General features: G+C 52.7%; 59 protein-coding genes (2 of these 59 running past the window's edge). 21 read left to right on the forward strand and 38 right to left on the reverse strand.

Features of this window, described 5'->3' with window-relative positions; all coding sequences use genetic code 11:
- Positions 1-148, forward strand: the 3' end of a protein-coding gene (locus RB298_RS27530; protein WP_486049561.1) for a DinB family protein. Its footprint begins 350 nt before the window's first position; 148 of the gene's 498 nt are visible here — the last part of the coding sequence; its start codon lies beyond the left edge, outside the window; it ends in the stop codon at positions 146-148.
- Between the two features lie 90 nt (positions 149-238).
- Here the strand turns inward: RB298_RS27530 and RB298_RS27535 are convergent, their stop codons facing one another.
- The 3 genes from RB298_RS27535 to RB298_RS27545 all read right to left on the reverse strand — a co-directional run bounded on the left by RB298_RS27535 (position 239) and on the right by RB298_RS27545 (position 3151).
- Positions 239-1432: a multidrug effflux MFS transporter gene (locus RB298_RS27535; RefSeq protein WP_486049563.1), complete on the reverse strand. Its 1194-nt coding sequence runs from the start codon at positions 1430-1432 to the stop codon at positions 239-241.
- A 283-nt stretch (positions 1433-1715) separates the two neighbouring features.
- Positions 1716-2252, reverse strand: coding sequence for an SMI1/KNR4 family protein (locus tag RB298_RS27540; protein WP_486049564.1), 537 nt, complete (start codon positions 2250-2252; stop codon positions 1716-1718).
- 134 nt (positions 2253-2386) lie between these two features.
- The gene (locus tag RB298_RS27545) at positions 2387-3151 is read right to left on the reverse strand and encodes an SDR family oxidoreductase (RefSeq protein WP_486049566.1); all 765 of its coding nucleotides are present in this window, start codon (positions 3149-3151) and stop codon (positions 2387-2389) included.
- A 324-nt stretch (positions 3152-3475) separates the two neighbouring features.
- Here RB298_RS27545 and RB298_RS27550 point away from each other — a divergent pair, with 324 nt between their 5' ends.
- Positions 3476-4312 (forward strand): YitT family protein, encoded by an 837-nt coding sequence (locus tag RB298_RS27550; RefSeq protein ID WP_009595825.1) that lies wholly within the window; start codon positions 3476-3478, stop codon positions 4310-4312.
- Positions 4313-4402: 90 nt separating this feature from the next.
- Here RB298_RS27550 and RB298_RS27555 read toward each other — a convergent pair whose 3' ends face one another.
- Positions 4403-5290 carry a hypothetical protein gene (locus RB298_RS27555; protein ID WP_486049568.1) on the reverse strand — a complete coding sequence of 296 codons (888 nt, stop codon included), beginning with the start codon at positions 5288-5290 and terminating at the stop codon, positions 4403-4405.
- 388 nt (positions 5291-5678) lie between these two features.
- On the opposite strand from RB298_RS27555, the gene gdhA reads away from it, so the two are divergent.
- The gene (gene gdhA / locus RB298_RS27560; RefSeq protein ID WP_096776697.1) at positions 5679-7058 is read left to right on the forward strand and encodes an NADP-specific glutamate dehydrogenase; all 1380 of its coding nucleotides are present in this window, start codon (positions 5679-5681) and stop codon (positions 7056-7058) included.
- 48 nt (positions 7059-7106) lie between these two features.
- Here gdhA and RB298_RS27565 read toward each other — a convergent pair whose 3' ends face one another.
- Entirely contained in the window at positions 7107-8090 is a 984-nt protein-coding gene (locus tag RB298_RS27565; protein ID WP_015737036.1) for a diaminopimelate dehydrogenase, read from the reverse strand.
- Between the two features lie 147 nt (positions 8091-8237).
- Positions 8238-9299 carry a suppressor of fused domain protein gene (locus RB298_RS27570; RefSeq protein ID WP_486049571.1) on the reverse strand — a complete coding sequence of 354 codons (1062 nt, stop codon included), beginning with the start codon at positions 9297-9299 and terminating at the stop codon, positions 8238-8240.
- A 237-nt stretch (positions 9300-9536) separates the two neighbouring features.
- Here RB298_RS27570 and RB298_RS27575 point away from each other — a divergent pair, with 237 nt between their 5' ends.
- On the forward strand, positions 9537-10268 hold the full coding sequence (locus tag RB298_RS27575) for an MORN repeat-containing protein (RefSeq protein WP_255250639.1): 732 nt from the start codon (positions 9537-9539) through the stop codon (positions 10266-10268).
- On the opposite strand, the gene RB298_RS27580 is transcribed toward RB298_RS27575, so the two are convergent.
- Both RB298_RS27580 and RB298_RS27585 read right to left on the reverse strand, forming a co-directional pair.
- Positions 10202-10543, reverse strand: coding sequence for a YdeI/OmpD-associated family protein (locus RB298_RS27580; RefSeq protein ID WP_375121770.1), 342 nt, complete (start codon positions 10541-10543; stop codon positions 10202-10204). The genes RB298_RS27575 and RB298_RS27580 overlap by 67 nt on opposite strands.
- Positions 10521-11282, reverse strand: a complete 762-nt coding sequence (locus tag RB298_RS27585; RefSeq protein WP_304146351.1) for an SDR family NAD(P)-dependent oxidoreductase — start codon at positions 11280-11282, stop codon at positions 10521-10523. Before RB298_RS27585 ends, RB298_RS27580 begins: the two co-directional genes overlap by 23 nt.
- 214 nt (positions 11283-11496) lie before the next feature.
- Here RB298_RS27585 and RB298_RS27590 point away from each other — a divergent pair, with 214 nt between their 5' ends.
- Entirely contained in the window at positions 11497-12609 is a 1113-nt protein-coding gene (locus tag RB298_RS27590) for a DUF3626 domain-containing protein (RefSeq protein ID WP_192570812.1), read from the forward strand.
- 135 nt (positions 12610-12744) lie between these two features.
- Positions 12745-13602, forward strand: a complete 858-nt coding sequence (locus tag RB298_RS27595; RefSeq protein ID WP_486049573.1) for an AraC family transcriptional regulator — start codon at positions 12745-12747, stop codon at positions 13600-13602.
- 367 nt (positions 13603-13969) lie between these two features.
- Here RB298_RS27595 and RB298_RS27600 read toward each other — a convergent pair whose 3' ends face one another.
- On the reverse strand, positions 13970-14464 hold the full coding sequence (locus RB298_RS27600; protein ID WP_096776358.1) for a GyrI-like domain-containing protein: 495 nt from the start codon (positions 14462-14464) through the stop codon (positions 13970-13972).
- Between the two features lie 95 nt (positions 14465-14559).
- On the opposite strand from RB298_RS27600, the gene RB298_RS27605 reads away from it, so the two are divergent.
- Positions 14560-15252: a GyrI-like domain-containing protein gene (locus RB298_RS27605; protein ID WP_096776359.1), complete on the forward strand. Its 693-nt coding sequence runs from the start codon at positions 14560-14562 to the stop codon at positions 15250-15252.
- 115 nt (positions 15253-15367) lie between these two features.
- Here the strand turns inward: RB298_RS27605 and fabV are convergent, their stop codons facing one another.
- The gene (gene fabV / locus RB298_RS27610) at positions 15368-16558 is read right to left on the reverse strand and encodes an enoyl-ACP reductase FabV (RefSeq protein ID WP_486049575.1); all 1191 of its coding nucleotides are present in this window, start codon (positions 16556-16558) and stop codon (positions 15368-15370) included.
- Positions 16559-16780: 222 nt separating this feature from the next.
- The gene (locus RB298_RS27615; protein ID WP_486049577.1) at positions 16781-17530 is read right to left on the reverse strand and encodes an SDR family NAD(P)-dependent oxidoreductase; all 750 of its coding nucleotides are present in this window, start codon (positions 17528-17530) and stop codon (positions 16781-16783) included.
- Positions 17531-17674: 144 nt separating this feature from the next.
- Between RB298_RS27615 and RB298_RS27620 the strand changes: the two genes are divergently transcribed.
- Positions 17675-18574, forward strand: a complete 900-nt coding sequence (locus RB298_RS27620) for a LysR family transcriptional regulator (protein ID WP_486049578.1) — start codon at positions 17675-17677, stop codon at positions 18572-18574.
- 113 nt (positions 18575-18687) lie between these two features.
- On the opposite strand, the gene RB298_RS27625 is transcribed toward RB298_RS27620, so the two are convergent.
- Positions 18688-19440, reverse strand: a complete 753-nt coding sequence (locus tag RB298_RS27625; protein WP_192570808.1) for an exodeoxyribonuclease III — start codon at positions 19438-19440, stop codon at positions 18688-18690.
- 250 nt (positions 19441-19690) lie between these two features.
- Between RB298_RS27625 and RB298_RS27630 the strand changes: the two genes are divergently transcribed.
- Positions 19691-19834: a hypothetical protein gene (locus tag RB298_RS27630; protein ID WP_009595787.1), complete on the forward strand. Its 144-nt coding sequence runs from the start codon at positions 19691-19693 to the stop codon at positions 19832-19834.
- A gap of 152 nt (positions 19835-19986) precedes the next feature.
- On the opposite strand, the gene RB298_RS27635 is transcribed toward RB298_RS27630, so the two are convergent.
- The 3 genes from RB298_RS27635 to RB298_RS27645 all read right to left on the reverse strand — a co-directional run bounded on the left by RB298_RS27635 (position 19987) and on the right by RB298_RS27645 (position 22317).
- Positions 19987-20361, reverse strand: a complete 375-nt coding sequence (locus RB298_RS27635; protein WP_192570807.1) for a VOC family protein — start codon at positions 20359-20361, stop codon at positions 19987-19989.
- Positions 20362-20448: 87 nt separating this feature from the next.
- Positions 20449-21153, reverse strand: coding sequence for an RNA polymerase sigma factor (locus tag RB298_RS27640; RefSeq protein WP_486049581.1), 705 nt, complete (start codon positions 21151-21153; stop codon positions 20449-20451).
- A gap of 147 nt (positions 21154-21300) precedes the next feature.
- Positions 21301-22317, reverse strand: a complete 1017-nt coding sequence (locus RB298_RS27645) for an iron-hydroxamate ABC transporter substrate-binding protein (protein WP_096776364.1) — start codon at positions 22315-22317, stop codon at positions 21301-21303.
- Positions 22318-22468: 151 nt separating this feature from the next.
- Here RB298_RS27645 and RB298_RS27650 point away from each other — a divergent pair, with 151 nt between their 5' ends.
- Both RB298_RS27650 and RB298_RS27655 read left to right on the forward strand, forming a co-directional pair.
- Entirely contained in the window at positions 22469-23509 is a 1041-nt protein-coding gene (locus RB298_RS27650) for a FecCD family ABC transporter permease (protein ID WP_015737052.1), read from the forward strand.
- A 2-nt stretch (positions 23510-23511) separates the two neighbouring features.
- The gene (locus RB298_RS27655; RefSeq protein ID WP_486049584.1) at positions 23512-24516 is read left to right on the forward strand and encodes a FecCD family ABC transporter permease; all 1005 of its coding nucleotides are present in this window, start codon (positions 23512-23514) and stop codon (positions 24514-24516) included.
- A 143-nt stretch (positions 24517-24659) separates the two neighbouring features.
- On the opposite strand, the gene RB298_RS27660 is transcribed toward RB298_RS27655, so the two are convergent.
- The 3 genes from RB298_RS27660 to RB298_RS27670 all read right to left on the reverse strand — a co-directional run bounded on the left by RB298_RS27660 (position 24660) and on the right by RB298_RS27670 (position 29145).
- Positions 24660-27149, reverse strand: a complete 2490-nt coding sequence (locus RB298_RS27660) for an FtsX-like permease family protein (protein WP_486049586.1) — start codon at positions 27147-27149, stop codon at positions 24660-24662.
- Positions 27146-27904 (reverse strand): ABC transporter ATP-binding protein, encoded by a 759-nt coding sequence (locus tag RB298_RS27665; RefSeq protein WP_486049588.1) that lies wholly within the window; start codon positions 27902-27904, stop codon positions 27146-27148. Before RB298_RS27665 ends, RB298_RS27660 begins: the two co-directional genes overlap by 4 nt.
- 191 nt (positions 27905-28095) lie before the next feature.
- Complete coding sequence (locus RB298_RS27670; RefSeq protein ID WP_036659887.1) at positions 28096-29145, reverse strand: 2,3-butanediol dehydrogenase; 1050 nt, start codon at positions 29143-29145, stop codon at positions 28096-28098.
- Between the two features lie 316 nt (positions 29146-29461).
- Between RB298_RS27670 and RB298_RS27675 the strand changes: the two genes are divergently transcribed.
- The gene (locus RB298_RS27675) at positions 29462-30490 is read left to right on the forward strand and encodes a LacI family DNA-binding transcriptional regulator (RefSeq protein ID WP_096776369.1); all 1029 of its coding nucleotides are present in this window, start codon (positions 29462-29464) and stop codon (positions 30488-30490) included.
- Between the two features lie 74 nt (positions 30491-30564).
- Here the strand turns inward: RB298_RS27675 and RB298_RS27680 are convergent, their stop codons facing one another.
- The 14 genes from RB298_RS27680 to RB298_RS27745 all read right to left on the reverse strand — a co-directional run bounded on the left by RB298_RS27680 (position 30565) and on the right by RB298_RS27745 (position 43494).
- A complete protein-coding gene (locus RB298_RS27680; RefSeq protein WP_277746766.1) occupies positions 30565-31083 on the reverse strand; it encodes a DinB family protein in 519 nt (172 codons plus the stop codon).
- A gap of 260 nt (positions 31084-31343) precedes the next feature.
- On the reverse strand, positions 31344-32192 hold the full coding sequence (locus RB298_RS27685; RefSeq protein WP_486049626.1) for an AraC family transcriptional regulator: 849 nt from the start codon (positions 32190-32192) through the stop codon (positions 31344-31346).
- A gap of 208 nt (positions 32193-32400) precedes the next feature.
- Complete coding sequence (locus RB298_RS27690; protein WP_096776372.1) at positions 32401-33297, reverse strand: phytanoyl-CoA dioxygenase family protein; 897 nt, start codon at positions 33295-33297, stop codon at positions 32401-32403.
- Positions 33298-33456: 159 nt separating this feature from the next.
- Positions 33457-34236, reverse strand: a complete 780-nt coding sequence (locus RB298_RS27695) for a helix-turn-helix domain-containing protein (protein WP_096776373.1) — start codon at positions 34234-34236, stop codon at positions 33457-33459.
- Positions 34237-34374: 138 nt separating this feature from the next.
- Entirely contained in the window at positions 34375-35217 is an 843-nt protein-coding gene (locus RB298_RS27700; RefSeq protein WP_486049590.1) for a sulfurtransferase, read from the reverse strand.
- A 34-nt stretch (positions 35218-35251) separates the two neighbouring features.
- Positions 35252-36025, reverse strand: a complete 774-nt coding sequence (locus tag RB298_RS27705) for an ABC transporter ATP-binding protein (RefSeq protein WP_192570793.1) — start codon at positions 36023-36025, stop codon at positions 35252-35254.
- A gap of 21 nt (positions 36026-36046) precedes the next feature.
- Entirely contained in the window at positions 36047-37063 is a 1017-nt protein-coding gene (locus RB298_RS27710; protein ID WP_096776376.1) for an ABC transporter substrate-binding protein, read from the reverse strand.
- Between the two features lie 41 nt (positions 37064-37104).
- Positions 37105-37881, reverse strand: coding sequence for an ABC transporter permease (locus RB298_RS27715; protein WP_096776377.1), 777 nt, complete (start codon positions 37879-37881; stop codon positions 37105-37107).
- A 5-nt stretch (positions 37882-37886) separates the two neighbouring features.
- The gene (locus RB298_RS27720; RefSeq protein WP_096776378.1) at positions 37887-39227 is read right to left on the reverse strand and encodes an LLM class flavin-dependent oxidoreductase; all 1341 of its coding nucleotides are present in this window, start codon (positions 39225-39227) and stop codon (positions 37887-37889) included.
- A 45-nt stretch (positions 39228-39272) separates the two neighbouring features.
- Positions 39273-40286 (reverse strand): aldo/keto reductase, encoded by a 1014-nt coding sequence (locus RB298_RS27725; RefSeq protein ID WP_277746768.1) that lies wholly within the window; start codon positions 40284-40286, stop codon positions 39273-39275.
- A 256-nt stretch (positions 40287-40542) separates the two neighbouring features.
- Positions 40543-41865, reverse strand: coding sequence for an LLM class flavin-dependent oxidoreductase (locus RB298_RS27730; protein ID WP_096776380.1), 1323 nt, complete (start codon positions 41863-41865; stop codon positions 40543-40545).
- A 26-nt stretch (positions 41866-41891) separates the two neighbouring features.
- Positions 41892-42464, reverse strand: coding sequence for a DUF4825 domain-containing protein (locus tag RB298_RS27735; RefSeq protein WP_096776381.1), 573 nt, complete (start codon positions 42462-42464; stop codon positions 41892-41894).
- Positions 42461-43141 carry a permease prefix domain 1-containing protein gene (locus RB298_RS27740; protein ID WP_096776382.1) on the reverse strand — a complete coding sequence of 227 codons (681 nt, stop codon included), beginning with the start codon at positions 43139-43141 and terminating at the stop codon, positions 42461-42463. The genes RB298_RS27735 and RB298_RS27740 overlap by 4 nt, the downstream gene beginning before the upstream one ends.
- Positions 43142-43143: 2 nt before the next feature.
- Positions 43144-43494, reverse strand: coding sequence for a PadR family transcriptional regulator (locus tag RB298_RS27745; RefSeq protein ID WP_090909122.1), 351 nt, complete (start codon positions 43492-43494; stop codon positions 43144-43146).
- Between the two features lie 234 nt (positions 43495-43728).
- Here RB298_RS27745 and RB298_RS27750 point away from each other — a divergent pair, with 234 nt between their 5' ends.
- From RB298_RS27750 to RB298_RS27775, 6 genes are all read left to right on the forward strand, one after another.
- Complete coding sequence (locus tag RB298_RS27750; protein WP_009595805.1) at positions 43729-44256, forward strand: DUF2062 domain-containing protein; 528 nt, start codon at positions 43729-43731, stop codon at positions 44254-44256.
- Positions 44257-44461: 205 nt separating this feature from the next.
- Entirely contained in the window at positions 44462-45922 is a 1461-nt protein-coding gene (locus RB298_RS27755; RefSeq protein ID WP_096776383.1) for a spore germination protein, read from the forward strand.
- A complete protein-coding gene (locus RB298_RS27760) occupies positions 45922-47088 on the forward strand; it encodes a Ger(x)C family spore germination protein (RefSeq protein WP_096776384.1) in 1167 nt (388 codons plus the stop codon). Before RB298_RS27755 ends, RB298_RS27760 begins: the two co-directional genes overlap by 1 nt.
- An 11-nt stretch (positions 47089-47099) precedes the next feature.
- The gene (locus RB298_RS27765) at positions 47100-47303 is read left to right on the forward strand and encodes a hypothetical protein (protein ID WP_096776385.1); all 204 of its coding nucleotides are present in this window, start codon (positions 47100-47102) and stop codon (positions 47301-47303) included.
- A gap of 33 nt (positions 47304-47336) precedes the next feature.
- A complete protein-coding gene (locus tag RB298_RS27770) occupies positions 47337-48452 on the forward strand; it encodes a GerAB/ArcD/ProY family transporter (RefSeq protein WP_096776386.1) in 1116 nt (371 codons plus the stop codon).
- A gap of 286 nt (positions 48453-48738) precedes the next feature.
- Entirely contained in the window at positions 48739-48822 is an 84-nt protein-coding gene (locus tag RB298_RS27775) for a putative holin-like toxin (RefSeq protein ID WP_223260591.1), read from the forward strand.
- A 167-nt stretch (positions 48823-48989) separates the two neighbouring features.
- On the opposite strand, the gene RB298_RS27780 is transcribed toward RB298_RS27775, so the two are convergent.
- Positions 48990-49850, reverse strand: coding sequence for a DUF421 domain-containing protein (locus tag RB298_RS27780; RefSeq protein ID WP_096776387.1), 861 nt, complete (start codon positions 49848-49850; stop codon positions 48990-48992).
- Between the two features lie 161 nt (positions 49851-50011).
- Here RB298_RS27780 and RB298_RS27785 point away from each other — a divergent pair, with 161 nt between their 5' ends.
- The 3 genes from RB298_RS27785 to RB298_RS27795 all read left to right on the forward strand — a co-directional run bounded on the left by RB298_RS27785 (position 50012) and on the right by RB298_RS27795 (position 52076).
- Positions 50012-50218 carry a DUF1657 domain-containing protein gene (locus RB298_RS27785; RefSeq protein WP_009595791.1) on the forward strand — a complete coding sequence of 69 codons (207 nt, stop codon included), beginning with the start codon at positions 50012-50014 and terminating at the stop codon, positions 50216-50218.
- A gap of 158 nt (positions 50219-50376) precedes the next feature.
- Positions 50377-51339, forward strand: a complete 963-nt coding sequence (locus tag RB298_RS27790) for a sugar kinase (protein ID WP_486049596.1) — start codon at positions 50377-50379, stop codon at positions 51337-51339.
- Between the two features lie 65 nt (positions 51340-51404).
- Positions 51405-52076, forward strand: a complete 672-nt coding sequence (locus tag RB298_RS27795; protein ID WP_096776389.1) for a bifunctional 2-keto-4-hydroxyglutarate aldolase/2-keto-3-deoxy-6-phosphogluconate aldolase — start codon at positions 51405-51407, stop codon at positions 52074-52076.
- A gap of 106 nt (positions 52077-52182) precedes the next feature.
- Here RB298_RS27795 and RB298_RS27800 read toward each other — a convergent pair whose 3' ends face one another.
- The 5 genes from RB298_RS27800 to RB298_RS27820 all read right to left on the reverse strand — a co-directional run.
- Complete coding sequence (locus RB298_RS27800; protein WP_036659917.1) at positions 52183-52785, reverse strand: YitT family protein; 603 nt, start codon at positions 52783-52785, stop codon at positions 52183-52185.
- Between the two features lie 112 nt (positions 52786-52897).
- Positions 52898-53752: an MBL fold metallo-hydrolase gene (locus tag RB298_RS27805; RefSeq protein WP_096776390.1), complete on the reverse strand. Its 855-nt coding sequence runs from the start codon at positions 53750-53752 to the stop codon at positions 52898-52900.
- Positions 53753-53986: 234 nt separating this feature from the next.
- The gene (locus RB298_RS27810; RefSeq protein ID WP_486049599.1) at positions 53987-55957 is read right to left on the reverse strand and encodes a PTS fructose transporter subunit IIABC; all 1971 of its coding nucleotides are present in this window, start codon (positions 55955-55957) and stop codon (positions 53987-53989) included.
- A gap of 64 nt (positions 55958-56021) precedes the next feature.
- Entirely contained in the window at positions 56022-56933 is a 912-nt protein-coding gene (gene pfkB, locus RB298_RS27815; RefSeq protein WP_486049629.1) for a 1-phosphofructokinase, read from the reverse strand.
- Positions 56933-57671: the 3' portion of a DeoR/GlpR family DNA-binding transcription regulator gene (locus tag RB298_RS27820; protein ID WP_096776392.1), read on the reverse strand. It continues 11 nt past the right edge of the window; only the last 739 of its 750 coding nucleotides appear in the window; its start codon lies off the right edge, out of view; it ends in the stop codon at positions 56933-56935. Before RB298_RS27820 ends, pfkB begins: the two co-directional genes overlap by 1 nt.

Consider the following 57671-nt stretch of genomic DNA (forward strand, 5'->3'; position numbering starts at 1 on the left):
CCTCCGCGCGCCGCGGGCGATTGCGCTCCGCACCTTCGGCTTCAGCCACATGGTTCATCATCGGGCTCAGTTAGGGGTATATCTGCGGCTTCTCGATATTCCGGTGCCGGGCATCTACGGTCCATCTGCCGACGAGGCAGCGCAATGAACTAAAACTTCCCGATCGGACAACGTCAAACAGTCGCAGGGTACCGGCATAACCGCCGGCACTCTGCGACTTGTTTAGTTTAATGCTTTTCTATGAGCTGCTTCGTGCTTGACGGGCGAGCATTCCGCTCACGAAGACCATGACCGCGGCCAGCCCAAGAAAATACAAAGGCATGGCGACTAACGAACCGTCGTGAAGAAAGCTCATGCCGCTCGTTATCAGGCTGACGACAACGTAATAACCCAATCCGAAGATGGCCCCTGCCGTCCCAAGCACGTCTCCGTAATGGATCAGCGCCAGGCTGAGGCAGTTGGGAATGGCCATTCCGATGCCGAGCAGAATAATAAAAATACAGGATACCATCAACACCAAATCCATCACGGTGGCTTTGATCCCGCTAAGGGCAAAACCCGTGAAGCAAAGGACCCCCACCGACGTAATGAACGTGGCGAGCAAGATAATGCGCTCTGCCTTGAGCATGGTCAGCAGCCTTTTCGACAGCAGCGCGCCGAAAATCGAGGACATCGCCACAAAAATTCCGAAGAAGCCGAACGCAGCAGGTCTCATCTGAAAAAATTCAATAAAAATAAAGGGCGCTTCCGCATAATAACTGAACAAAATGCCGTTGGTCGCTCCAATAAGAAAACCGAATCCCCATACCCTGCGATCGAAGAGCAGACGCTTGACCACCGAGAACGTGTTAATCCTCGAGGCGGCCTGTACTCTGGTCTCGGGCAGGGAGATCCAGGTGTAGGTCAATACGGCTGCGCTCAATACTACCAGCGTGAAGAAAACCGCTCGGAAGCCGAGCGATTGATCTACCCATCCGCCAATCAGCGGCCCTATCGCAGGAGTAAACGCCAGCGCCGCCGAAATCTGGGCAAACACCGCATGGCGTTTGGGTCCATCTACGGTCTCGCGCAAAATCGTTTGCGTGACGACAGAGCCCGTGCTGGCACCAAAAGCCTGTATGAACCGGCTGATCCATAACCATTCGGCCGAACCGGACAGATAGCAGCCCAGGCTGCCCAACCCATAAACCAGGATGCCCCACAGCATGGCGGGGCGCCGTCCGATGGAATCGGACAGCCTCCCCCAGCAATACACGCCAAAGGCAAAGCCCAGAAAGTAAATGCTGAGCGTAAGCTGGATCGCATTATTGCTAGCCCCTAAATGAAGGGCGATATCCGGTAATGAAGGCGTATATATCGTTTCGCTTATTTGCGGGAAACCCACAAGAACAATAAACAACAGCAGTGACGGTTTTGAGATTTTTCTTTGCACAGCCAAACTCCCCCTTATCGTTTCAGAAAATCTCTAGTTTGCCGGCAAAGGAATTACGGGATCGGGGGTTTGCATTTGGTTAGTCTAGTAAATGAAAGCATTGAAAGTTCACCTTTTGTTTGAAAATAAGGGGGTCGTAATCTATCTAACGAGCATTATAACAGAATCGCAGGCAAATGGGCTCCTGACTCTCACCTCCCAGGGAAAAATGCAAGAGCCCACGCGTCACGCGTGGGCTCTTGCTCCAAGGCTATACGATCCCCTGCCAGCTCTCATGATACGCTCAATACAGCTCCCAAGTCTCCGTGCATAACGCAGGCAAAGAATCCGCAACACGCTCGCAGTCTTCATACCCCAGGTTGCCGGAATGCGCGAACAAAATCGCATATTCGCCGTTTGTCGGCGCTTCCCTCATATCGAACATATAATGGTTTCCGCTTCCATCCATCGCAAACGACACCGCACCAGGCATATACTCCGGCAGCTCGTAGGCCAGGTTCATCTCCCTCAGGTCATCCGTGTTAAAGAACTGGAAAAGACGTGCTCCCTGTTGAAATTCCCCGCCGTTGGAATACTTCAATAAATCCAAATAGCTTGCGGGAAAGTTTCGCCGAGGCAGCTTCCAGCCTGCAGGATCCAGCGGAACATATTGATCGTAGAAGGGGGAGCTTTTGTGAAAAGGATTCACTTGCCTCCCCTTGATTTCATCCATCTCCTGCACGGAAAGCCCTGCATTCCACTCCATAACAAAACGGGCAATTTGTTCTTCGGTGGCACCCGCGCGTATTTCGTACGCGTGCTCAAAATCGATATTCCACATCTTCGCCTGCCTCCGTCCCAATACTTCCTTCCTCGCAACTTCTTCAAACATTATAAAGGAAATACTGGAAAAAGAAATCATGCCGCGGGAATCAGGTTCTTTCTATGTTCATGGATTTGCGGCAAAGGCGGCGGTCATAGATGGGTTCCTCCGCTGGCATCGATGCATTGACCGGTGATCCAGCGGCTGTCCGGCGAAGCCAGAAACGCCGCGATATCCGCGATATCCCTCGGCTCCCCCCACCTTCCGAACATCGAATAGCCGGCCCCGAACCGATACGAGTCAGGATCCTGCAGCATTCCGGCATTCATGTCGGTAGCTACGAATCCGGGCAGTATCGCATTGATCGTGATTCCGCGGGATGCCAGCTGGCTCGACAAGGAGAGCGTCAGCGCATTAATGGCTCCCTTCGTCATCGTGTACGCCGGAATATTGGGCAGGGAAATCCGGGTGACCGCAGACGATAAATTGATGATGCGCCCATTGTCCCGAAGGCGGGGAAGGGCTTGCTGTATCAGGAAGAACGGCGTTTTCACGTTAAGATGCATCACTTCGTCAAAGCTCTGCTCCGTGGTTTCCTCGATGGTCTCCACCAAGCCGATCCCTGCGTTGTTAACCAGGATGTCCATTTGCATGCTGCCCGTCCGGTCGTTCAACGCCTCATCCAGCGACTCGAACAGGGCATTTACCCCCTCCAAGGAGCTGAGGTCCGCCCCAACCGCAAAAGCCTCCCCTCCGGCCTGCGCAATCTCGCGGACGACCTCTTCCGCAGCCTCCCTATTCTTGCCGTAGTGAACGGCGACCATGGCTCCTTCCTTCGCCAATCGGTTCGCGATGGCACGTCCGATGCCCCGGCTGGAGCCCGTAACCAAAGCCGTTGTTCCATTCCATGTTTTCATGTTCTCATCATCTCCTCTTCTTCTTTCCCTTTCAGTTTTATCACAGCTCCCATTTTGAAATGTTGCGCTCCTATTCCCGCGCTCTCCGCTCGATTTCAAACATCATAAAAAAGCCCCTCTTGGATAGGGGGCTGGAATGCAGGGATTTGCGCCGACCTGCAAGCTTATGAAAATTAAAAATCATTTACATTACATGTGAAGATTATTATAATGAGTATATCAAAAGAGCTGCGCAACCTATGTTTGCATAAAGCGATTAAAGGATGAGTTTTTCCTTTAATCGCTTTTTTTGTGAGCTTGTTGAAAGTCATGGAGGTATATCGTATGAAAAAAAGAGCGTTTGATATGATCATGCTGCTCATCGGGGCATTTATTTTTGCGCTGGCGGTCAATTTATTCGTCATTCCCAACGATTTTGGCGAAGGCGGCGTAACCGGGATATCGATCATCCTGTTTTATGTGCTGAAATGGTCGCCGGCGCTGGTCGGCATTGTGATTAACGGGATATTGCTGATGATCGGCTACAAGCTGCTGGATAAAAAAACGACGGTTTACACCATCATCGCCGTTGCCTTTCATTCCCTGTTCCTGCACTTGACGGAGAACTGGCGCATCGCGTCGGATGAGCCGGTGATCAACGCCATTTTCGCCGGACTGTTTGCCGGCGTCGGGATCGGACTCATCGTCCGGGTGGGCGGAACGACGGCAGGCACGGTGATACTGGCTCGTCTGGCCAATAAATATTGGGATTGGAACATCAGTTATGCCCTGCTGTTCTTTGACCTGATCGTGGCCGGACTGTCCGTTTTCGTAATCGGGATCGAGAAGGTGATGTTCACCGTGGTCATCCTCTACATCGGCACCAAGGCAATGGAATTCATCATTGAGGGCTTGAATCCCAAAAAAGCCGTTACCATCATCTCGACACATCATGACCGCATTGCCATCCGGGTGACGGAGATTATGGACCGCGGGGTGACCGTGCTCCGGGGGTACGGATATTACACCGGTCAGACCAAAGACGTGCTCTACATCGTCATCAGCAAACAGGAAGTTTCCATGCTCAAAAAAATCGTCCGTGCCGAGGATAAAAACGCCTTTGTCACCATCCACGACGTACGTGACGTGTTCGGGGAAGGATTTATTGATATTTCGAAGTAAAGCCGAACTTATCGTAGATTAAAAAAGATCGAAACCATCGCTGTGGCGGGTTTCGATCTTTTTTCGTAATAACTCGGCTCCATCGAAGGATCAGGGGGACATATATCTTCCATATTCCAGCCCGAGATCCGTAATCGCATCGTCCGATACGGACAGAAGCGAAACATTCTCACCTTCCGCGCCCATCCACTGCACGCCAAGCACAAGACCAAGCTCCGATTCTGCCGCAAACAGAAAGGAGAACATGTCCGGACGCACCTCTCCTTGGTCATCCACTCTCCACGTCGAGCTCGGATCGTACTTCGCCGGATAATCGTAATACAGCCAGCCGCTCTCGCGCTTCAGCGCCAAGCTGGCCAGCATATCGTCACCGTCTCTGACGAACTGCACCAGATAGAGGGACTCTTCCTCCGGAAGCTGAATAAGCGGCCATGCCTGCTCTACCGCTCTCCCCTTGCTGTTCTTGATCTCCTGCAGCACTTGTCCATCGGCCTGCTCCGGCTTGGCCGGCTGGATGGTCAGCAGCGCCTCTTTCGGAACATGGTGCTTTGGAATGATGAAGTACGTTGCATTCGGGGCGGCCGTCCCCTCCGTCACCTCGTACAGCTGCCCGGCCTGATGGCTGAAATTCTGCGAAGTTTGCCTGCCGTTATCTTCTTCCGTCGCTTGCTGCTCACCCGCATATTGGACCGGAAGCGGCTCGCCGCCCTGGCCGATGGCAATCAGCGGGGCTTCTTCATCCTGAATCGCGGCATCCGGATTAACGAGCAGCCTATGACCCGTTTCGTCGGAAAATGCAAAGGTCCCTTCCTGTAAGGCAGCCACATTCCGGATCACCAAGGGTTGGTCCTCCTTTACGTCAGGGGCCGGCTCCACGCTCGAAACGGGCGGGGGTTCGACCTTCCCATTCTCCGAATCGGCGCATGCGGTCAAGGTACAAATGGCTGTCATGAACAGCGCTGCCCATATCTTTTTCATGCCTTCAGCTCCTGTAATAAGATTCCAACTCTTCCATAACCTCAGACGAAAAAATGGCCGAAAAAGTTGATGTCAAAGTTCCTTTTATTTGTATTTTTCCATGACAAAATCGGATGTTTTTTTGCATTTTCGCTACATAAAACACGGGATAATGGCTGATTAACTTACACCTAATGACAGGTTCATAGAAATATTTAATGAGTTTGCAAAAAACATTTTATTGGTAATACGAGGCAAGATTCTATAAAATTCTTTTTAACTTAAAAATGCTGAGTGCAAACTTTTAATGGTTTTGTACAAATGGTTCAAGACGGGCGTCCCTTTTCTGAAACACCAACGATTTTTCTCGCAATTCTACTTTAACGATTTGAAGGAGTGCATCGCAAAAGTGACTACGAATATTTCTGTAACTTCACCCCTTACTGCCGCGCAAGAATATGTGGAATCCATCTATAACCAAGTTGTAGCCCGCGATCCGCATGAGTCCGAGTTTCACCAAGCCGTCCGGGAATTTGTGGATTCCCTCGTCCCAGTGTTAGCCCAGCACCCGAAATATCGTGAACATGGCATTCTGGAGCGCCTTGTCGAGCCGGAGCGCATGGTCACCTTCCGCGTACCTTGGGTGGATGATCAAGGCAAAACGCAAGTCAACCGCGGATTCCGCGTTCAGTTTAACAGCGCACTGGGCCCGTACAAAGGCGGCATCCGGTTCCATCCGTCGGTTTATGCCGGCATCGTCAAGTTCCTCGGTTTTGAGCAAATCTTCAAAAACTCGCTCACCGGCCAGCCCATCGGCGGCGGCAAAGGCGGTTCGGACTTCGATCCGAAAGGCAAATCCGATCAGGAAGTCATGCGTTTTACCCAGAGCTTCATGACCGAGCTGTACCGTCATATCGGACCTGATTCCGATGTGCCTGCCGGCGATATCGGCGTGGGCGCTCGCGAGATCGGTTATATGTTCGGCCAATACAAACGCATCCGCGGAGGACATGAGGCCGGCGTGCTGACAGGCAAAGGCGTCATTTATGGAGGAAGCCTGGCACGTACGGAAGCAACCGGTTACGGCTGCGTCTACTTCGTACAGGAGATGCTGGCTGCGAAGGGCCTCAGCTTCCAGGACAGCCGCGTCGTGGTGTCCGGTTCGGGCAACGTCTCCATCTACGCCATCGAAAAGGCACAGCAGCTCGGTGCGCACGTCATCGCTTGCAGCGACTCTAACGGATATCTGTATGATCCGGAAGGAATTAACCTTGAAACCGTCAAGCTCCTCAAGGAGCGGGATCGTCTGCGGATCAGCGAATACGTGAAGATTCATCCGCATGCCGTATACACCGAAGGCTGCACGGGAATCTGGTCGCTTCCATGCGATATCGCACTCCCTTGCGCCACGCAGAATGAGCTCGACGCCGACGCTGCCAAAACCCTCATCTCGAATGGAGTGAAGGCCATCGGCGAAGGCGCGAACATGCCTTCCACGTTGGAGGCGATTGAGCTGTTCATCAGCAAGGGCGTATTGTTTGGACCGGCTAAAGCCGCCAATGCAGGCGGAGTTGCCGTATCGGCTCTCGAGATGAGCCAAAACAGCATGAGAATGTCATGGACGTTTGAAGAGGTGGATGCGAAGCTCCATCAAATCATGAAGAACATTTACAACAGTGCGGTAGATGCTGCCGAAGAGTATGGCGTAGCCGGCAATCTTGTGGCCGGTGCCAACATCGCAGGCTTTATCAAAGTGGCCGATGCCATGATCGCGCAAGGAATCGTATAAATTACACAAAAAAAGCCCTGCCGCATATGCGGCAGGGCTTTTTACAGCTTATAGGAGCTCGCTGCGGAGCTGTTCGGCCGATTTTGGCGACAGGTACCCGAGCGGAATGTCAAACACCGTTTTGGCGCCCTGCTGTCCCTCTCTGCTCAAGCGATGCGCAGCTCTTGCATAAGACACGAGCACGCTTGCCGTAAATTCAGGGTTGCTGTCCAGCTTCAGGCCAAATTCAACAATTTGCTTGCTTCCGTTTCCGGTAACCCCGCTGCGGATGACAAATCCGCCGTGTGGCATTCCGGCATGCTCAGCCTCAAGCTCTTCCTGCGTAATGAAGGTAACGGTTGTATCGTAATCGGAGAAATAGTTCGGCATCGACACAATCGTCTGACGGATTTGCTCTTGGTCCGCGCCTTCTTCCGCAACGACGAAACAATCTCTCCGGTGCTTCTCGCGAGTGGCAAGCTCCGGTGTCTCGCCGGAACGGATCTGGTTAATAACCTCTTCTACAGGAACCGTGTATTGAACGCCTGCTTTCACTCCGGGTACGCGACGGATCGCATCGGAGTGGCCTTGGCTTACGCCTTTGCCCCAGAACGTATAATCTTTGCCTTCCGGCAAAATCGCTTCGGCAAGCAGACGGTTCATGGAGAACAAGCCCGGATCCCAGCCTGTCGAGATGACGCTGATATGGCCGCCGCCCATCGCGGCTTTGTTAACCTCCTGGAAAAACTCAGGAATTTTTGCGTGCGTGTCAAAGCTGTCTACCGTATTGAACATGCTGGCAAGCTGTGGCGTTTGCTCCGGCAAGTCGGTAGCCGAACCGCCGCACAGAATCATCACGTCAATCTTCCCGATATATTGCTCTGCCACTGAAATATGCTCGAAACGTGCACCGGAATTGGCCGGCATTTGCTGCGGGTCTCTGCGCGTGAAGATGGCTACCAGCTCCAAATCCGGATTTTGCCCGATGGCTTTCTGCACGCCCTTGCCCAAGTTTCCATAACCTACGATCCCTACTTTAATAGTTGCGTTCAATGTTATCCTCCCTTTGTCAGTCCATTTGCTTTGACATGATGTTTATGTACTGCTTTAAAGTATAAGTATATAGACATCACACTAATTGTAAACTATTTTATATGAAGAGGAAATTGTTTCTAGCTGCGTCATTCATATTTTCACCTGCTACCCGATGACTTGAACAACGTTTCCTTGCTGATCCTTGATTTCCGTCTTCACGATTTCAATTCGGATTCCAGGTAAACCGGAAAGCTCGAAGGTGCTGACCTGCGGAACCAACCGGCTTGAGAATTCACCCGCCGTCCGATCGTCCAGGATCAACGTAACATCTCCATCCTCCGCGGTCCAGCGGCTCTCGTTCCCTGGCTCAAATACGACCCGAACCTCCGCCCCTACAAGGCTCAAGCTCTTCTCCTTCAGAATTCGCCCCTGCAGCAGCTTGCCGATGATGCCCGCCTGCTTGGCGCCGATTTGGAGCGCAGCCGGGGTTTTGCTTAACCAGCCCTTTTTTCCCGGTTCAAAAGCCAGCTGACTCACATAGAGAAATCCGGTGTTCGAGCCTTCCTCCTTCATTCCTCTATCCACGGTTTCCGAGATCGAAGGTAACTTAAGAAACGAATCCCGATTCAAATCCGTTATGTAAAGCGGCATATGTTCTGCACAGGCTTGCAGCACGCCAAGCGTATTCCAGGTCTGCATCGCCTCAAGCTCTTCCCGGGTAATGCCGATCATCTGCAGGAATTCGACCCGCCCATTCGGTGTATCCATGGCCGGCAGCTCGGGATCCTCGACAAAGGCGAGTGCGGTCAGCTGCGTATCGGCACCCAGGCAGATCGGTCCATTGGCATCCAAATAATCGCCCGAGCGAAAAATATTCCCGCTATTAAACACGTATCTCCCCATATTCTGAAGCAGATTTAGCGCCCATGCCGGCGGCTCTTCCTCATCCTCCGGCTTAGCCAGCCTCAACGTCAATTCGAATCCGTAACCGCTCTCCTCCAGATGATCCGATTCTTTATCATACAGCTCGCTAAAACCATAGGTAACCATATGCCAATGCGGCATTGGCGTATCCGAGGCATAAGCGCTGATTCCATTCAGCGGATCGGGTCCTCCAAGCGCATACGGAATCAGCGCTCCGTAATGCTTCGGCTCCTGCTCTCCATACAGCTTCAGCAGCGCCTCGTCAATCGCGTCCCAGCCGGGTGCGTTATCTTCATGTGTCATATCCTGTTCCCTCCCGTTATCGTTTCCATCCTAAACTTCACCCTATCCGCCCCCGTTAAATCATATCCCCTTCCATTAGGCGGCGCATTCAACAATTACCGATAATACAAGCAAGGCAGCTTCAGGACGATAGCCCATCATCCTCCTTCACTTCATTATATAGGACATATAGGGGAATGAAGAAGTTTCCAGAGAAGTGTATAATAGTACCATATCAACAAAGGAGCCTACATGTTCATGAAAAAACGAACGGCATTATCAGTAACCTTAACGCTCACCGCTTCGCTTACAGTCTCTTCTCTGGCCCTGCAGCCGGCATCTGCCGACGCGGCCTCCGCCAAGGAATGGATACAAATTTCCGAACGGACGTCCTATTACGGCGAAGCGGCTAACGGCCAGCCTAACGGACGCGGCACCATCAAGTGGGGCAACGGCAAACAATATTCCGGCGATTTCATGGACGGGAAGCGTGCCGGGAGCGGTAAATACATTAACGAATACCAATTGGACGGCGAAACGCATAAGGTGGTGTACAGCGGCCGCTGGAACCATGACAAAATGGATGGCGAAGGCATCCTGACCCATAAGGTGACATTGCCGGACGGGTCCGTCCGATGGAACCAGATCCAGAAAGGGATATTCAAGGCAGGCGTCTTCCAAAGCGGATACGATGTCATTCATGCCGTGGCCGATCCCGACTACAGCTTTACCTACAAGAAGGGCAAGGAACTGCTCGTGATTATGGGCACCAATCAGAACATGAAGAAAAACTGGGCGAGCGGAACGATGTTCAGCGCTCAATACAAGAATGGTTCCGTCAACCATCGTTACTCGATCTTCCCGGCCAATTCGGCGGCCGAGCAGCGTCAGAACGACGCCGCGCTCCGATACTTCAAGAGCATTCAAGCCAAGATGGCTCCGCATCTGCAGCGATTCGAAGCATTGTCCAAGCAGGTTCCGTTAAAATAACCCGCCATAAAAAGAACCCGGTATTGCCAAGGCAGAACCGGGTTCTTTGATTTGACCGGAAGGAATTCACCGTCTTTCTGCGCACGTCCCCCGTTCAGAAGCGTGACCGATTTATCGATTCGCCGCTGACGCGTCTCCATCGTCTTGGCCCCTTCAATCGACAGCGCCAAGCGGCGCTGGTCGCTGTAGGGCAAACGATCAAAAAATTGTCGGGCCGCCGGATTCTGCTCACTCAGGCCTATTCCGTCATCCCTATTGTGCCGTCCAGCCGCCATCCACAAGCAGCAAGGTGCCCGTAACGAGGTCGGATGCCGGCGATGCCAAATAGATAACGGCGCCGGCCACATCGCCTATGGTGCCGATCCGGCCTGCCGGGATCCGTGCCAATACGCCGTCCCGGAACTCGGGGGAGTCCAATCTTTCGGCCGTTCCCGGCGTATGGATAAAGGTGGGACCGACCGCATTGATGTTGACGCCCCGGCTGGACCACTCCAGCGCCAGCACCTTCGTCAGCTGGTTAACGCCGCCCTTGGAGGCGCAATAGGCAGCGCCTTCGGTAATCCCGACAACGCTGACCTGCGAGCTGACGTTGATGATTTTTCCATAGCCCTGCTCCAGCATGAGGCGGCCGGCAGCCTGACAGCAGAAAAATACGCCCTTCAAATTAACGTCCATCATCTCGTCCCAGTAATCTTCCGTGATGTCTTCCGCGAGCATGCCCTCTCCCAAACCCGCGTTATTGACCACGATATCCAGCCGGCCAAAGTCCTCGGCTACCTGTCCAAATACGGATCGGATCTGCTCCACATTGCGCACATCCAGCTCATAGGCCTTGGCCTGGCCTCCCGCCCTGGAGATTTCCTCAACCAATCGATCCAGCGACGCTTTGCTACGTGCCATAACGGCAACCTTGGCTCCTGCCGCTGCGAGCGCTTGGGCTAGTCCGTAACCGATGCCTTTGCTGGCACCCGTCACGATTGCGATTTTATCCTGAATGCTGAAATTGGGCTGCATATGGTAACCTCCATCACCTTGGATTCGTTTGTGTAGTTACATTAAAGCATGACGTCTTGGCCTCGGGCAATCATTTCGGATGTTCTGAGAGCAAAGGCTGTCCAACACTCCTGAAACACGAAATCCGCATCCATAGAGGAATCTACGCCTCAGGGATAGAAGTGAGGAATATCGTATCGTTGTATTTTAGTATGAAGGTATGGAGGAGCCGAAAATGAGCGAACGGTTAACCGAAGCGCAGCAACAAGCGATTCTTCATGTCGAATCGTTAGCGGCGAACGCACGGAAGAGCACCTCGGCCATGACAGAGCATATTTTACGAAAACATGGAAAAGAATCCGTGACGATGCGCCGACAGTTAAAGCTCATCGAAAAGCATGCCCGGGTCACGTTGAATTTCCATCCGGATCGGATACTGCCTACAGGCCGCTCCGTTATCGAATCTCTCCTGACGGAAGGCGTATATCATAACCAGTTCATCACGAGCGTGACCAACGGAAGCCGTACGGCCTACCCGGGCGGCGACCGCGACCAATGGGAACGGCTCCTGTTTGGCGGAGCCTACCAGCAGCCCGGCGTTCGCCATGACGAGCGGCCGAAGTACGGCGCACTCAATCTCATGAATTATGCTGACGGGGGGTCTCCCCGCTTCGGTTCTTGTTTTCTGGTGCTGTCCCCGGGCATATTGAAGCGCAGCACCTTTACATTCGGTGACAGTCACGCAGGTCCCGAGTTTGTAGGCACCATACGTCAGTGGGATTCGATTCTCGCTGCGCTCTTGCAGCAAGTGGAATCCACCGGCTCGGCCCTGGGTTCTCCGAATGTAAATATTCCAGCTATGCTGGAGCGGCTGATTCATCTTCCTTCATCGCATACCGGTCCCACCGGACCGGTCGGCCGCTCCTTGGACGATTATATTGAAGCACAGATCCATGGTCCCATCGACTTATCCAGCGATGCGGAGGCCCTGGTTGCCGATCCGTCCTACAAGCATACCCCGATCGGCCGCCTGCTCCACGCGCTGTGTGAGCGATATCATCTTGCCCTGTCCTGGCATCCGGGGTTCTCTCTTGCCGTGCAGGATGTCCCCAATAACTTCCGGGGACCCGCCATGCCGCCGCTCGCCAAGCGGATCGACCAGAGCTACGCAGGCTCGAAAGGCGTCCTGGATGCGGCCATCATCGGCAAAGCGGCTGCTCACCTGGAGGATGATCCAAGCTCTTGGAGCGATTGGGGAACCTATGAAGAAACTTTTCAGCATCTCAAACAGCTGTGGCATGTGCTCGTAAAATATGGACATCCGAATCCGAATGCCGCAGACCGCTAAGCGGCGTATGCATCTCGGCGTTTCAAACGGAATGCCCGCCCGCGGAATAGCATGGCTAGCGAAAACTGTACAGAAACGGCTAGGCCTATCCGCTGCAGCTTCTTATATATTGATCTTAGAAAGGATGATGACCGGATGGATTGGGTCCAGCGGATGAATGAAGCCATCGGCTATATAGAAGCGAACATAACCGAAGAGATCGATTACGCTGAAGCGGCGAAGATCGCCTGCTGCTCTGTGTACCATTTTCAACGCATGTTTCCGTTCGTTACGGATGTCACGCTCTCCGAATACATACGGAGACGGAGATTGACGCTGGCCGCTTACGAGCTGCAAAACAGCGACATCAAGGTCATCGACCTTGCACTTAAATACGGCTACGATTCCCCGGAGGCGTTCGCGCGTGCATTCCAGAACATGCACGGCACAACGCCGACGGCCGCCCGCCAAGCCGGTACCAAGCTGAAGGCCTATCCCCGCATCTCCTTTCAATTCTCCATGCGAGGGGCTGCCGAAATGAATTACAGAATCGAAGAAATGAAGGCATTTTCCGTTGTCGGTTTCAAGAAGCAAGTAAGCACGCAGCGCGCCTATGAAGAGGTTCCTTTTCTCTGGAAAGACGCCCATGCGGAAGGCATCTTCGACAAGCTGTGGAACTACCGTGCGCAAGACCATCCCATCCGGGGAATTCTCGGGGTTTGTGCAGACGGCGACTACGGAAAGAACGAGTATTTCGACTACATCATGTCCGTCGTATCGACGCATAATCCTCCGGAACCGATGGTGTTGCGGCATTTCCCTGCCGCTGCATGGGCGGTATTCGAGCTGGAAGGAGATCCGAGCCGTATTGCGGAGATGTGGAAGCGTCTTTATACCGAGTGGATCCCGTCCCATGCCTACGATCTAGCGCCGCTGCCTGCAATCGAATGCTATCTTCCCCCGGACGAGTATAAGAACGAATTATGGATTCCTGTCATTCGAAAGGCGCGATAAGTATTGCTGCTGAAGACATGTTTAGGGGCTCACCGCATCAAAAGTCATAAATCACGGCCGACTACGGTGCAGTGAGTCCCCATCATGTTTTCCTGCCGAAATGAAACAGCCCCAGCTCCAACCATCCCGCCGTTAACAATGCCGCCGTGCCGATGAGCACCGGATAGGGCCCAAAATGATCAATCGTTTACTCTATACTGATTAACGCGTCGGCAGGCGGATAAACTAGATATCCTCCATGCGCATCAAGATGGAAATATAAAAAAAACCGCTCTTCATCAGAGCGGTTTGCGGCTTTTCGCATAAGTTTGTATATAAGGCTAGAAAGTCCGTCCTTTGTTGCCTGCGGTGTTCCTGTCAGATCCGGCTATTCCGTTTGAACGGGAATCATGATCATAAACTCAGGGTCATCCGTATACGGGTCTTGACTCATCGGATATTGTTCAAAATGCGTTAAATGATCCGGGTTGTATTCCGAGTAGCCTTGTTCTGCAATCCAGGCATAGATATTGTTGTAAGATTGGTCGATGCTCTGCCCTTTGCGATGGGAACAAGCGGCATAGGTTAATGCGGGAACGGATATCGTAACCATCCCTTCCGGTACTTCCTCAATCCGCTCCACTTCGACGACGGCATAATGGATGAATCCGTCACCCCCGGGAGCCGCGTGGTAAGATAACCCCAGCAGGGTGTCCGCATGGATTGCGTGAGGAATCTCCGCGAGCCGCTCTTGCAGCGTCCGCTGCACCGCCCGGATTCCGCCCGCGCCTGCCTCGGCAAATGTGCCCTCCCATTTCAATCCAACCGCCTGAAATGCCGGCTTTCTTGTAACCGCTGCTTCATTTCGTTGATCGATGTTCATCGGTAAATACTCCTTTATCCTCTTTTTAGTTTCATTATATACTTGAACTATGCCAGAAACTGTCACAGTATATAAAATACTCAAGGAGCAGATTTATGCCCAAAACCGAACGGATCCTTAACGTCATGCAGCGAGTGTATGAACGGCAGAACTTCACCGTCGGCGAGTTAGCCGAGGAATTCTCGGTCTCGTATCGTACGATGCTCCGCTATCTTCATGAACTGTCTCGGCTAGGCGTTCCCTTATACGCCAATGAAGGAAAGAATGGCGGCTATTCCATCCTGACTTCTCGGCAGAAGCGGGAACGATCCGAGCAGACGAACGAGACCATTCAGCGGATCATCAAACCGCGGACGCTGATCGTCGGCCTGGAGATGAAGCTCCCCTTCACGGCCTATTACATGTCTCAGGCCCTCAAGCCCAGGCTGTGGCAGGAGCTTCAAAACCGGATGGAGGAGATTCCCTATATCCGCCATAAAACGCCGAACCCCTTGTTTATTGCTGCTGTTTTGAATCGGCAGCCGATCTATCATTATGTAGCAGGGTTCGAGGTCAGCACGATCCGGGATATGCCGGAGCGGATGGTGAGTTTAACCCTGCCAACGCAGGAGTATGCGATGTACACCCATGAGGGCCATTCCGAGCGGGAGGATACCGACCAGTCCTACTCCTATGTTCTTCAGCTGCTGAAACAACGCGGACTTATGCCGAACCCCGAACACTACAGCTTGGAGCTGAGAACATCGATGCATGCCTCGAAGACCCAGATCTACATCCCTATAACCTGAATCAGGGAATTTCACTTTCGGGAAATGGTCCGCTGCATATGCGCATATTCAGGTTTACCCCTTGGCGATATAAAAAAGCGAGCCCGGATTCTTTCCGGAGCTCGCCTTTGCTCGATTAAATGGCTTTCGGATTGTCGACCACGGGATTTACATCCGCATCATAATCCACGCCGTCGGTTTCAAAGCCGAACAGCTGGAAGAACTCGCGGCGGTAACCGGCAAGGTCGGTCAATTCTTCGATATTTTCACTGGTCACTTTGCTCCACAATTCGGCTACTTCGGCCTGAACGTCCTCGCGAAGCTCCCAATCGTCGATACGGATACGGCCCTTCTCGTCCACTGGGGTTTCTTGCCCGTTATAGAGACGATCGGAGAACAGACGGTAAATCTGCTCGATGCAGCCCTCGTGCAGCCCCTTTTCCTTCATGACTTTGTACAGCGCCGATACGTACAGCGGCACGACCGGAATCGCCGAGCTGGATTGAGTCACTAACGCTTTGCTCACCGTAACGTATGCGCGTCCGCCTCCGGTGGCAAGCTTCTCGTTCAGTTTCAGCGCGGTGGCCTCCAGGTGATCCTTGGCTTGACCAATAGATCCGTCCCGGTAAATGGCCTTGGTAATCTCGGAGCCGATATAAGAGAACGCAATGGTCGTCACGTCAGGAGCCAATACGCCGCCTTCCGCCAGCTCGTTCATCCACAATTCCCAATCGTCGCCGCCCATGACCTCAACGGTGTTCTTCACTTCCTCTTCCGTTGCCGGTTCAATCGTAACCTCCGTCACTTCACCGGTGTGGAAGTTAACCGTTTTGTTGGTATACGCTGGTCCGATCGGCTTCAATACCGAGCTGACCGTCTCGCCCGTTTCAGGGAGCGTGCGGCGAGCCGACGCAACGCTGTAGACCACGAGATCGACCTGGCCCAGCTCTTTGCGGATCAGTTCAACCGTTTTGGCTTTGGTCTCCTGCGTGAAGGCATCTCCCGTCACGCTGTACGATTTCAAGCCGGCGGCAGCCGCTGCCTTCTCGAAAGCGGCCGAATTGTACCAGCCCGCGGATGCGGTCCGTTTCTCGGTGGCCTGGCTTGGACGATACACGCCCACGGTATTCGCCCGTGCGCCGAATGCGGCAGCTATTCTGGCCGACAAGCCGTACCCCGTGGAGGCGCCGATGACCAGCACATTGCGCGGCCCTTCGATTCCGGGCTGCTTCAGTACATAATCGATCTGCTCCTGCACTTGGGCTTCGCAGCCTACAGGATGGGATGTCGTGCAAATAAATCCGCGTGTTCTAGGTTTAATGATCATATTTATATACCTCTCTTTTCGTATCCGTCGTTTCATACCTTATGTATGGTCTGCCAAGTTCCCCTCTATTTTAACTGTTTTTTGCGGAGAGAGGAAATGTTTTGACGGGAAAATCAAGAAAACCTCCCTTTGGTTTGAAGGAGGCTTCAGCCTGCATTCCTTCCAAAGAGAGGTTCTTTATGTTTAATGCGCTATATCTGCTACCATAAAATACCGAACGGATTATTTGAATGAAGCATAGCCCTGGTCGGCCATGACCACGCTGCCCGTAATCGCAGCCGCTTCATCCAGCGACACGAGATACACGGTATCGGCGACCACCTCGGGCTGCGTCAATTCTCCGCCCATGACTTTGGCTCTCATGGAATCCAGCATGCCGGAATCTTTATAGCCCTGGATGATCGGTGTATCGACGGCTCCAGGAGCAACAGCCACGACACGAATGCTGTATGGCGCCAGTTCAAGCGCGGCGGATTTGCTCATCATGATGACGGCACCCTTTGTCGCATGGTAAGCAAATGTTCCCGGCGAAGCCAAGAAGCCGAATACGGAAGCCGTGTTGATGATAACGCCTTTAATGCCCAGTTCTTTCATTTTTCTGCCTGCCGCGATGATACCGTAGGCAACCCCGTGCTGATTCACGTTAATCGTGCGATGGTAAAGATCCATATTTTGTTCAAGGACCGGCCCGGCGCCGCCAATGCCGGCATTGTTGTGCATGACGTCGATGCGGCCGTAGAGCTCAACCGCTTTATCCACAAGCGCCTCGACGCTTTCTTGCTTGGAAACGTCGACTTGAACGAATGAAGCTTCGCCGCCTTCTGCTTTGATCATTTCGACGGTCTCTTGCCCGGCAGTTTCATTAAAATCGGCAACGACGACGCGATCGCCTTTTCTTGCGAATTTAAGGGAGACTTGGCGACCGATTCCGCTCGCTCCGCCGGTAATTACCGCTACACGTTGTTCTGACATTATCAATGACCTCCTAGGGTAAAATAGCGTTATGATTTGAACATTGTGTGTCCATGTCCTTGTGTTCATTGTAATGCCGGGTTATATTTAAGTAAATTTAAACATAATTAATGTTACTTAACTTAAATTTAAGGATGAAGCCATATGAATCTCGAACAATTGGAATATATCGTGGAGACGGCCAAGACAGGATCGTTAACCAAGGCAGCCCACAATTGCAACGTTACCCTTTCCGCGGTGAGCCAAGCCGTGTCCAGCCTGGAAGACGAGTTTGGTTTCTCTTTGTTCACCCGTTCCCGGCTTGGTGCCGTACCTACGGCCGAGGGTCAGCGGATCCTGCAGAAAGCTTATGCCATTTTGGAGCAATTTCAGGAGCTGAGGGCGGAGGCCGAAGGCTATTCTAATTTGCTTGGCGGGTCATTGCGGATTGCTACCGTACCGGTGCCTTTAACGCTGTCCATCGATGCCATTATCCGGTTCAAAAAAGACTTTCCGCAAATCAAACTCGACATCACGGAGAAAGCGACGCTCGATATTATTGAGGATATTAAGCAGAATCACGCGGATATCGGTCTGATCTTCGTTGATGAATCCATCATTCATCAGCATCGCGGCCTGCATTTCGGGAAGCTCCTCGAGAGCAAATTCGTGGTGGGGGTCAGTCGCCAATCCCCTCTCGCCATGCGGCAATCGATCACGCCCGAAGAGCTCCGCGAGTATCCCTTGGTACTGTATAAGGATGACAATCTGTTCAAGCTGATGGATGTATTCCAGAAGCAGTACGGGGACATGGATGTGCTATTCTCCACCAACCAGACGAGGGTCATACAGAAGCTCGTCGAAGAGAATGTGGCGGTTACGGTAGGGGTCGACTTGTCCTTCACCAGCTTCGCCTCCGTTCCTTCGGGAAACATCGTGACGCTGGAGCTGGAGATGCCTCCCGGCCTCGCCGCTTCCTCCTTCGGGTGGGTACAGCCCGGAACCCACCACCTGTCGAAGCCGGCGTCGATCTTTCTGGACAAGCTGAAGCATCAGATTGGATAAGGGGCTTAGGTTCGCCGAATGAAAAGCCAACCGGCAAATAGGGTCGTGGCATTATACCAGTCTCCCCGTTCGCCGGTTGGTTTTTTAACAAGCTCCGTAATTATGTTAATGAATTACTCAAGCGTCAAACTCACCGGGCAATGATCGCTTCCGAGCACATGGCAGTCGATCTCGGCATCCTTCAGCTTCTCGGCTAAACGGGCAGACGTCAGGAAATAATCGATGCGCCAGCCGATATTCCGCTCCCTCACCTTGGCCATATAGGACCACCAGCTGTATACGTCCGTACGGTCGGGGTAGAAGTGGCGGAAGGAATCGATAAAGCCCGCAGCCAGCAGATCGGTCATTTTGCCGCGCTCCTCCTGCGTGAAGCCGGAATTCCCATGATTGGATTTGGCATTTTTCAGGTCGATTTCCTGGTGCGCCACATTCAAGTCCCCGCATACGATCACGGGTTTGCGTTCGTCGAGCTGAAGCAGGTAAGTGCGGAACCGTTCCTCCCACTCCAGCCGATAATCCAGCCGGCTCAGGTCGCGCTTCGCGTTCGGCGTGTATACGTTCACGAGATAGAAGTCCTCAAACTCCAGCGTGATCACTCTGCCCTCGGGCTCGCTGTCTTCCTCCAGGCCATAGCGAACGGACAATGGGGCGATTCTCGTAAATACCGCCGTTCCCGAGTATCCTTTCTTCTCCGCATAGTTCCAATACTGCTGATATTCCGGACCCAGATCGAGCTCGATCTGTCCCGCTTGCAGTTTCGTTTCCTGCACGCAAAATATATCGGCATCCGCCTCATTAAAATAATCCATAAAGCCTTTCGTAACGCAGGCCCGCAATCCGTTGACGTTCCATGATACTAGCTTCATATCGTAACCTCCGTGGTATCCATATCGTTTTGCGCGTTGAATCTATGAATCTTCTAAATTCTATAATGGTATCATGTCACGGGTGTAACGAACAAGAAGCTTCGCCCCTTTCATCATAACTTCATGAAACGATAAGATGAGGCCTTGCGTGCATAATCCCGCCCCAAATCAGGAACAACATAAACGTAAACGGAGTGCGGTCATTTCGCACCCAATCGATGAGAATCCCACGAAAGGAGGAGTGCAGCAAATGACTGGCAGAAACAGCAAGCCTAAGAACGACGGCCCTTCCAGCAGCCCTGAACGTTTGGATCAATACGGGGACAAGCTGGCTTCCGAGAACGAAGAGGAGTTCACCTCCGCGGCCGAAGAGCATTGTCGGGATCAGGAATAATGGAATTGATACGGCTGTCGATGCCCATTCGATAATCACCGCAGCTAAAACACCCATCCATGCCAAGGCAATGAGATGGGTGTTTTTCCTAACGATCATCTGGACGAACACGTATGCCTGATCGGTTATAACCATTCTGCTCCTCGCCGTCGCTACTCTGTCACCCCGAAGCGGTTGCCGTCCGGATCTGTCAGGGAAAATCCTTTGAACCCGCCAAAATCCTCAATTTCAGTCACGTCGGCTCCCTTGGCAACCAGTCGTTGATGGATTTCACTCACATTCGTGGTATGCAGGTTGAAATATTGCCCCACACCATAATCATTCTTGGGAAATTCCGGCTGCTTCACCTGATAGGAACGCACGAGGCAAAAGGATACCTTCTCATCGTTCATTCGCATGACAACCGCATTCGGTTCATCCGTGTGAATCACTTCAAATCCGAGCATTTCCGTATACCAGGCCGTCGAACGCTTTAGATCACTCACCGGTACGAAAATGCCAACGCCGTACAATAGGGATTTTTTCAACCAACCTTCCTCCTCTTTGATTTGCTTAAATAGCTTCCAACACATAAGAAACGATATTTCGGGCTAAAACCAAACAGGGTCCAAATTTTATTCCGTAAATTTCCACACGTTTCCATCCGGATCTTCCATATAAAATGCAAGGACTCCGCCAACCCGGCTCAATTTGCTTATTCTGATGCGCAGCTTGGTCAGTTGAAGGTACGAAGTACAAATCGCTTGGGGATCTCTTCTTCGAAAAGCTATCACAAGCGCATCCATATCCAGTGCTGCGGATGTACCCGCTGGGTCTCTCTCCTGCGGCTTAGGTTCATCGCCTGTTTGCTGCATGCGATGCAGCTTCTTCAGTCTGGCTCGCGCACGTCCGAGCGACACCTGAACCGTCCCTTCGGACATGGAGAGAAATTCGGCCGTCTCCCTGGCCGTGAAATCCAATACGTCCATAAGCAGCAAAATCACCATCGCACGTGGCGATAACCGGTCCGCTAAGACCTCCAAAAGCTCCCTGGTGGATAAGCCGTCATCTTCGGCCGCCCTATCTCCTAATACATTCTCGGAAACCCTCATCCCGGGCTTATCCTTTCTCTGTCGGTCCTTCCACGCGTTGCTTGCGATGCGAAACAAATAGGCATTGGACAGATGTTTTCCAGGGTCGGTTTTAACGGCCCGCATTACCTTCATCATGACATCCTGCAGCAGATCCTCCGCTTCCCATGGATCCCCCGAGATTCGCATGCAGTATCGGTGCAGCTTGGTCTGGATGTTGGATAAGTCCGGCATATACTTCGGCATCATGATTCCCACCTCGCTAACTAGTTCTGTGAGTGCCCGTATTTTCCTGCTCAAGGTTTGCATGTTATCTTAGCCCATATCCATATCCATACCAAAAAGCCGCCTCCCGACAATATCGGACGGCGGCTGCTTTGTTCACTCTGACAGCGTTTATTTCACCAAACTTTCCAGCACGTCATCAATGATCTGGCTGTTGGCAATCGTGCCGGTATAGAGCCAGCTTGTATCTTTTCCATATTCATAGATGTTGCCGTTCTTGACGGCCGGAATATTCGCCCAGAGCGGATCCTGAAGCACTTCGGCGCCTTCGCCGTCGCTGTTAATAAAGAACAGATGATCCGCGTCGAGCTCGGCCAATTTCTCCAGGGAAATGGAGGACCAGTTGCCGGTAGCCGATGCCGAGATTTCCTTCACCACGCCCGGTACGGTAAGTCCCAAGTCGCCGTACATAACGGCGCCGCTGGACAGCGTCTCGCTGACAACGAACAATTTGCCGCCGACAAGCCATATAGCCGCAGCGGATTCACCGCCGATCGCCTGTTGGATTTGATCCCTGGCATCCTTGGCCTTCTGCTCGTAACGATCAAGCGCCGCTTGAGCTTCCTCCTCCATGCCAAAGATTTCGCCCACTTTCTTCAGCTCTTCGCGCCAATCGTTATTGACTTCGTTGCCGATGACGTAGGTAGGAGCAATCTTGCTGTACTGGCTGTATTTATTGCCTTCTACCATAGAAGCGGAGTCCATGATCAACAGGTCCGGCTGAAAGCTTGCTACCGCTTCAAAAGGAAGATCATGCTCAATGGTCGGCACGTCTTTTAACGCATCCTGCAGGTAATCCTGGACGCTTCCGCCCTTGACCGACCACTGCGCGATCGGGGTAATGCCCAATGCCACCAGGTTATCCTCCAAGTAAGAAGCGATCACCCGTTTCGGCTCAGCCGGAATTTTCACTTCATGGCCCATGGCGTCCGTCAACGTTCGTTCCGTCTTCGCTTCCGTGCTTCCTTCCTCCGGCTTGGCTTCGGTGCCGCCGTTCTGCTCGCTTGGCGTTGGCGTCCCCGTCGGCTCGTTACCGGCTGCGTCCTTGCTGTTACCGCAAGCTGCAAGCAGCGTTAAAGCCGCCAGCAGTCCTGCGATAATCCATATTTTTTTCTTGAAAAGACTCATCTTTTCTTTCCCCCTATGTATATTTTTTTGGCGCAATCACTAGCATTCTACGCATGAAGTGATATAATAACACTAACCATGATAATGAAATTCATTCTCATTTACAATACGTTATTTCAATATTTTTATCAACATAAAGGTTTAGGTGAACATGCAGGCAAATCATCCCAATCACAAAACAACCGCAAAATCCATTTACCGTCCCAAAACAGCGGCGGCCGTCATTCTCCTGGGGCTTGGTCTGCTGGCTGCCGCGATGGCATCTTCGATTATCTATGGCGCGTCGAACATTAAACTGTCCACCATATGGGAGGCGTTTGTCCGCTTCGATGCCGATTCCACCCCGCATCAGATTATCCAGAGACTGCGAATGCCAAGGGCCTTGGCAGCTGCGCTGATCGGCGGTTCCTTGGCCGTATCGGGAGCCATCATGCAGGGCATGACAAGGAATGCGCTCGCCTCCCCTTCCATTATGGGCGTCACCGCCGGTGCCTCCTTCATGATGTCGATCGGGTTTGCCTTTATGGAGTCGCCATCCATTACTGCGCTCATGCTGTTATCTTTTGCAGGCGCCGGCCTGGGGGCCGGGCTTGTGCTGCTGATCGGCTCGTTATCCAAACGGGGATTGACGCCTGTCAAGCTGGCCTTGGCCGGGTCAGCCGTTACCGCGCTGCTGAGCTCGATATCCTCGGCCATTGCCATCCGCTTTAACGTTGCCAAGGATATCAGCTTCTGGTATGCCGGTGGCGTGTCGGGCGTGCAATGGGTGAACGTGAAACTCCTGATCCCCGTCGCCATCGTCGGGCTGCTGATTGCGCTGGCGCTCAGCCGATCCATTACCGTCATGAGCCTGGGCGAGGAAGTCGCTACCGGGCTTGGCCAAAAAACGGGAACCGTCAAGTTCCTGGGCACGCTCGTTGTGCTGCTGCTGACAGGCGCAGCGGTGGCTGTAGGCGGAACGATCGGATTCGTGGGGCTCGTCATCCCGCATATCGTCCGCTTCATCGTCGGACCCGACTACCGACTGATCATCCCTTGCTCCGCCGTCATGGGAGCACTTCTGCTGGTGTTTGCCGATGTGGGTGCGCGGATGATCAATCCTCCGTTCGAGACGCCGGTCGGCGCAATTACGGCGATGATCGGCGTTCCCTTCTTCCTCTATCTTGCACGGCGCGAAGGGAGAGGGCTGTAACGATGAATACAACGAGAAAAATCATCTCCGTATCCATGATCCTGCTGCTGGCTATCATTGCCGTATTCCTGGTCAGCCTGAATATGGGAACGATGAAAATCCCGCTGGCCGAAGTGGTCAAAGCGTTCAGCGGGACAGGTTCCGAACAGAATTATACCGTCCTGATGCACTTTCGCCTGCCCCGCATGGTCATTGCCATCCTGATCGGCGCGGGAATCGCCGTCTCCGGCGCCATACTGCAAAGCGTTTCGCGAAACGCGCTGGCAGACCCGGGCATTCTGGGCATCAACTCCGGGGCAGGATTGGCCGTCGTACTGTATATTTTTTATTTTCAAGGAAGCTCTTTCAGTTCCGGCATATGGTCCGTCTATATCATGCCTTTTGCCGCGCTAGTCGGTGCATTTCTTGCCGCCTTCCTCATCTATTCGCTGGCCTGGAAGCAAGGCGTCACGCCGATCCGGCTGGTGCTTGTGGGGATCGGCATCAACGCGGCCTTCGGGGCGCTGATTATCGTATTCCAGCTGATGATGGACCCTAACAATTTCATGCAGGCCACCATCTGGCTGTCCGGCAGCATCTGGGGGGCAAGCTGGGAGTATGTCGTTGCGATCCTTCCGTGGATCCTGTTCCTGGTTCCTTGGGCGGTATATAAATCGCAAAATTTGAATGTGCTTAACCTGGGAGACCACACGGCTGCGGGGCTTGGGGTTACGGTCGAGCGCGAGCGAAGAACGCTGCTGTTCATCTCCGTTGCCCTGGCGGGCGCCTGCGTCGCCGTTGGCGGCGGCATCGCGTTCCTCGGACTCGTAGCTCCGCATTTGGCACGCAAGCTGGTGGGTCCCCGTCATCAAGGAATGCTGCCTGTCTCCGCGCTTCTCGGCTCGCTGGTGCTGCTTGTGGCCGATATGATCGGCAAGAACCTGATGGCCCCTTCCGAAATCCCGGTCGGCTTGGTCGTTTCCTGTCTCGGAGCACCCTACTTTATTTATTTGTTGATCAAGGATTAAGGTGGAATGGGTTTAACAAAAAAAGACGGCGATCGCCTCCCGGTCTATGCAGGAGGAAATCGCCGTTGTTTTGTATCATGCGTCTGAGCTTGAATATTAAATTGCCTGTGTGACCTACTCCCAGCCAATTGCTGGTACAACCGCTATACGTGGCTATGATTCAGCTCGGACGCAACCTTTTTGTTCGCAAGGCTCCTGGCATATGGAATGAATACGGCTAACACCAGAGTCAACATGATTCCCATGATCGCAGTTACGAATGTTGCATGAATATGGACAGGTGCCGGGTCAATCAGCCTAAATGCATACAGCAGAACGATCCCGAGCGAAATCCCCACAATCATGCCGATACAGAGGTACAGCAGCACCTGCGTTAGAATGATCCCGACGAGACCCTTTTTGTCCACGGATATAGCCCGTAATACGGCATATTCCTTACGTTTGCTGTAAATATTGTTAATGAGGGAATTAAATACGCCGATGGTCACGCTTAGCATAATCACAATGATAGCACTTAGGAAAAAAGACCATACCCGCGTGTACATATTGCTTGAATTCTCCAGAGCTTGGGCATAACTGCTGATATCCACCGTTGGGAACTGCCCCTTGATGCCTTCCAGCTGATTTAATGCCGCAATCTCGTTCACTGGTGTTATATAAGCTGTACCAAAAACCGTAAACTTCGTATGGAAGGCTGCATTCGACCAATCGATATACATATCCGCCTGTTGGAATGGCTCCGTAATGGCCGCTACCGTCAATGTTCCCGCATTCTTGAAGTTCTCTGGATCTTCTTCTTGGTATACCGACAAAGCAATCGAGTCGCCGATGCTTAACCCATGTTCATCAGCGTAACGGTTGGATACGATAACGGCATTCCCTACATCCGAAATTTTCGGCAGCAGCCGCTGAGCCGCCAACGCTTCCAAATCAGCCAACGCATAGTCGATAACCCTACCGTCTTGTCCCTGTTTGGCAGGGCTTAATCTGCTGACGGTGCTGACTTCCTGTATCCCCTCCAATTCAGAAATCCGCTGCTTTAATTGCTCAGGGTCAATCGATGACGAGTTCTCCAGCCGGTCGACTACCTGAATATCCGTGGCATACTGCGTCTTGATATAATTCCGTTCGTTATGCTGTATCGTATTCAGAAGAGATGAGCCGATGACGGCAATCATCATGGCAAGGCTGATCGTCAGAATAACGAAGGTGTTTTTCTTGACCTGCGGCACAAGATTTTTGACAGCAACATAAGAAACTCGCCCCCCTAGAAGCTTCAACACAGGCGACACCTTAGCCAACACACCGGGAAGGTATACGGGAACCATCGTAAACACGGACCATACGAACAATAGAAATCCCATTAAAAAGCTTAACTCCGGGTTAGCTGACGGGGTACCCGAGAATGCAACCCCAAAAAGGATGCAAAATAGGCTGGCTGCCATCAGCACTTTCCCTAATGCTTTTCGTCCCTTTCGCCCTCTAAAATCGGTATTCTGGTTCATCTCCAGCATCTTAAGCGGCAGTATCTTGGTGCTTCTGTAAGCAGGAATCAACATAAATAACTCCAGGATGATAAAGCTTGCCACCGCTACCATCGCCGCAACTCCAACATCAAAACGGCTATCCGTCAGCGGAACCAGAAACAGTCCGGATATCCATGGGATAATGTAAGTGTAACCTAGTAGGGATACCAGCAAGCCGCTCAGAACACCGAGCCCATTCGTAACCGTGCATTGGATGAACACTATCTTAAACAACTGTTCGGTTTGCGCGCCCATAGACCTGAGAACGGCGAATTGGAAGCGGTATTTATGCAGCATGCCTTCGAAATTGGACACGATCAACAGGGAGATGACCATAACAATCAGGACCGAGATGACCAGGATGTAATTGCCCAAGATAGACAAGCCCGCCTTCAATGTTGAATTCTGCGCGGCAATCTCGATCGTTAGCCCGGGCTCCAGCTCTTGTAACTGCTCACTCAGAACCAGTAAGTCGGTATCATCCGCCGCCTGCACCATCACATAACTTGACACCGCATCATGCTGGGCTCCTGCAGCCTTAATCTGCCTGACTTCCTCCCGGTTCATAAGCAGCAGATCCGATGTGGTACCTGCAGCGGCAACCGGATCGCCAATGATCTCCGTGACTGTGTACGCTTTCCCTTCAACCTTCATCCGACTGCCCACCCGCAGTTGTAACTCCTCTGCAAGCGACTCGTTCAGAATCAACTCCCCGCGTCCCGGATATGCTGTGAAATGATATCGGCTCATCGACAACGCGTCATCCTCAATACCGGCAACGGCTACAGGTGCAGCGAGATCATTAACGAACATCCGGGACAGCATGACCGGAGAGGCCTGTCGTACCCCGCCTGTGGACTGCATTAAATCCATAATGCGTTGATTTGATGTCTCATGATCCACTTCGTTAATGTATCCCACCACCATATCGACATCGCCATACTGCAACTTCACTTCGTGGTCTATGGAACGGTTGGCATTCGCCATGAATGAAGACATCGTGATCATCAGAAACACGGCCAAACTTATGCTAATCACGGAAAAGGACAGAATCGACTTGTTACGGGCCAGTATACGAAAAGCTATGCCTCGTAGGGAATGAATCATGCGGATAACTCCATCATCTTCTTGAATATGTTCAATATCGGATCCATCTTTCGCTCTCCGCTGCTCTCATACTGATCCACGATTTGACCGTCATGGAAAAATAACACCCGATCGGCATAAACCGCTACATTCGGATCATGCGTTACTATAATCATGCTTTGATTGAAGGCGCTTCTCATCTCCACCAAAGCTTCAAGAATTTCCTTTGAGGTATTGTAATCCAGATTGCCGGTCGGCTCGTCTGCCAGCAGCAGCGGCGGATTCGTAATCAGCGCCCGGCCGATGGCTACCCGCTGCTGCTGTCCCCCTGACAGCTGAACAGGCCGTTTCTTCCTCCAGCTCGCAAGTCCAAGCAGAGTGAGCATGTCCTGGACTTTGTGCTGAATCTCCGCCTCCGATGCCCCTTGCAAGATCAAGGGAATCGCCATGTTCTCTTCTACGTTTAAATCATTCAATAAATGAAAAGATTGAAATACAAAACCGATATTTTCTCGTCGGTAGCGGGTTGCATGAGGTTCCACGAAGATATGGTCCATGACCTCTCCCTTTAACTCGATGCTGCCTGAGCTAGGGGTGTCCAAGGAGCTGATAATGTTAAGCAGGGTGCTTTTTCCGGAGCCGCTGGTTCCCATAATCGCCACCAATTCGCCCTCCGCCAGCCCAAACGAAACATTCTTTAGCGCTTGAACTTTAAATCCGTCTCCATCATAGGTTTTGTGGATATTGCGAACCGATAACAAACTCTTCTGATTCATCCAATCCCTCCACTCGATTTATTTGTCTATACCTGGATAAAATACTCTCTGAGTATATCAGATTTGGTTATATATGTAATCTCATGGAATCCATGGAATGCAATTGACTAGTTTGATATCTTATTGGCATAAACATCCAAAGAAAAAAAGACCGCGTTACGCGGTCTTTCATAAGCCATGCAGCTTCGATATTAGTGAGCGCTCACCAGGATCTTCACTTGGTTCTTCTCTTTAAGCAGGGCTTCAAAGCCCCGGTCGATAACCTCATCCAGTTTGATCCGCTGGGTGACCAGCTTATCCGCCGGGAAGAAGCCTTTTTCCATCAGGCTGATCACAGCCGGGAATACGTCGCGATAGCCGATGATTCCGGTAATGTTACGTTCCTTCATCACGATGTCATTCGGCACGATCGGAGCGGAGGTTTCGAAGATGCTGACAATCATAATCTGTCCGCCGATCTTCGTCGAGTTGATCGCTTGGGTGAGAACCGGCGGAACTCCGGTCACCTCGAATGCCACATCGACTCCGGCACCGGTACGGCGATGAAGCTCTTCTACCACATCGCAGGCCTTCGGATCAATGACGATTGCCCCCAATTCCTCGGCCTTCTGTTTGCGTTCCGGGGACAGCTCCACGGCGTAAATCTCGGATGCTCCCGCCGCCTTCAATGCTTCGATGACAAGCAGGCCGATCGGCCCGGCACCGAATACGACCGCCCGATCCCCAGCCTTCAGCTGGCTTTGGCGCACGGCGTACAGCGCGACTGCCGAAGGTTCCACCAGAGCTCCCTGTTCATAAGAAACGCTGTCCGGGATTTTATGAACCATGTGCTCATCCGCAGCGACATATTCGGAGAAACCGCCGCCGCCGCCGGCGAGCCCGAGAAAGCCCATTTTGTCGCACAGATTGTATTTCCCTTGTCTGCAAGCTTCGCATGATCCGCATGCAAAGACAGGCTCTACAACCACGCGGTCGCCAGCCTTGAATTTCGTAACGCCTTCGCCAACCTCTACAACCTGGCCGGAAAACTCATGTCCCATAACCACCGGAGCCTGTTCTCCGGTAAGGGCGTGAGGCGTATTCTCAGGTATAAATATAGGCCCGGCCACGTATTCGTGCAGATCACTGCCACAAATCCCGCACCACTCGACCTTGATTTTCACTTTTCCGTTCGTAGCTTGCGGCTCTGCGATCGTCTCCAAACGCAGGTCCTTTACTCCATGCCAGCGCAATGCTTGCATCGTCTTCATCTCCTTATAGGTTCGAAAAAATAAAAATGAAATAGGAAACGTTTCCGAAATCAAATATGTCACAGTTTTGACAATCTGTCAAACCCGTTCCACGAAAATGTATGAAATGTCATGGACAACTGCAGACTGCCGTTCCCCTGCCTTTGCCATGGAAATGCAGCATCGCTTGCTTGTTCCAGTTGTTCCCCTGCGAATCCCGTGATGGAGAGACGAGCTTAATGTTATAATATAGTTAATGGCTTCAATCCCATCTTGTATTCGCACATACACAGGAAACGTTTCCGATATAGAGAGGAATTTATCGAATATGGTGAACCCCAGAAAAGTAACGATCGAAGATGTCGCCAAACAAGCGGGCGTCGGTATCGCAACCGTGTCCCGAGCCATCAACGACAGCAAGGGCATCAGCCCGAAAACGAAAGCGCGGATCATGCAGGTGATCGAGGAAATCGGCTTCAGTCCGGATACCTCCGCTCAAAGCCTGAAGGTCCGCCAGACGAATCAAATCGCTCTCGCCGTGCCCGACATCCGGAATGCGATCATCCCGGAAATCGCCTGGTCGGTCGAACAGACCGCCAAACAGCACGGCTATCGGGTCGTTCAGATCAATACGGCCGGGAACGCACGGAACGAGCTGGAAATCGTGAGGGATATCAAAAAACTGCACGTGGACGGCCTGATTATCATGCCGCTGGCCTATCCCAAAACGCTTGGCGACCTCATTAACAAATCGAGCCTCCCCGTCTCCATCATTAATTACGGAAAACAACTGGGTGAAGAGTATAGAGCCGATATCGTCGGCCTCGCGCGCCAGGAGGGCAGGCTTGTCATGGAGCATCTGCTGAAAATCGGGCGGAGCCGAATCGCCTATGCCGGTGCGCCCAAGGATAAAATCGAAGAGCGCTATTGGGCTTATGAACAGTCGCTGCAGAAAGTCGATCCGTCGCTTGTCTATTTCGGGGAGGACTTCTCGTTTGAGACAGGGGTTCGCGCGGCGGACTATTTCTATGGCCTGAGGCATATGCCGGACGCCATCTACGCGGTTAACGATATGGTTGCCATCGGCATCGTCAACCGTTTTAAGGAACTGAAGGTTCGGGTTCCCGACGATGTGGCGGTCGTCGGCATCGATAACAACGCATGGACCACCGTCACGACGCCTCAGATCAGTTCGGTGTCCATCATGGGCGATGAAGTGGCCCGGCTTGCGACGGAATTGCTGCTGAAGCGGCTTCGCGAGCAAAAGACCGGGCAATTCGAGCGCGTGCAATTCGAGCCGAGGCTTATTGTCAGGGAATCGAGCGTGTCCGTGATCCGAACCGCAACAATCGACTAAGCGTGATTCGGACCCGTAAAGAAGAGCCCGGAACGCGATGTTCCGGGCTCTTTCCCATTATGAATCATGAACGCCTAATGGCTTATCGTATACAAATAATAGCCATAGTCGGTAGGCGTGCCGGGATGTCCGATTTGCCGGAGCATGGCGGTTACGTTCCCCCGATGATAGGTCCCGTGATTGACCATATGCTGAATATAATCCAGGCAGCTGGCTCTAAAAGCTCCGGACGGATAGATGGTGTGCAGATTCTCGTGCTGTTCGATAAACAACCGGAAGCGTGCAGCCAGATCGTCCATTAACCGGCCCAATTCTTCGATTCGTTTGCCTTCCGTTTCCGCAACCAGCCGAGCAATCGAATCCTTCAGACTCTCCAAGTACGCAGGCGACATCTCCGTGACTCCGCCCGCGTTAAAGAACGACAGCCAGCCGGAATCAATGACATAGATGTGCACCATCGTGTCATAAATGGATGGAAAGACGCTGACAATCTCCTTGCGGTATACCTCTTCCGAAAGCCCCTGCAAATATTCGCAAACCTTCCGGTTTGCCCATACGTGGTAATCATGCTGCTGTAAGATCCATGTTTTCAAATCGTTGTTCCCCTTTTCATAGGCGGGGAAGCACGCAGTTTAAGGGCAATTATGCGCTAATCCCCATATTAGTTTGCCCGTGTACGATTGTTGTTTTCATCTCGAACGCCTCCTGAAATTTACCTAATCCCATTCTAGCATATATGCGGCCAAATAAGCGTGAATCATCGTATGGTTCTAGTTCCAACAAAAAAAGACCGCGACAGGTTCCATGCAACTCCCTGTCACAGCCTTGTGCGGCATGCCTGTTTTGCGTTCACCTAGGTCGGAACCGGCGCATACTGCAGCCGATACGAAGTAGGCGATATGCGATAATACTTAGCGAATGCTCTCGAAAACGTGTGGAGATTGGAATATCCCAGCGAGAACGCCACCTCCGTCACGGACACGTCGGTTTCGGTCAGCAGAACCGCTGCCCGCTCCATCCGCAGCTTCATCAAATAATGGCTCGGACTGATGCCATGCACCCGAATGAATTCGCAGTAGAGATGCGTCCGGTGCACGCCGGCTTGATGGACCACATCCGTCACCGTGATCCCTTCCATGTAGTGGGAATCCATGTAATGCACGCTTTGTTCGAGCCAATTCGGTTTCGTTTCTCTTTTGGCCGGGGCGGCAGCCAAAAGTTCAAACAGCTGATACAACCGCTTCTGCCGTCCAAACTCGTGACCGATGGTATCGTCATCCAAGCACCCGTAAATTTGATCCAGCACCGCCTGCAGCCCGCCCTTCATCACGTTATGCAGAAAGGGCGTGGAGGGGTGCAGCCCGATTCGGGTCAATGCGCTCTCCGCTGCTTCTCCGTCCAAGACGATCCACTGCATGCGCAGCTTCGGTTCGGGATCGCCGTTCGGTTCCCAATAACTGTACCTCGTATGAGGAAACAGGCAAAAGGCATCCCCTGCCGACAACGTAACTACCTTATCCCCGAATGCCAGCGAGATTTTCCCGTTCAGGACAAAATGCAGCGCATAGTTCTCGGATATTTTGGGGCCGACGCTGTAGTTGGGTCTGGCCAAACTCCGGCCTGCACGGAGAATCCAGATTCCGCCCTTTCTTTCCATGTCCGAAGGTATGCCATACTTCATATTGGCATGCTCGAAGACCATCTCCTTCACATGAAATCCCTCCCGCCTCAAATAAAATGCTTCCTGCCAAATGCAACATGCGGAGCATGATACGCCTGCCTTCACCGCATAAAAATAACAAAGAGGCACGGCTTCATGGCCATGCCTCCAGTGATCTGGTCGACGAGCTTTGTGTTCTTTTTTTGCGATGTACTCTACTTGCAAATCTGAGCTTAAGCCATTAGAACTCTTATACTCCCCATTCCTTGCGGGCTTCGGCTACGGACTTCTGCGGTGTGCGTCCCCAAGCATAATGACCTTTGGGTTTGCGGCCGATCCATCGCTCATCCACCGGTTCGGATGCAAGCTGATAACGGGTATCCGCGCTGATTCGGTAACGGTTGGTGCTGTTGTTCAGCGAGGTGTGCATCATATACATTCCGAATATAATGGCGTCGCCGGCTTCAAAGGCGGTCGTCGCCCATTGCCCGCCGTAACGGTCCACAATCTCGACGGGATCCTCGGAGAACCAGCCCGTGGCAACATTGTCACGATCAACGTCCATTTCACCGTAGGTCATCTTGATTTTCGTAAAATGCTGGGACCCGAGACACATCGCCAACGTTCCCATTTCAAGAGGGATATCCCCAAACGGCGTCCACATAGTGTACAAATCCTTCGTGCCTCTACCCATATACACAACATCGTAATGAGCGCCGGTATTGCCTCCGCGAGCGACGGCGCGCGGCCACTTGTAGTCGTATGTCATCGCGGCTCCGCCCAGCAATCGTCCAAAGAAGTCCAGCACCACTGGCGAATTGACAACGTCCAAAAACTGGGGGAAATCCGGCTGTAATTCTTCGGTACTGCCGCCCCACATTCCGCCCTTGTTCTCCGATCCGATGATCCCGTCTTCGACAAGGGCATGGGGATCCAGTCTGCCCATGGCCCCGAGTTTATTCAAGAACTCCATTCTTGCGTTCAAGACCTGTTCCCGCTTATGGAAACCGCGAATCAGGAGATATCCTTCCTCCCGCAGCCGGTTTCGCAGCGCGACCGTATCCTCCAGCATGTCATTGCAGTCTCTTAATTCCGTGAGGTATTTACCTCCCCACTCCAGTTCCCGTTGTCCGATGGTCACCTTCATAACAAACCTCCCTTTCTGTCCGTCAGGATAACCTGAAGCGAAACATCCACGCTTCAAGTATCCTTATCCTATTGGATCTGAAAGAGGAAGTCGTTACCGAAAACCGAACCAAATTTACGCAAAACCCGTCTGCATCCGCGGTAGGCTATCGTAAGCGCGTTAGTGATGATATAGGCGCTGTCGGTTTCTCCACTCCGATGGGGGGCAGCCCTCCATTTTTTTGAACCAGAGCGAGAACGAGTGAAGCTGGGAGAAGCCAACCGATTCGGCAAGCGACTGGAGGTCTTTATCGGAGGAGCTTAAGAGCCACTTCGCTTCCGCAAGCCGGCATTGCTGCTGGTACTGCTTCGGGGTCATGCCGTATATTTTGGCGAACTGCTTGCGGAAGCCATCCTCGGACAGCCCCGCCATTTCCGCCAGGGTAGAGACATGCATTGGATCCCGGATATGCTGACGGATGTAGTCGCCGATGAACGAGATGGACAGCGCCTGATGATCGGAATAGGCGTGTTCGTTAAGAAACAATAAAAGCAGCTCCACCCAAACCGCATAATTCCGAATCGGGTCTTTCAACGGAGCAGAACGGATTCTCAGCCATTCGCGGAACAAGCGTTCATAACGGTCCCGATCCAGACGGGACAGGGCGATGATACGAGTGCCGCCATCCTGAATAAGCCTGTCGAACAGCTCCTTCACCTCAGACGGAATGCGGTCTGCCAAAAGGACGCCGAAGCGTATAGGAGACAACGCGTGGAACGAATGGGGAACCTCGGACGGAATGAGAACCACGTTCCCGGATTCCACTCTCGCTTCCCTGCCGTGCGCGCAAAAGCGGCCGCTACCTTCCATTATCAACGTAATCTCAAGTTCCTGGTGGCTTCTTAAGCCGTCATCTTCCCAATGTTCATCATGCGCGCCAATAAAACTTTTACATTCCATCAAGGTTGTTAATCCCCCTTGCCGCATGTCGATTTCGAACGGTTATGATTTCAACTATACCGTCGATAAACCTTACGTCAAGTCGGGATAACCTGCGAGAAGCACCTTAACTTGCTGCAGTCTCAGCATGATCCATGATCAATCTTCACCTGCGGCAATCTCATGGTCCTTGTAGCTGATCCAATCGCTCCAGCTGCCTGCGTACAGCTTCACCTTGCGGTACCCGGCTTCCCGCAAAGCCAGCACGTTCGGGCAAGCCGACAACCCAGATCCGCAATATACAATCACTTCATCATCGAAGGACAACCCGGCAAAACGCTCCCGCTGCCGCTCGGCTCCCTTTAGCGTCCCGTCTTCATCGATCCCGTCCTTCCAATAGGCATGCGCCGCTCCCGGAATATGTCCGGCCACTGGATCCTGTGGTGCCGTTTCTCCCGTGAACTGCTTCCAATCCCTTGAATCGAGCAGGGTCACGCCGGTTATGCCGATCTTTGCCCTCACCTCATTCACATCAGCCAGCCATTCCTCCCGCACGTTCGGCTGGAATACGCGCGGAGCCGCCTCGCTTCTTTTCGAGGTGAGCGGATATCCGGCCGACTTCCAGCCGGCGAATCCTCCATCCAATATATATGCCGAACCGTGGCCCAGGTATTTCAAAATCCACCATAACCGCGCACCTTCCGGGCGAAGGTCATCGTCATAGACAACGACGGGCGTACTCGCATCGATCCCGAGCTTGCCGAGCCTCCGGGCCAGCTCCTCCGTATGCGGCAAGGGGCTCCGGCCGCCGTGCTCGCCTGGAGAATCCGTCAAATCCTTTTTCAAATCAACGAATACGGCACCGGGCACATGCTCGCGCTGATAAACCTCGTAGCCGTAATTCGCATCGCCCGGGCTGAATCGGACGTCCGCAACGACAAGCTGACCCGGATTCGACTGCAGCTGTTCCAGCACCCATTCCTTGCTTACGATATTTGACATAGGCTCCTCGTCCCTTCTGATATCAAGCTGCCGTTTAAATCGTAAATTCCAAATCCTCTTCCGTCTTGACGTCATAAATCGCAGCGTAGATGTCGTTCTGAATCTTCAGGAGGCTGGCATCCTCCCGCTTGCGCGGACGCTCATGGGGAACGTCGAAAATATGGTGAATGCGCCCGGGGCGCGGGGACAGCAGGACGACCCGGTCTGCGAGAAAGACGGCTTCGGATACGTCATGGGTCACAAACACCACCGTTTTCTGCTCCTCCTGCCATATGCGGAGAAGATCCTGCTGAAGCTGAAGCCGGGTAAGATGGTCCACCGCGCCGAACGGCTCGTCCATCAGGAGGATGCTCGGACTGCTCACGAGCGCTCTTGCGATCCCTGCTCGCTGCCGCATGCCACCCGATAAATGATGTGGATATTTCGAGCCGAATCCCTCCAAGCCGACCATGCTCAGATATTTGTCCACGAGCGTTTGCCGCTCCGCTTTTTTCATGCCGGCAAGCTCCAGCCCAAGGCCGACGTTCTGCGAAATGGTGCGCCACGGGTACAGGGATGCATCCTGGAATACGACCCCAGAGCTCCGCGTAGGCCCCTGAACCTTCTTGCCATCCAGCAAAATGTCGCCCTCCGTCGGAAGCTGCAATCCCGCCAGCAGCTCCAGCAGCGTGCTTTTTCCGCAGCCGCTCGGCCCGAGGATGCACAGAAATTCGCCGTCCCTCACCTGCAGGTTTATATTTTGAAGCGAGATTGTTGGAAGATCGCCGCCATAGACCTTCGAGACATTTTCAACCGTAAAGCCGGACATAGGAACGCCTCCTGCCATACTTTATTTTTTCGGAATAAACCTGAGGTCCAGAATATCCTCCACCTTGTAGATCTCATCCTGGAAGCCCAGCTCCTTCTGAATCTGCTGGGTATCATTCAACGCGTTGATGTCCACGTCCGGATTGTTCTCCCACAGCACCTCTTCGCGCTTCAGCGCCAGATCCAGCACCTCGGGATCGATCTCGATGTTGTTCAGATAGTAAGCCTTAAACTCGTCCGGATGGCTCTTCGCATACTCCTGCGATTTGAAGTAAGCTCGCAGCAGCTTCTCGACCAATTCCGGTTTCTCTTCCAGAATACCGTCGCGGGCCGCCAGCACCCCGGTGTGGAAGGTCGGCAGGTAATCCCAGCCTGTAGCGATGATATGGCCCTTTCCCTGCTTTTCAGCCAGAGAAGCGAACGGTTCATGAATGATGGTGGCGTCGACCTGTCCGGTTTCCAGACTCGCGTAAGCCGCCTGATGCGTGCTGTTGGCAATGAAGGTCACATCGTCCGGACTCAATCCGTGCTCCTTCAGGATGACCTGCGTATATACCTCCAGGCCGCTGCCGAACACGGCGATGCCCACCTTCTTGCCCTTCAGGTCTTCCACCTTCTGGATCTCCGGCGAGGCGATCAGGTAGAACGGCCCCTTGGTCCGGAACATGGAGGAGACGATTTTAACGGGAGCGCCCTTGCCCGCAGCCACGATCGCCGTCGTCGTGGCCACGTCGACCACGTCAATGTCCTTGCTGGTCAGACCGGCTATCGGGTCCTTGGTGGTGATAAATTCGACGTCGAGTCCTTCCTCCTCGAAGAAACCCTTCTCCGCCCCGAAGGACACCGCCAGTCCGCTGACCCCGCTAAGCGGCGCATACCGGATCTTCTCCAGCTTGGCGCCTGCCGCGCTCTCTCCGTCCCCGGCGGACGGTGCCGCTTCCTTCCCGTTATCTTGACCGCTTGCGCAGCCGGCCGTCATGGCGATCAGCCATAGCGCCGCAAGTGCTATTAGGTATGGACGTATTCCTCTTCTGTTCATATGGTTCTCTCCCCCTGGTAGTGGTGCTTTTGCCCGATGGTCTATGATGATTTCCATTTCAAAAAAACGCTGCGTTCCAACAAATCGATCAATGAAATGATAAGTACGGATACGACGGTAACCAGCGCTACAATGGCAAAAGCCTGCGCGGTATTGTACAGCGATGTCGCCTTCACGAGAATATTGCCAAGGCCATCCTTCGACGCCAGCATCTCCCCGAACAGCGCCCCGACCAGTCCGGTAGCGGCCGAAATTCGGAGAGCGGCAAAAATGGTGGGCGCAGCCGATGGCAATATCACCTTCATGATGGTCTGATAGCGCGTCGCCTCGAATACTTTGGCGACCTTCAGATGGTTGTCCGCCGTCTGTTTGATTCCGGTCATCGTATTGACCGTGATCGTAAAGAAACAAAACAGGAACACAATCGATATTTTATGCGTGATCCCGATCCCGAGCCAGAGCGCCAGCAGCGGAACGATCGTCACCTTCGGAATCGCCATCAGCGCCGAAAGGTACGGCCGGAAGAACCGCTCCGCCCATGGGATCAGCACCAGAGCCATGCCGACGGCGAGCCCGCCAATGGCCGCAATGCCGTAGCCCGCAACGAACTCGGCCAATGTGACGTACAGGTGCTTCCAGATCTCCCCGTCACCGAACAGCTTGAACAGTTCGCGGAATACTTGGGAAGGCGCAGGCAGATACAAGCTGCTGACGGTCTCCGTGCGAACCAGAACCTCGCAGATCCCCAGTATGACCAGCAGCAATGCCCCCTGACCTGCCCAGATGCCGGGGAATTTCTTGGCATTCCTCGTTCCCATCCGGCTCACCCCTTCGCAATCAGGTCATAACGGTTCCTTGGGCGGCTCAGTCCCAAATGCTCCCGGAAGGTGCTGCCTTCATACTCGGTGCGGAACAAGCCTCTGCGCTGAAGCTCCGGCACAACCAGCTCCAGGAACAGATCCAGACCGCCAGGCATATAGGGAGGGCAAACATTGAACCCGTCGGCCGCTTCATCCCGGAACCACTCTTCGATGATATCCGCTACCTGCTGCGCGCTGCCGACCACGAGCAGATGCCCGCGGACCGTGACGGTGAAGAAATAGAACAGGTCCCTGATCGTAATATCCTCGCGTCCGTTCGCCCCTCTGGCCAAGTCGGCCCAGTGCAGCGCGGCTTCCGAAGCGGATAGGTCAGGCAGCGGATCCTCCAGCGAATATCCCCTCAGGTCGATTCCGATCTTATCCGAAAGGGGACCCAGATCGAAATCGGTCACCACCAGTTCGTTCAGCTCCGCATATTTGGCCCGTGCTTCTTCCTCCGTCCGGCCCACGATCGGAACCAGCCCGGGAAGGACCTTCAAATCCGAAGCTTCCCTTCCATACGCCGGCAGGCGCTCTTTCACTTCCTTGTAAAATTTCACGGCGACTTCTTTGACGTTCGTTCCGGTGAAGACCATGTCGGAGTATTGGGCCGCCAGCATTTGGCTGCGCAGGGAGGTTCCTGCCGTGATCAGCGGAAGCTGTCCCTGTATCGGACGCAGAATGTTCAGCGGCCCGGCGACGGAGAAGTGCTCGCCGACATGGTCCAGGGCATGCACCTTGCTGCCGTCGGCGAACACGCCGCTTGCCTTGTCCCGCGGAAGGGAGTCATCCTCCCAGGTGTCCCACAGCCCGCTGACGATTTCGATGAATTCCTCGGCATAGTCGTACCGCTTGGCGTTATCCCAATGCTTCTCCCGGCTGAAATTCAGCGCAGCCCGCGTATCGGAGCCTGTCACGACATTCCATGAGGCCCGGCCCCGGCTGAGATGATCCAGCGATGCCGTGAAGCGTGCGATGTTGTAAGGCTCGGCATAGGTGGTGTTCACCGTGCCGATCAAACCGATTTTATCCGTTGCCGCTGCCAGATAGGACAGCATGGTGAACGGCTCCAGCCGCGTCATTTGGGAAGGGAATAAATGCTGCATATCCGCGCTCGTGGCCAATCGGTCCCCCAGGAAAAAGAAATCGAACTTGGCCTTTTCAAGCTTCTGGGCGACCTCCTTCAGGAACTGGGGATCGTAAGCCCCGTCCGTTTTGCCTTCGGGCAGCCTCCAGCCCGCGGGATGATAGCCCGTCCCGAATAAGAACAATCCAAGATGCAATTGACGACGTTTTGAACTCATGGTTGTGTCACCTTCCTGATCCATATTGGTTATGGTTGATCATGATCATGCCGAATAGGTACTGGCGTTATATCTGCTTGATCCGCGGAATTCCTCCGTCAAGCGGTCGATCTCCTGCAGTTCTTCCTCTGTCAGCCGTTCATCCGAATGCTTCAGCGTATCCGCGATGTGCTCAGGCTTCGATGCCCCGACAATGGCTGACGTGATGCCAGGGCGGCTGAGCACCCAATTCAGGGCGAACTGCGGAAGCGTCCATCCCCGCTGTTCGGCCAGCGGCCGGATCCCCTCCACGACGGAAAGCGCATGCCGCTGGTTCAGCAGCAATCGTAACCGCTGCTCGCCTGCAGCTAGGCGCGAGTCCGTTGGGGGAGCTTCGCCCGCCCGATATTTGCCGGACAATATGCCCCGGCCGAGCGGACTGTACACGATAACCCCGACCTGCTCGGACTGGGCAAAGGGAATCAGCTCGCGTTCAATCTCTCTAGTAATGAGACTGTATTCCGGCTGTACGCTTTCGAACCGGCGAAGGCCATGCAGCGCACTGATGCCGTGGGCTTTGGCGAGCTGCCAAGCCGCATAGTTCGAGCAGCCGATGTAACGCACTTTCCCCTGCCGTACAAGATCCGTAAGCGCATCAAGCGTCTCGTCCAGCGGGGTTAACTCATCAAACCGATGTACTTGATAAAGATCGATATAATCCGTTTGGAGCCGGGCAAGACTGTTCTCCAGCGCACGGTAAATATGATAGCGGCTTTGGCCCTGGTCATTGATGCCGGGTCCGATGCGATTATGCAGCTTGGTTGCCAGGAGAATGTCCTGTCTTCGCTCCTTCAGCAGCCTGCCCAGAATTTCTTCCGATTCCCCGAGCTGCTTGACGTTTCCGTTATCCATGCCCGTGCCGTAAACGTCAGCCGTATCGATCAGATTGATGCCGGAACCAAGCGCTTGATCCAATACGGCGGCCGAATCCCTCTCATCGATCCAGCGCCCGAAAGACATCGTCCCGAGGCTTACCTCCGACACTTGAACCCCGGTTCTGCCCAGTGTTCTATACTGCATAATGCCAACCCCTCACTTTGCTAGATTCATAAAAAAACAACCGGAGACACCCCTCGGATCATAACTTGATCCAAGGATGCATCTCCGGTCGTCCGGTAGAATGTGCATCAATCATATTAGCGTTATAATTGTCATGTAGCCCTTAGAATCGAACGTCTCGTTCATCTCCGTTGGTTAGGTAGATAAACAAAGCATCTAATTCTATCATTTCCGATATGTTAAGTTGGATTATAACACCGTCTAATTTTGTCGTCAATTATTTTTCATGTTGGGTTTGCGGCCGGATCAGCCCGAGGTGATCTCGTAGCGTCCTGCCCGCATATTCCTCGCGAAACAGCCCCCGCTGCTGAAGCAGCGGGACTACGCGCTCCACAAACTGTTCGAGCCCGCTCGGGAGCAGAGGAGCCATTATGTTGAATCCATCGCAGGCCAAGCTGCGGAACCAATCCTCCATCATATCGGCAACTTGCCGCGCAGTGCCAACCATCGTCATATGTCCCCTCGACACCGCGTAATGCCGGCCGAGCTCCAGAATGCTCATCCCTGACTTCGCGGCCATATCCATAATCATGATCGCCCGGCTGCTGTTTCCTTCCCGCGGCAAATCGGGCAGCGGGCCGTCTGCCGGATATCCCGTCAAATCCGCATTCAGCAGCTGGGACACATACTTCACCCCTGCCTCCGGCAGAATGAGCTCGCTGAATGTCCGGTGATATGCCATGGCTTCGGCTTCGCTGTCCCCAAGGAAAACCTGCAGTCCCGGCAGAACCTTTACCTCTTCCCTCTCCCGTCCATACTCCATGAGCAAGTCCTTAAACTCGCGGTAATACTTGATCGCATCCTCCCTACTCTCGCAGGCCGTGAACACGACATCAGCCGTTCGAGCCGCCAGCCTTCTTCCGGCAGCCGAGGTTCCCGCTTCAATGATGACAGGCCTCCCCTGCGGAGATCTCGGCATGTTCAAGGGCCCTTCCACCCAGAAGTACTCGCCTTCATGATGCGCCCGATGAATCCGTGCCGTATCGGCAAAGACCGCCTTTTGCCGATCCAATACAAGGGCATCGTCCTCCCAGCCGTCCCATAATCCGGTCACGACTCGTAGAAATTCCTCCGCCCTTTCATACCGTTTTTCGTGCTCCATTAATACCGCCGATCCAAAATTGCGTGCCTCCGCATCCTTCGTGGAGGTCACCACATTCCAGGCGGCCCTGCCGCCGCTGATATGATCCAGCGTAGACAGACGCCTGGCCAATCCGTACGGCTCGTTGAAGGTTGTAGATGCCGTTCCGGCTAATCCAATACGTTCCGTCACCCCGGCGAGGCCGCTCAGCATGGTGAGCGCTTCAGGCTGCAGAAAGCTGACATTCGTCCGTAAATCCTCGATCAACGGGATCGAGTTGTTGTCCGCAAGGAATACCATATCGAATTTTCCGCGTTCGGCTGCTTGGGCGCAGCGTTTATAGAAATCGTAGTCCATCGCCCCGACCCCTGCCGAATCGGCATGACGCCATGCAGCGATATGATGGCCGTAATTCATCAGAAAAGCGCCTAGGATGATTTGGCGTTGATCTGAACCCATCACGTTCACTCCCCTCCGGTTTAGCTCTATAGATTCTTGATCTCGATGAGATTATCTACGTATTCACTGACATACTTGTTATCGTGAAGACGGGCTTGAACTTCCTTCTCCCATGTCACGGCTTCCCTCAAGGACGCAAGACCCGTCCCGATGCCATACCATGCCTCCACCTCATCCCGACGGATGGTGAAGGACCGGTCTTCAAACTTGAAGATCAGTGTATCCAAATTATCAATCATGGCAAAATTCGCAGTGGAATTATAGACCAGCGTTTGCTTCAGCATGTCCTCTTTCAGATCGCCGACCCTGGACTTGAACCGAAGCTCGGCCGTCAATTCCTCCGGATACAGCTGAAATGTGCGCTCAATGTCACGCATGGGAAGCGAAGCATTCAAGTTGATCAGGTTCCCGGCATTGCCCATATATGGGCTGGCGAATTTCAGCGAATTCCGTATATCGTGTGTCAACGGATCATTTTGCTCCGCTTCATACTGAACCGCTTGTTCATGTGCCTTGGGCTTAATGTATCCCTCCAGCGCCACCATGCCCCCGATGCCGATAAGCAGCAGGACAACGATCAGCCAATTCTTTCTGCTCATGGTTCATTCACCTCAAGTTGAAACGTTAGTTTATAAGCTTTCTGTACCAGCAGCGGAATGATGACCGACGTCATCGGGATAACATACCGCATGACGGTCACGTAGAACGAATAAGGCCCATCGACCGACAGTTCTCGCCCAAACCATAAATCGCTGCCGTATTGAATCACGAAGGTATACATGGAGATAACCACGATAAATATCGACCACAGCCACCATGCCCACTTGCTCCATCGGTTCAATTTGCCTGCATTGATGACGGCTGTCTGCTTTTCATACCGTTTGAGATGCCGTGACATGGAAAGATACGCCGCACCGGTTAATGCAGCCAAACACAGGAGGAGCGTGTTCACCCATATCCCGTTTGGCAAAAACCGGGCCGGAATGGTAGCGATCCAGGCCAGCAAGGAATAAATAAGGGCGCTCTGAAGGAGGTCATGACGGAAACGGTAGCTGTAAATTTTCTGGTTGTCGTCAATCAGAGATTCGATGTCTTCCATATTTTCGATCGCCAGACTGATCGCCGACTGATATGCTATACCGTTCTCCATATAATCCGTGACCCGCGCCTCCAAATTGCTGAGAACCTCGTTCTTCAGATCGACAACTTCCTTGGTTTTGCGTTGATTCGCGAATAGGCGATCCACAAAAATCTCGAGGTCATGCCTGTTGGTCATTGCTACTTCAGCTCCTTTCCGTTTCCAATCAGAACATCGATAATCTCGCGTGCCGCCTTCCATTCTTCTTGGTTGCGCAGCAAACGCTTCATTCCCTCCTGGCTGAGATTGTAATATTTGCGTCTCCCGCCCTGGGTTTCTTCTCCCCAATAGGAGCGTATCAATCCCTGCTTCTCCAGCCTCCTCAGACTTGAATACAATGTAGGCTCCTTCAGTTCAAATCGATTCCCGCTTCGAATCGCGATCTCCTTAATGATCTGATAGCCGTAATTGTCTCCATCTGATAGCACATGCAAAATAAAGGTATCAATATTGCCGCGTATCAAGTCACTGTTATGTAAGGGTTCAATCAAATACCCGAACCTCCTAACGGATGGAATGGGTATAATATAACGCACATTACTATGCATGTCAAAGTAATATTACACGCATATATTCCATTACGCTCTTCTTTGGATTGACGGTTTGCGAGCGTCTACTATATAATTCTTGAAAGTTCTTCCTATTATAAATAGGATCCCATAGAATGCTGCGCAAGAGATCCCAGTATATCTATATCCCATCAGTACCCGCAGGAGGAAACGGTTTTGCTTCATAAATACATTCGACGTCTGAAATACTATATTCTCCGGACCCTTCGCATGCAAAATAGCGACCATCGGATCGCTCTCGGCTTTGCCGTCGGCTTCTTCCCTTGCTGGTATCCCACCTTTGGCATCGATCTGCTGCTGGCTCCGCTGCTGGCTCGCATGGTAAGGGGGAACATCCCCTCCGCCTTCCTTGCGGCGTCCGCAGGCTCCGTCTTGTGGCCGATCCTGTTCTATCTAAACTATAGAATCGGCGTGTTTGTGCACCTGTTCACTACGTTTCCGGCGACCTTCGAAATCGAAGATGCGCTCACGGTTCCCGTTCCGGAGACGGATTATATCGTTGAAACGGACCATTTCGGCAGGTTGGGCGACATGGGCGTTAACTTTCTCGTCGGCGCCTTGATCAACAGCGTTCTTTCTACGCTGATTCTTTACATTTTGCTGCGAATCATGCTCTCCGTCTACCGCAAACCCTTGCTCCACAAGATCAAAGAATCCATTCGCAGAGGAAAATCGAAGCCTTAGCCCGAAGCTCCCCCTGTAAAAGCGCCCGGAATTCTATTCCGGGCGCTTTTTTTTATACCGTTCAAACTCAAATGTCTCGGTCTATTCGTGATTTCCCCTTCAGCTCTGAGCCGTTATCTCTGGAAAATTCGGTATAAGTTGCTAAAAGTACGGCATTCTAAAGAGGATGCGCCTTACTATATACCGGCAAAGGAGGGAAGTTTCAATGAAATCGAAGGTACGGCCCGCGCTGCTCGATCCTGTTAAAATGCGGCTGGAACATTGCGAAGATGTCATCTACCAATCCTTGCGTCTCCATGGATCAACGTGTACCGTCATCTACATTGAGCCTATCGTGGATATCAGCACCCTGCATGAATACATCGTCAAACCGTTGATTAAGGAAGCCGCGAAGGTTCAGCATGATTTTCTTAATTTCATTGACCGCATGGATCGCGGAGACATGCTGTCGGTTCCGTTCGAGCGTTCTTCCTCGGCCGAGTATATTGCCGATATGATCGTTGAAGGCAGAGCCGTTGTGATTGTGGAACAATTGGCGGAGGCTTATTTGTTCGACATCGTCTTGTATCAGAAGCGGGCGGTTTCGGAATCTCAGAACGAGCTGGTCGTGAACGGACCGCAGGAAGCGTTTATCGAAGACATCGGAACAAATCTATCGCTGCTCCGGCACAAAATCAAACATACGGATCTCAAAACCGTGCGCTACCAGATCGGCGACTACTCCAAGACCGCCGTGTACATGGTGTATGTCGACGGTTTGTGCAAACCTGAAATCGTTGCTCAAGTGGACCGGCAGCTGAGCAGCATGTCCATCGACGGGACGTTTGGGATCAGCACCTTGTCCGAGCAAATGAAGGAAGGCGTAAAATCCCCCTTTCCTCAGTTTCAATACACGGAACGCCCCGATTCCGTTGCCGCGTCCCTACTTGAAGGCCGGGTTGGCATCATGCAGGACGGAACGCCGTCGGCGCTGATCGTGCCCGTCACCCTATTTTCCCTGCTGCAGTCGTCCGAGGATTATTATCACAGCTTCTTCTCCTCCAGTTGGATTCGGGTCGTCCGGTTCATGTTCGCGATTATTTCATTATTGATGCCTGCCCTGTATGTCGCTATCACAACTTTTCAGCCATCCATCATACCAACCGATTTGCTGATCACCTTAGCCGCATCGCGTGAAAACATACCGTTCTCCGCCTTAGCGGAGGCGCTGATCATGGAACTGACCTTTGAAGCGCTGCGGGAAGCCGGGACCCGTATCCCGAAGCCCGTCGGGCAGACGATATCCATCATCGGCGCCATTGTCATCGGACAGGCCGCGGTGGAAGCGGGGATCGTATCGAACCCCATGGTCATCGTGGTTTCGATAACGGGCATCGCTTCTTACATCATTCCGCACTTCGAGCTGGGGCTGGCGTTCCGCTTGCTGCGCTTTCCTATCCTCATACTTGGAGGAACGCTCGGTCTGATCGGCGTGTTTACGGCCGCCTTCCTGGTGTACGGACATATGGCTTCCCTGAAGTCGTTCAATACGCCGTACCTGCTGCCCGTTGCCCCTCTTGTCTTATCGGAATGGAAGGACACCTTCGTGCGGGCGCCGTCCATGCTGATGAAGAACAGGCCTAAAACCTATGCATCATCCAACAATTTAAGGAGACGAAAACGATAATGCTTCTACTCAAATGGTTGAAAATTCTGCTGCCATTATCGTTGTTGACCGGCTGTGGCTTCAACCTGACCAAGGTTGAGATCAACGAGCAAACCTTTGTATTTGCCATGTACGTGAATAAAAGCCAGAAAGACGGAAGCGTGGAAGTTACAATCAGCGCTCCCTTGCCGAACCGGCTAACATCCGGGCGGCAAGCAGGCGGGAAGGGCGGTGGAGATCCGTATGCCATGGTAACCAAATCCTCCACTACCGTGCAGGATGCCCTCCACTTGATCCAACGGGATCTGTCACGGCGCTTCGACTTCAGCCACACCAAGGTTGTTGTCGTAGGCAAGAGCTACGCAGAAGCCGGATTAGAGGAGCTGATGGATTTGCTCCAGCGAGAACCGACAACGAATATGAGTATTTACATCATGGTTGCGCCCGGAGACGCGAAAAAAGTCGCCGAGCTGACGCCGGTCTTTGAACAGATGCCTTCGGAGGTGCTCACTCGCTTTGCGGACCAGCACAACATGATCACTACAAACCTGAAGGATTGCCTCTATGCCGAATCGGCCAATCAAGGGTATGCCCTGACCTATTTGGCGGCCGGCATGAAGCCAATGGTTGCTGACCAGGAGAGACTGGAGCCGTGGACGGGAATTCAAGGCACGGCGCTGTTTCATCAACATAAGCTGGTAGCCACCCTTCCGATGGAAGAGTCGCTTGCCGTCAGTTGGGGAGTGAACGAATTAAAAGCCCCCCTGTATACCGTTTCATGGGATGAAAAAGGAAAAGCCAGCGCTTTCCTGATTTCAACCCGCTCCAGCAAATCCGTACGCATGGTCTCGGGCCATCCGATATTCACCGTCAAGCTGAGCGGGACAGGAGATGTGGTGTACAAAAAAAATCATAAGCAATTGGATACCCTTCAGGCGAAAGAGCTTATTGAGCATGAGCTCAATGAACTCATTGCAGGTCACCTCAGAAAGGCCCTCCATACCTCGCAGCGGGTCGGTGCAGACGTCCTGCAGCTCGGAATGCTGGTCGACTGGAACTACCCCGATCATTGGCAGAAGGTTCGCTCCAACTGGTCCGACTATTACAAAAACGAAGTGGAGATTCAGGTGGTTACCGACATCAAGATTCGAAACTTCGGGGCCGTACTCAAAAGGAATCCGAAATAAGGAGGCATGCCATGCTGGCTCTTGTGTTCCTCGTATACGCCTTGACGGAATGGTACTTCGCGAAGAAAAAGGTAAGGTCTCCCCGTGAAAAATGGACCATGCTCATTCTGATCCTTGCCTTTTCCGTCTGGAATGTTATCGCCTTGTACACTCACGAGTGGCTCACCCCCAACCATCTGATCATGCTGCTGTTCGGCTGGCTGGATGGGCTGTAACATCTAAAAAAACGAAAGGAGGTACAAACCCGCATGCGCAATACGCCTTGGCAGCTGTTCCGCTTCGGATTTGTCTATCTTAATGCCATACCTACGGGATTTCTGATCAGTCCCCTCTTGTGGAATTCGGCCTATTTGGGATGGGCCGCGATTCTGGGCGGTTATGCGATCAGCCTGATCTTCCTCTGGTTTATGCTGAAGGTCGGACAGTGGGATCCACGGAAACCCTGGATCGAATTCGGCAGCGCCCTGGTCAGCAAATGGATCCACTTTCCGATTGTCGCTTTGGTATTCTTCTGGTCAATCAATTACATAGGAATGGATATCGAAGGTTTCACATTATTCTTCGATACCAATTATATGCGGGAGTCCCCACAATGGTTCGTCCTCCTGATTGTGGGCCTTGTCGTGATGGTTACGGCTAGATGGGGCATGGAGACGATGATTTATATTTCCGACGGGCTGTTTCTCGTCATCGTCATTGCCATTGTGTCCATGAATATGTTTTTCTTTAAGGAAGCGCATTTCGATATGATGATTGCGATGGTCAGGCATCACAATTATGGTTCTGCGCTCATGGACAGCTTGTTCTGCCTTTCATTCTTCGCGGAATGGCTCGTGTTCCTCTTTCTGGCTCCCTATATCCAATTCAATAAAAAATCCTTTCGCAACCTTGCAACGGCGGGACTATTGGTCACGGTAGCCGTGATGCTCCAATGGGCTTCGGCCCTGCTGAATTTCGGACCCTATTTGGGGCGCGAGCTGCAGTATCCGCTCGTCGAACTAATGCGTGCAGCCAGCGGGTTCCTTGGCAATTCCGATCCGCTGATCATTGGGTTATGGAGCAGCTCGATGTTCTTTCACAGCGCCTTCCTCATCCACGTGAGCACTAGGTGTCTGGCGAAGCTCCTAAACCTGAAGCAGATGGACGGTCCGCTGATTGCGATCATCGGAGGAACGGCAATGGTGATTGCATACCAATACTCGCAAAATCCGATTCTCTTTCTCCAGGACTTCAATTCCTTCGGGATGGCGATGTTCTTTGTTCTTATGGAGTTAATCCCGATTTTCTATTGGGTCGCTTCCCTTTTCCGTAAACGCAAGCGTAGGCCAAAACCAAGACCAAAGCCTGATCATAAACCCGCTTGAGAGTCTTGAACTTGTAATGAACCGCCTTCCATCCTGTTCGTCTTTCGAAATTCAGCATGAAAAAGAGCGGCCGTCAGCCGCTCCCCTCTTACGGATCAACATGGTTAAGGAGAAATTTTCTCGGAAAGTATGATAAACCTCCGATGTTTATGCTTTCTGATCTCGTCAAAAAACCAACATTTTATGTAAGCGCTTCCTACAAAAAGGTTCTTTTATTGTAAGCAATTGGCATATTATATAGTACAGTAGACCAGCTAAGCAAGGGTGGCAGCAGGAGGTGATCGGCATGGGCGTGAATGAAGCTTTGGCTTTAATGATTTCGTTCGCCACTCTGGTCGTTTCGATCCTTGCCTTCCATAATAAGAAATAGACCCGTCCTGGAACAGATGAATCTATTTCTTACGTCTGGTTGCAAGCAAATATCCACCTTGCGGGCGAAGATCTGCTGTACGAGGAGTCGGCGGCAACCGGCTCCTTTTGTGATACACAAAAATATCCTATTCCGGTTTTTGCGGATTTATGACTCGGCGACATCCATTACGTCTTCAGAATCGCCTGTACATCGGCTAAAATTTTCTCCATAAGTTTGGAGCTCTCCTCATACATTTTCTTGGCTTTCTTACTTTTCGTGCTGAGACTGAACAATTCCAAATCCGCCTGGCATTTCTTTAAATTTGCATACAAGAGCTTCCGTTCCTCGTTTTGGGGCACCTGGATCTGATCGTTATACAAATCGACGGTTAATTGTCCATAGGTATCGACTTGAGCAAGGTATACGTCCTTGATCCTGGCGCCCTGCTTGTCCAGCTCTTCCACCAGCCATCCATGATTGAAGCCCGAAACGCGCAGCGGTTCATCCATGACCTCGCCATCCATGATCACTACCTGCCCAGGTTTTTCCGGCGCTACCTGTATGCCTAGATCCTTGGGAGTCAAAGGCAAACTTTCACGCTTCTGCAGGACATTGATCTCACCGCTGGATTCCATGATGGCAAACTCCACGTCGGCGACCTGAAACACGTCTTTTTTGCGGAGCTGCTGCATCAGCTCGTCTGTCGACAGCCTTTCCTTCTTTAAATTATCTTCTAATATCTTGCCGCCTTGAATGAGCACGGTTGATTTAAAATCGATAAAATCCCTTGCCTTTTTGCTCTTGATTTGCAGGAATTCGATGAGAAGCGAGCAGGCAACCCAGACGCCCAGAGCCACGAGCCCTAAATACCAGTTTGCTTCCAGATCCAAGGATATATAGGCAGCTATGCTACCGATCGTGATCCCTGTTAAATATTCAAAAAAAGATAGCTGCGTCACCTGGCGCTTGCCAAGCACTTTCGTCATCAGGAACAGCACGACCACGGCACATACGGTTCTAAGTACGATTTCCAACCATTGAGGCACAACAACGACCTTCCTTTCGATGTAATGACATAGCAATCACTATATAGATTATTGTCAAATATCCTAATTGAAATCACACCATTATTTTCCTTGCCATGCTTCATGCATGTTCTTCTCCAAAATGCGTACATTATTACGCATGAAAGGAGTGATAAAAACCAATGACCGTAGCTTCCGATGTGAAAACATGCCTCTCATCCTTAAAAAGCGCTCAGGCCAGCCTTGAGCAATTTGCGTTGTCTACGCAAGATCAAAATGCCAAGGATCTGTTCACTACCGCGGCACAACAAACGCAGCAAGTCGTAGACCAAGTAGCCCAGCGGGTTCAGCAGCTTGAACAGGAAGAGCCTCAGTATAAAGGTTTCTAAGCATTGTTTTTTTGCTTTCTCCTATGCTGAAAGCCCATGCATACCTCCTATCTTTCCCGGATAGGAGGTTATTTACATTGTGTTATTTTTTATTGAGTTATCATCACCATCAGGGTAAAGTGTTAATAACGGAGACTGTATATAAGGGGGTAAATTCTATGAATAATGGTATGCGTCCTATCGATGTCATCACGTTCGGCGAATCGATGGGATTATTATATCCCGAAGGCACACGGGGCATTGGCCAGGGAGGAACCATGGCCCAGTCCTTCGGCGGCGCCGAAAGCAACCTCGCCATCGGGCTTTCCAGGCTTGGCTGCAGCAGCGGATGGTTCGGCCAGCTCGGCAACGATCCGATCGGAACCGGCATTTTGAAAACGCTTCGAGGTGAAGGGGTCGATGTTTCCAGCGCCAGACAAACGGATGCTGCACCGACCGGTCTTATGCTGAGACAGAACGTTCGCGGTCAATCCTCCGTCTATTACTACCGCAAAGGCTCTGCCGCCAGCCAAATGACGCCGGACCATGTAGACTCCGAATACATAGCCAAGGCCCGCATCCTTCATTTCACGGGCATCACCGCCGCCTTAAGCAGCAACTGCCTGGAGACGATACGGCATGTCATTTCCGTATGCAAAACGCATGGCGTCCAGATCAGCTTTGATCCGAACCTCAGGCTGAAGCTGTGGAACATTGAGGAGGCTCGCCCCGTATTGCTGGAGCTTGCCGAAAGCTGTGATTATTTCCTCCCTGGCTATGATGAATGCAAGCTGTTGTTCGAAACGGAAGACGAGCAGATGATCCTGGACCGTCTGCGTCAGCTCCCCGGCATGTCCGTGATCAAGAGTTTCGACGGAAACAACGTTATTGTTCGGGAAACCGGGACCTACTCCCTTCCTTTTGAGCGCGTGGATAACGTAGTGGATACCGTTGGCGCGGGAGACGGCTTCTGCGCAGGCTTCCTGGCAGGCATCGCCAAAGGCTGGACACCGGAAGAGGCCTTGTCCCTAGGCGGATTAACCGGATCCCTGGTCATCCAAGCCCCAGGTGACTGGGAAGCGCTTCCGACCTGGGAGGAAGTTCAACAGCGGCGAGGAAATGCCGCCCATATCGAACGTTGACCCGCTATGATTGGATATCAAGCCATCATCTAATAGAATGCATAGATTAAGAAGGAGTGTATAACATGAAAAAATTGAAACTGATCGAACAGATCCATCAGGCTGGCGTTGTCGCGGTCCTGCGCGGCGATTCTCCCGATGAGGTTGTAGAGATTGCCAAACGCGCGATTGAAGGCGGGATCAAGGTCATCGAGGTGACCATGACCGTACCGTTCGCTACGGAAGCCATTACGACGTTATCCAAAATGTACTCTTCCAAAGACCCGCAAGCGGACAACTATGCCATCATCGGAGCCGGTACGGTTCTGGATGCAGAAACGGCCAGAATCACGATCCTGGCCGGTGCCGAGTTCGTGGTCTCCCCAGGGTTCGACCGCGATACGATTATGCTCTGCAACCGATATCGCATTCCGGTCATGCCGGGTGCCGTTACCGTCCATGATATCGTGGCCTCGCTTGAGCTTGGCGTCGATGTCGTTAAGCTCTTCCCGGGTAATCTGTACTCTCCGTCCGTCATACCTTCTCTGAAGGGCCCGCTGCCGCAGGCCAATATCATGCCGACCGGAGGCGTGAATCTGGACAATCTGCATGAATGGATCAAGGCCGGGGCATTCGCGGTCGGAATCGGGTCCGATCTGACCAAAGACGCGCTTAAGAGCGGAGACTTCAATTTGATTACGGAGAAGGCCCGTGCTTATATCCACGCCTTTAAGGAAGCTCAAACCTCCCATAAATAATCTTAATGCACATGCCGTAGTAGTTCATAGATGGCGTTCGCTGCATGTTCATCTTCATAAATAACAGACAAGCCTATCAAGTCGATCTTGATAGGCTTGTCTGTTATTAGATCCTTCTCTTTCCGAACCATCGTTTCTGTGTAATCATGCCCGTTGTAAAACCGCCTGCAACAATCGTCAGAATGGAGTACACAAAGGTGCTTCCCGAGAGCAGAACGCCTCCGAATCCGATGATGACGGCATCCATCAGCAAAATAATGACGCCTACATTCAATGGCAAATACCTTGCCAGAAAATGAGCCAACAGATCCGTTCCGCCCGTGCTTGCATCATTCCTCAGCATCAATCCTAGCCCGGCCCCGATCAACGCACCGCCTATGGGCGCGCTGATAATCACATGGGGAGCAAAAAAACGCAAAAAATCCGTTTGCAACGGGGAGAGCAAATCGATGACAAACGAAGATATCAGCATGCCTGACAGACTATTGTAAAAGATTTCGCGATTTAACATCCAGGCGGCGATAAACATGGGGATGCTGCACAAAATGATTACGAATCCGATATGTAGGTCAAACACGTAGTTGGCGATCAGAGCAATCCCGATAACTCCGCCATCCAGAACTTTATGCGGGACAAGAAAAAAATTGGTCCCCATCGCGATCAGAAAGCTTCCGATCACGATAATGACATGTTTTCGAAATGACAGCATATCCCACATCTCCATTTATAAAGGCATGTCTTATTCATATGCTTGTCATTTCGAAAAATTGCGAACTCGCTGTCCCGCATTTGAAAAAAAATTCCATCGGAATGTCTATCGCTTATTCGGCTTTTACATAAAGCAAACGCTCGGTGCGCGCCATCACTTTGGTTTTCATATACGGATGATTCTCATAGCAATAATCCACGAAGTACCCCGGCTTCTCTCCATTCCATGGAAAAATATCGTAATGCATCGGAATGGTCAAATCGAATGCCGACGCTGCGGCAAGTTCTGCGGCTTCCCGGAAGCCCATGTTCCCGACGATGCCGTCCTTCCGGCGGAAGGCATCTCCCCCATTGATCGGCACCATCCCGATATCAATGGAGTGCGCCTGCAGCCTTTCCACCAATCCGGGATAGACTACGGTATCTCCCGCATGGTAGATCAACACGCCCTGGATGTCCACCAGGTAACCGACAAATCGGTGTCCAAACTCTTCATGCTCATCCAAGGTCTCGTGGGCAGCCGGAATCGCCATCAGACGAAAGCCATCAAACTGCTGCCATTCATCGCATACGGCCGCAAACAGCCGCTCCGGCGCCACGCCGGCACCGCGCATCGCTTCATGGCAGCATGCCGGCGCAACAAACGCTGTTTCCGGATTCTGTTTGGCGATGACCGCAATCGTTCCGAGATCCATATGATCATCGTGCTCATGGGTGATCAGGACCATGTTTGCATTCGTAATATGCTCCGGCTGCAGCGGAGCCGGAAACGCGCGCTGAAATCCCGCTTTGCGTTCCAGGTCGGCTGACATATAAGGGTCGATATAGATGACGACCTCCCCGCCCTTCAGGACAACGCTCTCCTGACCCAAAAACCAAACGGCCGCCATCCCATCGGTTGTAGACGTCCGGTTGATTTCATCGATCAGCTGCTCCGGCCCCCGGCTGCTGCTGTTCTGTTCTCTCATCTCTGTCCTCTCTCCTTCCTGTTCCTAACATGACTCGATTATACCATGACGTACCCAGTAGAAATCCGGATGTTCATAGATTCTGTTCCCCAAGAGAATCGCGGATCCTCCGTTGATTCCCGCTCGGCACACCATTCCTAAGCGTTCTCATATCAGAAAATCAGGGCCTGCCGTCATAAGAAAAAACGGGTCGAAGGTAAGTTAATGGCTCACCCTGAACCCGTGTAATTGAGTCTATTTTCGTTCAAGCGGCTTCTTCCAAACGCCAAGCAGCACACCCGAGATCGCCGAACCAATGAGAACCGAGAACAGGAACAGGAGCGCATGATTGGCAAGAGCAGCGACAAAGATTCCCCCGTGCGGGGCCGGAACGTTGATGCTCCACAGCTGCGTCAGCCCGCCTGCCACCGCGGAACCGAGTATACAGGATGTCAGTACGCGCAGCGGGTCGGCCGCGGCGAACGGGATCGCCCCCTCCGTTATGAAGGAAAGGCCCATCACATAGTTGGTCACGCCAGATTTGCGTTCCTGCTCCGTGAACTTATGCTTGAAGAACGTCGTGGCCAGAGCAATGGCCAGCGGAGGCACCATCCCGCCGGCCATGACCGCAGCCATCATGGCTCCGTTCGTGTTGCCGCTGGATGTGAATACGCCGATCGCAAATGCATACGCCGCTTTATTGAAGGGACCGCCCATATCAATCGACATCATCCCGCCCAGAATCAGACCGAGAATCACCGCGTTGCCGGTGCCCAAATTGTTAAGAATATCAATCAGGCCGAGATTGATCCAGCTAAAGAACGGATCGAACAAGTAGAACATGATCGTTCCGGTAAAAAGCAGGCCGACGACCGGGTACAACAGAATCGGCTTTAAGCCGTCAAGCGCTCGGGGCAGCCCCGCAAACGCTTTGCGCAGCAGGATAACCACGTAACCGGCCAAGAAACCTGCCGCAAGACCGCCAAGGAACCCCGAATTGGAATTGAGGGCCATCAGGCCTCCGACCATGCCGGGCATCAACGCCGGACGATCGCCTATGCTGAGCGCTATGAAGCCCGCCAGAACCGGAATCAGGAAGTGGAAGGCACCGTCTCCTCCGCCGATCGTTTGCAGCAGCTGGAAGAGCGGATGATCCTCGCCGGCGAGCTGCTCGATCAGGAAGGAGATGGCCAGAAGAATGCCCCCGCCCACGACAAACGGCAGCATGTGCGAAATACCATTCATCAGGTCCTTGTACACTTTCGTGCCTATGCTGCCCTTCTCCGCGTCCTTCGCCTTCGGCTCACCGCCGCCATCGCTGCGGTAGATCGGCGCCTCGCCGCCCATCGCCTTGCGGATCAGCTCCTCCGATTTGCGGATGCCGTCGCTGACAGGACGCTGGAGAACGGGTTTTCCGTTAAAGCGGGCCATCTCCACGTTTTTGTCGGCGGCAATGATGACGCCTGAGGCCCTGCGGATTTCCTCTTCCGTCAATACGTTCTGCGCGCCCTCCGAGCCGTTCGTCTCCACCCGGATTTCGACGCCCATCTCCTGGGCTTTCTTCTTAAGGGCGTCTTCGGCCATAAACGTATGGGCAATGCCGGTCGGGCAAGCCGTTACGGCAACCACAAACGGAGTCAAGGCCAAGGCAGAAACATCCCGTTGGTCAGCTTGGGCTGCAATGCCGGATTCCCGATGCTTGTTCTCCGCTTCCTTTTGTGCGGCTTCCCTTTTTTTGGCTGCTTCCCTCTCAGCCTTGGCGGCTTCTTCAACCGCCTGCTTGGAGTCGAATAAAGCCGTTACCTCCGCCGGCGTCTCCGCCTTCATCAACTGCGCGATGAATTCCGCATCGATCAACAGCCTCGATAACGCTGCAAGGGTACGAAGATGCGTATTCCCCGCTCCCTCGGGAGCGGCGATCATGAAAAAAACATGCGCCGCCTCACCGTCCAGCGCTTCGAAATCCACGCCCCCGCTGCTCTTGGCAAACACGACGGTCGGCTCGTTAACCGCTTTCGTCTTGGCGTGGGGCATCGCAATGCCGCCGCCGATCCCCGTACTGGATTCGGCTTCACGCTTCAGGATCATCTCTTTAAACAAAACCGGATCGTTGATCCGCCCGCTGGCGGACAGACTCCCGATCAGTTCATCGATGGCAGCCTCCTTCGTGACCGCCTTCAGATCCATGATCATCGTTTCTTGTATCATTAAATCCGTAATTCTCATGCTGATTCACACTCCCTTGAAATCTTCGTGGTGATAACCGCCCATTCCCGGTATGTGAAGCGGCTCACCACTCCGTGATCCTAACCAGAGGAAGCAGCTCATCAATCGCTTCCCTTGCCGCCAAGTCGTCCGAGAACGCCGTAGCGCTTCCAGAGGCGACCCCCGTCCGGAATGCCTCGATCGGGCCCTGGCCCTTCGCAAGCGTGCCGACGAATCCGGCAATCATCGAATCTCCGGCACCGACCGAATTGCGGACGGTACCCGGCGGAACATGGGCGTGATAGACCCGATCGGCCGTGATGAACAGCGCCCCTTCTCCGGCCATGGAAATCAGGACATGCTGAGCACCCTTCTCAAGCAGTTTCCGTCCGTACTCCACAAGCTGCTCCCTTGAGTCAATGACGACGCCGAACAACTCGGCCAACTCGTGGTGGTTCGGTTTCACAAGGAGCGGCTTATAGGCCAATGCCCTCATTAGAGCCTCACCGGTGGTATCCATGACGAATTCGGCGCCGCCCTTTCGGCACGCTTCGATCAGACGGCCATAAAAGTCCGAACCCAGCGAAGGCGGCACGCTGCCTGACAGCACAACGATATCGCCGGCTTCAAGCTGTGACAGCTTATGGAGCAGCTCTTTCGTTTCCTCTTCCCGGATATCGGGTCCCAAGCCGTTGATCTCGGTCTCTCCGCCATGCTTCAGCTTAACGTTGATGCGGGTATCGTCCGCGATGTTCACGAAATCCGTGCGGATTCCTTCCTTGCCGAGCATCTCGTCGATATAACGGCCGGTGAAACCGCCAAGAAAACCGATTGCCGTATTATCGGCTCCCAGCTGGTTCAGCACACGCGATACGTTAATTCCTTTCCCGCCCGGAAACTTCATGTCCCGGGTCATTCTGTTCAATCCGCCAAGCTCGATATGCTCAACTTCCACGATGTAATCAATGGAAGGATTCAGTGTAACCGTATATATCATCATGATCCCTCAATTATTTTGGTTTTCTGTGAAATGACCTTCTTCCATGATTCCGGCAAGGACTCCGTAATCAGCGTCGCTTCGCTCAGGTCCAGCAATTTGGCGAAGGAAACCTCTCCGATTTTGCTGGAATCCGCAAGGACGTAGCTGGAAGCGGACAGCTGGTGGGCCCGCCGCTTGATCAAGGCTTCTTCCGGATCGGGGGTGGTGTAGCCCATCTCCGCATCCACGCCGTTCGTGCCCAGAAAGCACCGGTCAAAACGGAAGTTGTCCATATTTTGCAGCGCGATGCTTCCGATGACGGCTTTGGTATGAATCTTCATCATGCCGCCCAGCAGATAGCTTTTGATCCGCTTGCTGACCAACGCTTCGATATGGGATAAACCGTTCGTGACAACCGTGACGTCTTTGGCGTCGATGAACGGAATCATGGCTAGCGTGGTCGTACCCGCATCCAGGTAAATGCTTTCTCCATCCTCAACCTGTGCAGCAGCCAACCGGGCAACCGCGTTTTTCTGTTGAATGTTTTTGAACGTTTTTTCCTCGATTCCAAGTTCTTGTATCTTTGGGCTCGGCAGAGCGGCTCCGCCATGAATACGCTTTAGCAATTGACGTTCTTCAAGGTCGATCAAATCTCGCCTTACCGTCGATTCCGAAGCTTCAAGGAGTTCTACCAATTCCTGCAGCTTCACGACACCGCGCTGTTGTAAGCGCTCTAATATGATTCGGTATCTTTCT

Origin of the sequence: Priestia sp. BR_2 (assembly GCF_041954005.1) — a bacterium.
Classification (GTDB): Bacteria; Bacillota; Bacilli; order Paenibacillales; family Paenibacillaceae; genus Paenibacillus_AQ; species Paenibacillus_AQ lautus_A.

Bases quoted from the DNA above. Each gene is read 5' to 3' on its own strand.
- RB298_RS27540 (WP_486049564.1), bottom strand. From the start codon at position 2,252: ATGTGGAATATCGATTTTGAGCACGCGTACGAAATACGCGCGGGTGCC.
- RB298_RS27545 (WP_486049566.1), bottom strand. From the start codon at position 3,151: ATGAAAACATGGAATGGAACAACGGCTTTGGTTACGGGCTCCAGCCGG.
- RB298_RS27550 (WP_009595825.1), top strand. From the start codon at position 3,476: ATGAAAAAAAGAGCGTTTGATATGATCATGCTGCTCATCGGGGCATTT.
- RB298_RS27555 (WP_486049568.1), bottom strand. From the start codon at position 5,290: ATGAAAAAGATATGGGCAGCGCTGTTCATGACAGCCATTTGTACCTTG.
- RB298_RS27570 (WP_486049571.1), bottom strand. From the start codon at position 9,299: ATGACACATGAAGATAACGCACCCGGCTGGGACGCGATTGACGAGGCG.
- RB298_RS27575 (WP_255250639.1), top strand. From the start codon at position 9,537: ATGAAAAAACGAACGGCATTATCAGTAACCTTAACGCTCACCGCTTCG.
- RB298_RS27580 (WP_375121770.1), bottom strand. From the start codon at position 10,543: ATGGCGGCTGGACGGCACAATAGGGATGACGGAATAGGCCTGAGTGAG.
- RB298_RS27585 (WP_304146351.1), bottom strand. From the start codon at position 11,282: ATGCAGCCCAATTTCAGCATTCAGGATAAAATCGCAATCGTGACGGGT.
- RB298_RS27590 (WP_192570812.1), top strand. From the start codon at position 11,497: ATGAGCGAACGGTTAACCGAAGCGCAGCAACAAGCGATTCTTCATGTC.
- RB298_RS27595 (WP_486049573.1), top strand. From the start codon at position 12,745: ATGGATTGGGTCCAGCGGATGAATGAAGCCATCGGCTATATAGAAGCG.
- RB298_RS27600 (WP_096776358.1), bottom strand. From the start codon at position 14,464: ATGAACATCGATCAACGAAATGAAGCAGCGGTTACAAGAAAGCCGGCA.
- RB298_RS27605 (WP_096776359.1), top strand. From the start codon at position 14,560: ATGCCCAAAACCGAACGGATCCTTAACGTCATGCAGCGAGTGTATGAA.
- fabV (WP_486049575.1), bottom strand. From the start codon at position 16,558: ATGATCATTAAACCTAGAACACGCGGATTTATTTGCACGACATCCCAT.
- RB298_RS27615 (WP_486049577.1), bottom strand. From the start codon at position 17,530: ATGTCAGAACAACGTGTAGCGGTAATTACCGGCGGAGCGAGCGGAATC.
- RB298_RS27620 (WP_486049578.1), top strand. From the start codon at position 17,675: ATGAATCTCGAACAATTGGAATATATCGTGGAGACGGCCAAGACAGGA.
- RB298_RS27625 (WP_192570808.1), bottom strand. From the start codon at position 19,440: ATGAAGCTAGTATCATGGAACGTCAACGGATTGCGGGCCTGCGTTACG.
- RB298_RS27630 (WP_009595787.1), top strand. From the start codon at position 19,691: ATGACTGGCAGAAACAGCAAGCCTAAGAACGACGGCCCTTCCAGCAGC.
- RB298_RS27640 (WP_486049581.1), bottom strand. From the start codon at position 21,153: ATGATGCCGAAGTATATGCCGGACTTATCCAACATCCAGACCAAGCTG.
- RB298_RS27645 (WP_096776364.1), bottom strand. From the start codon at position 22,317: ATGAGTCTTTTCAAGAAAAAAATATGGATTATCGCAGGACTGCTGGCG.
- RB298_RS27650 (WP_015737052.1), top strand. From the start codon at position 22,469: ATGCAGGCAAATCATCCCAATCACAAAACAACCGCAAAATCCATTTAC.
- RB298_RS27655 (WP_486049584.1), top strand. From the start codon at position 23,512: ATGAATACAACGAGAAAAATCATCTCCGTATCCATGATCCTGCTGCTG.
- RB298_RS27660 (WP_486049586.1), bottom strand. From the start codon at position 27,149: ATGATTCATTCCCTACGAGGCATAGCTTTTCGTATACTGGCCCGTAAC.
- RB298_RS27665 (WP_486049588.1), bottom strand. From the start codon at position 27,904: ATGAATCAGAAGAGTTTGTTATCGGTTCGCAATATCCACAAAACCTAT.
- RB298_RS27670 (WP_036659887.1), bottom strand. From the start codon at position 29,145: ATGCAAGCATTGCGCTGGCATGGAGTAAAGGACCTGCGTTTGGAGACG.
- RB298_RS27675 (WP_096776369.1), top strand. From the start codon at position 29,462: ATGGTGAACCCCAGAAAAGTAACGATCGAAGATGTCGCCAAACAAGCG.
- RB298_RS27685 (WP_486049626.1), bottom strand. From the start codon at position 32,192: ATGGTCTTCGAGCATGCCAATATGAAGTATGGCATACCTTCGGACATG.
- RB298_RS27690 (WP_096776372.1), bottom strand. From the start codon at position 33,297: ATGAAGGTGACCATCGGACAACGGGAACTGGAGTGGGGAGGTAAATAC.
- RB298_RS27695 (WP_096776373.1), bottom strand. From the start codon at position 34,236: ATGGAATGTAAAAGTTTTATTGGCGCGCATGATGAACATTGGGAAGAT.
- RB298_RS27700 (WP_486049590.1), bottom strand. From the start codon at position 35,217: ATGTCAAATATCGTAAGCAAGGAATGGGTGCTGGAACAGCTGCAGTCG.
- RB298_RS27705 (WP_192570793.1), bottom strand. From the start codon at position 36,025: ATGTCCGGCTTTACGGTTGAAAATGTCTCGAAGGTCTATGGCGGCGAT.
- RB298_RS27710 (WP_096776376.1), bottom strand. From the start codon at position 37,063: ATGAACAGAAGAGGAATACGTCCATACCTAATAGCACTTGCGGCGCTA.
- RB298_RS27715 (WP_096776377.1), bottom strand. From the start codon at position 37,881: ATGGGAACGAGGAATGCCAAGAAATTCCCCGGCATCTGGGCAGGTCAG.
- RB298_RS27720 (WP_096776378.1), bottom strand. From the start codon at position 39,227: ATGAGTTCAAAACGTCGTCAATTGCATCTTGGATTGTTCTTATTCGGG.
- RB298_RS27725 (WP_277746768.1), bottom strand. From the start codon at position 40,286: ATGCAGTATAGAACACTGGGCAGAACCGGGGTTCAAGTGTCGGAGGTA.
- RB298_RS27730 (WP_096776380.1), bottom strand. From the start codon at position 41,865: ATGGGTTCAGATCAACGCCAAATCATCCTAGGCGCTTTTCTGATGAAT.
- RB298_RS27735 (WP_096776381.1), bottom strand. From the start codon at position 42,464: ATGAGCAGAAAGAATTGGCTGATCGTTGTCCTGCTGCTTATCGGCATC.
- RB298_RS27740 (WP_096776382.1), bottom strand. From the start codon at position 43,141: ATGACCAACAGGCATGACCTCGAGATTTTTGTGGATCGCCTATTCGCG.
- RB298_RS27755 (WP_096776383.1), top strand. From the start codon at position 44,462: ATGAAATCGAAGGTACGGCCCGCGCTGCTCGATCCTGTTAAAATGCGG.
- RB298_RS27760 (WP_096776384.1), top strand. From the start codon at position 45,922: ATGCTTCTACTCAAATGGTTGAAAATTCTGCTGCCATTATCGTTGTTG.
- RB298_RS27765 (WP_096776385.1), top strand. From the start codon at position 47,100: ATGCTGGCTCTTGTGTTCCTCGTATACGCCTTGACGGAATGGTACTTC.
- RB298_RS27770 (WP_096776386.1), top strand. From the start codon at position 47,337: ATGCGCAATACGCCTTGGCAGCTGTTCCGCTTCGGATTTGTCTATCTT.
- RB298_RS27775 (WP_223260591.1), top strand. From the start codon at position 48,739: ATGGGCGTGAATGAAGCTTTGGCTTTAATGATTTCGTTCGCCACTCTG.
- RB298_RS27785 (WP_009595791.1), top strand. From the start codon at position 50,012: ATGACCGTAGCTTCCGATGTGAAAACATGCCTCTCATCCTTAAAAAGC.
- RB298_RS27790 (WP_486049596.1), top strand. From the start codon at position 50,377: ATGAATAATGGTATGCGTCCTATCGATGTCATCACGTTCGGCGAATCG.
- RB298_RS27795 (WP_096776389.1), top strand. From the start codon at position 51,405: ATGAAAAAATTGAAACTGATCGAACAGATCCATCAGGCTGGCGTTGTC.
- RB298_RS27800 (WP_036659917.1), bottom strand. From the start codon at position 52,785: ATGCTGTCATTTCGAAAACATGTCATTATCGTGATCGGAAGCTTTCTG.
- RB298_RS27805 (WP_096776390.1), bottom strand. From the start codon at position 53,752: ATGAGAGAACAGAACAGCAGCAGCCGGGGGCCGGAGCAGCTGATCGAT.
- RB298_RS27810 (WP_486049599.1), bottom strand. From the start codon at position 55,957: ATGAGAATTACGGATTTAATGATACAAGAAACGATGATCATGGATCTG.
- pfkB (WP_486049629.1), bottom strand. From the start codon at position 56,933: ATGATATATACGGTTACACTGAATCCTTCCATTGATTACATCGTGGAA.